Annotated in this window: 59 protein-coding genes and 1 tRNA gene (2 of these 60 cut by a window edge); 10 read left to right on the forward strand and 50 right to left on the reverse strand. The window is 41.1% G+C overall.

The window, feature by feature from the left end; all coding sequences use genetic code 11:
* The 18 genes from V471_RS00570 to V471_RS00655 all read right to left on the reverse strand — a co-directional run.
* Positions 1–63, reverse strand: partial view of an amino acid ABC transporter permease gene (locus V471_RS00570; RefSeq protein ID WP_004183209.1) — the start only. 615 nt of this gene lie to the left of the window's left edge; only the first 63 of its 678 coding nucleotides appear in the window; it begins with the start codon at positions 61–63; its stop codon lies beyond the left edge, outside the window.
* A complete protein-coding gene (locus V471_RS00575) occupies positions 23–703 on the reverse strand; it encodes an amino acid ABC transporter permease (RefSeq protein ID WP_002884251.1) in 681 nt (226 codons plus the stop codon). The genes V471_RS00570 and V471_RS00575 overlap by 41 nt, the downstream gene beginning before the upstream one ends.
* Positions 704–1,140: 437 nt before the next feature.
* A complete protein-coding gene (locus V471_RS00580; protein WP_004183211.1) occupies positions 1,141–2,187 on the reverse strand; it encodes a D-alanine--D-alanine ligase in 1,047 nt (348 codons plus the stop codon).
* A gap of 138 nt (positions 2,188–2,325) precedes the next feature.
* The gene (copZ, locus tag V471_RS00585) at positions 2,326–2,529 is read right to left on the reverse strand and encodes a copper chaperone CopZ (RefSeq protein WP_004183213.1); all 204 of its coding nucleotides are present in this window, start codon (positions 2,527–2,529) and stop codon (positions 2,326–2,328) included.
* 75 nt (positions 2,530–2,604) lie between these two features.
* The gene (locus tag V471_RS00590; RefSeq protein ID WP_084870989.1) at positions 2,605–4,833 is read right to left on the reverse strand and encodes a heavy metal translocating P-type ATPase; all 2,229 of its coding nucleotides are present in this window, start codon (positions 4,831–4,833) and stop codon (positions 2,605–2,607) included.
* A 3-nt stretch (positions 4,834–4,836) separates the two neighbouring features.
* Positions 4,837–5,268, reverse strand: coding sequence for a CopY/TcrY family copper transport repressor (locus V471_RS00595; protein ID WP_004183215.1), 432 nt, complete (start codon positions 5,266–5,268; stop codon positions 4,837–4,839).
* Between the two features lie 167 nt (positions 5,269–5,435).
* Positions 5,436–6,566, reverse strand: a complete 1,131-nt coding sequence (locus V471_RS00600) for an MFS transporter (protein ID WP_231910680.1) — start codon at positions 6,564–6,566, stop codon at positions 5,436–5,438.
* Positions 6,567–7,323: 757 nt separating this feature from the next.
* On the reverse strand, positions 7,324–8,106 hold the full coding sequence (gene trpA / locus V471_RS00605; RefSeq protein ID WP_084870991.1) for a tryptophan synthase subunit alpha: 783 nt from the start codon (positions 8,104–8,106) through the stop codon (positions 7,324–7,326).
* Between the two features lie 3 nt (positions 8,107–8,109).
* Positions 8,110–9,318, reverse strand: a complete 1,209-nt coding sequence (gene trpB, locus V471_RS00610) for a tryptophan synthase subunit beta (protein ID WP_084870992.1) — start codon at positions 9,316–9,318, stop codon at positions 8,110–8,112.
* A complete protein-coding gene (locus V471_RS00615) occupies positions 9,315–9,896 on the reverse strand; it encodes a phosphoribosylanthranilate isomerase (RefSeq protein ID WP_084870993.1) in 582 nt (193 codons plus the stop codon). The genes trpB and V471_RS00615 overlap by 4 nt, the downstream gene beginning before the upstream one ends.
* Positions 9,883–10,650 carry an indole-3-glycerol phosphate synthase TrpC gene (gene trpC / locus V471_RS00620; RefSeq protein ID WP_045769082.1) on the reverse strand — a complete coding sequence of 256 codons (768 nt, stop codon included), beginning with the start codon at positions 10,648–10,650 and terminating at the stop codon, positions 9,883–9,885. The genes V471_RS00615 and trpC overlap by 14 nt, the downstream gene beginning before the upstream one ends.
* Complete coding sequence (gene trpD, locus V471_RS00625; RefSeq protein WP_045769081.1) at positions 10,647–11,651, reverse strand: anthranilate phosphoribosyltransferase; 1,005 nt, start codon at positions 11,649–11,651, stop codon at positions 10,647–10,649. Before trpD ends, trpC begins: the two co-directional genes overlap by 4 nt.
* A gap of 89 nt (positions 11,652–11,740) precedes the next feature.
* Positions 11,741–12,307, reverse strand: a complete 567-nt coding sequence (locus V471_RS00630) for an aminodeoxychorismate/anthranilate synthase component II (protein WP_013991050.1) — start codon at positions 12,305–12,307, stop codon at positions 11,741–11,743.
* The gene (gene trpE / locus V471_RS00635; protein ID WP_045769080.1) at positions 12,304–13,659 is read right to left on the reverse strand and encodes an anthranilate synthase component I; all 1,356 of its coding nucleotides are present in this window, start codon (positions 13,657–13,659) and stop codon (positions 12,304–12,306) included. Before trpE ends, V471_RS00630 begins: the two co-directional genes overlap by 4 nt.
* A gap of 78 nt (positions 13,660–13,737) precedes the next feature.
* A complete protein-coding gene (locus tag V471_RS00640; RefSeq protein WP_070850170.1) occupies positions 13,738–14,016 on the reverse strand; it encodes a chorismate mutase in 279 nt (92 codons plus the stop codon).
* A gap of 577 nt (positions 14,017–14,593) precedes the next feature.
* Entirely contained in the window at positions 14,594–14,944 is a 351-nt protein-coding gene (locus V471_RS00645; RefSeq protein ID WP_014634923.1) for a PBECR3 domain-containing polyvalent protein, read from the reverse strand.
* A 94-nt stretch (positions 14,945–15,038) separates the two neighbouring features.
* The gene (locus tag V471_RS00650) at positions 15,039–17,387 is read right to left on the reverse strand and encodes a cation-translocating P-type ATPase (RefSeq protein WP_084870994.1); all 2,349 of its coding nucleotides are present in this window, start codon (positions 17,385–17,387) and stop codon (positions 15,039–15,041) included.
* A 163-nt stretch (positions 17,388–17,550) separates the two neighbouring features.
* Positions 17,551–18,060 carry a hypothetical protein gene (locus V471_RS00655; protein WP_084870995.1) on the reverse strand — a complete coding sequence of 170 codons (510 nt, stop codon included), beginning with the start codon at positions 18,058–18,060 and terminating at the stop codon, positions 17,551–17,553.
* Positions 18,061–18,361: 301 nt separating this feature from the next.
* Here V471_RS00655 and V471_RS00660 point away from each other — a divergent pair, with 301 nt between their 5' ends.
* The gene (locus tag V471_RS00660) at positions 18,362–18,661 is read left to right on the forward strand and encodes a YbaB/EbfC family nucleoid-associated protein (protein WP_002884818.1); all 300 of its coding nucleotides are present in this window, start codon (positions 18,362–18,364) and stop codon (positions 18,659–18,661) included.
* A gap of 110 nt (positions 18,662–18,771) precedes the next feature.
* Here the strand turns inward: V471_RS00660 and V471_RS00665 are convergent, their stop codons facing one another.
* A complete protein-coding gene (locus tag V471_RS00665; RefSeq protein WP_045769077.1) occupies positions 18,772–19,389 on the reverse strand; it encodes a hypothetical protein in 618 nt (205 codons plus the stop codon).
* 1,090 nt (positions 19,390–20,479) lie between these two features.
* Between V471_RS00665 and V471_RS00670 the strand changes: the two genes are divergently transcribed.
* Both V471_RS00670 and V471_RS00675 read left to right on the forward strand, forming a co-directional pair.
* Positions 20,480–21,181 carry an ABC transporter ATP-binding protein gene (locus V471_RS00670; protein ID WP_045001504.1) on the forward strand — a complete coding sequence of 234 codons (702 nt, stop codon included), beginning with the start codon at positions 20,480–20,482 and terminating at the stop codon, positions 21,179–21,181.
* A 14-nt stretch (positions 21,182–21,195) separates the two neighbouring features.
* The gene (locus V471_RS00675; protein WP_014632706.1) at positions 21,196–23,838 is read left to right on the forward strand and encodes an FtsX-like permease family protein; all 2,643 of its coding nucleotides are present in this window, start codon (positions 21,196–21,198) and stop codon (positions 23,836–23,838) included.
* 50 nt (positions 23,839–23,888) lie between these two features.
* Here V471_RS00675 and V471_RS00680 read toward each other — a convergent pair whose 3' ends face one another.
* The 3 genes from V471_RS00680 to V471_RS00690 form a co-directional block, all read right to left on the reverse strand.
* The gene (locus V471_RS00680) at positions 23,889–24,617 is read right to left on the reverse strand and encodes a MerR family transcriptional regulator (protein WP_084870996.1); all 729 of its coding nucleotides are present in this window, start codon (positions 24,615–24,617) and stop codon (positions 23,889–23,891) included.
* Between the two features lie 174 nt (positions 24,618–24,791).
* Positions 24,792–25,382, reverse strand: a complete 591-nt coding sequence (locus tag V471_RS00685) for a 3'-5' exonuclease (RefSeq protein WP_070579620.1) — start codon at positions 25,380–25,382, stop codon at positions 24,792–24,794.
* Between the two features lie 48 nt (positions 25,383–25,430).
* Positions 25,431–25,967, reverse strand: a complete 537-nt coding sequence (locus V471_RS00690) for a DUF536 domain-containing protein (protein ID WP_002884601.1) — start codon at positions 25,965–25,967, stop codon at positions 25,431–25,433.
* A gap of 516 nt (positions 25,968–26,483) precedes the next feature.
* Here V471_RS00690 and V471_RS00695 point away from each other — a divergent pair.
* The 3 genes from V471_RS00695 to V471_RS11025 all read left to right on the forward strand — a co-directional run bounded on the left by V471_RS00695 (position 26,484) and on the right by V471_RS11025 (position 28,669).
* A complete protein-coding gene (locus V471_RS00695; protein WP_084870997.1) occupies positions 26,484–26,843 on the forward strand; it encodes a metal-sulfur cluster assembly factor in 360 nt (119 codons plus the stop codon).
* Between the two features lie 186 nt (positions 26,844–27,029).
* Positions 27,030–27,707, forward strand: coding sequence for a helix-turn-helix domain-containing protein (locus tag V471_RS00700; RefSeq protein WP_045771627.1), 678 nt, complete (start codon positions 27,030–27,032; stop codon positions 27,705–27,707).
* Positions 27,704–28,669, forward strand: coding sequence for an IS3 family transposase (locus tag V471_RS11025; protein ID WP_045771628.1), 966 nt, complete (start codon positions 27,704–27,706; stop codon positions 28,667–28,669). The genes V471_RS00700 and V471_RS11025 overlap by 4 nt, the downstream gene beginning before the upstream one ends.
* A gap of 128 nt (positions 28,670–28,797) precedes the next feature.
* Here the strand turns inward: V471_RS11025 and ilvD are convergent, their stop codons facing one another.
* Positions 28,798–30,516, reverse strand: coding sequence for a dihydroxy-acid dehydratase (gene ilvD, locus V471_RS00710; protein WP_170314552.1), 1,719 nt, complete (start codon positions 30,514–30,516; stop codon positions 28,798–28,800).
* Between the two features lie 112 nt (positions 30,517–30,628).
* On the opposite strand from ilvD, the gene V471_RS00715 reads away from it, so the two are divergent.
* Positions 30,629–31,804 (forward strand): BaiN/RdsA family NAD(P)/FAD-dependent oxidoreductase, encoded by a 1,176-nt coding sequence (locus V471_RS00715; protein WP_084870998.1) that lies wholly within the window; start codon positions 30,629–30,631, stop codon positions 31,802–31,804.
* 77 nt (positions 31,805–31,881) lie between these two features.
* Here V471_RS00715 and V471_RS00720 read toward each other — a convergent pair.
* The 5 genes from V471_RS00720 to V471_RS00740 form a co-directional block, all read right to left on the reverse strand.
* Positions 31,882–31,968, reverse strand: a tRNA-Ser gene (locus tag V471_RS00720).
* A gap of 58 nt (positions 31,969–32,026) precedes the next feature.
* Positions 32,027–32,668: a tRNA (guanosine(46)-N7)-methyltransferase TrmB gene (trmB, locus tag V471_RS00725; protein ID WP_003096317.1), complete on the reverse strand. Its 642-nt coding sequence runs from the start codon at positions 32,666–32,668 to the stop codon at positions 32,027–32,029.
* A gap of 9 nt (positions 32,669–32,677) precedes the next feature.
* Complete coding sequence (gene ccrZ / locus V471_RS00730) at positions 32,678–33,469, reverse strand: cell cycle regulator CcrZ (protein ID WP_002884270.1); 792 nt, start codon at positions 33,467–33,469, stop codon at positions 32,678–32,680.
* A 57-nt stretch (positions 33,470–33,526) separates the two neighbouring features.
* Positions 33,527–34,561, reverse strand: a complete 1,035-nt coding sequence (locus tag V471_RS00735; RefSeq protein WP_415244984.1) for an ABC transporter permease — start codon at positions 34,559–34,561, stop codon at positions 33,527–33,529.
* The gene (locus V471_RS00740) at positions 34,561–35,292 is read right to left on the reverse strand and encodes an ABC transporter ATP-binding protein (protein ID WP_014632700.1); all 732 of its coding nucleotides are present in this window, start codon (positions 35,290–35,292) and stop codon (positions 34,561–34,563) included. Before V471_RS00740 ends, V471_RS00735 begins: the two co-directional genes overlap by 1 nt.
* Positions 35,293–35,356: 64 nt before the next feature.
* Between V471_RS00740 and V471_RS00745 the strand changes: the two genes are divergently transcribed.
* Positions 35,357–35,776 (forward strand): HIT family protein, encoded by a 420-nt coding sequence (locus tag V471_RS00745; RefSeq protein WP_014632699.1) that lies wholly within the window; start codon positions 35,357–35,359, stop codon positions 35,774–35,776.
* Positions 35,773–36,072: a hypothetical protein gene (locus V471_RS00750; RefSeq protein ID WP_084871000.1), complete on the forward strand. Its 300-nt coding sequence runs from the start codon at positions 35,773–35,775 to the stop codon at positions 36,070–36,072. The genes V471_RS00745 and V471_RS00750 overlap by 4 nt, the downstream gene beginning before the upstream one ends.
* Before the next feature lie 51 nt (positions 36,073–36,123).
* Here the strand turns inward: V471_RS00750 and V471_RS00755 are convergent, their stop codons facing one another.
* The 21 genes from V471_RS00755 to V471_RS00855 form a co-directional block, all read right to left on the reverse strand.
* The gene (locus V471_RS00755) at positions 36,124–36,852 is read right to left on the reverse strand and encodes a hypothetical protein (RefSeq protein ID WP_084871001.1); all 729 of its coding nucleotides are present in this window, start codon (positions 36,850–36,852) and stop codon (positions 36,124–36,126) included.
* Between the two features lie 17 nt (positions 36,853–36,869).
* Positions 36,870–37,505 (reverse strand): DUF4230 domain-containing protein, encoded by a 636-nt coding sequence (locus tag V471_RS00760; RefSeq protein WP_084871002.1) that lies wholly within the window; start codon positions 37,503–37,505, stop codon positions 36,870–36,872.
* A gap of 571 nt (positions 37,506–38,076) precedes the next feature.
* On the reverse strand, positions 38,077–40,182 hold the full coding sequence (locus V471_RS00765) for an AAA family ATPase (RefSeq protein WP_004183275.1): 2,106 nt from the start codon (positions 40,180–40,182) through the stop codon (positions 38,077–38,079).
* 733 nt (positions 40,183–40,915) lie between these two features.
* The gene (locus V471_RS00770; RefSeq protein ID WP_084871003.1) at positions 40,916–42,007 is read right to left on the reverse strand and encodes a nucleotidyltransferase; all 1,092 of its coding nucleotides are present in this window, start codon (positions 42,005–42,007) and stop codon (positions 40,916–40,918) included.
* A 6-nt stretch (positions 42,008–42,013) separates the two neighbouring features.
* Positions 42,014–42,754 carry a class I SAM-dependent DNA methyltransferase gene (locus tag V471_RS00775; protein WP_049553875.1) on the reverse strand — a complete coding sequence of 247 codons (741 nt, stop codon included), beginning with the start codon at positions 42,752–42,754 and terminating at the stop codon, positions 42,014–42,016.
* A gap of 204 nt (positions 42,755–42,958) precedes the next feature.
* Positions 42,959–43,312 (reverse strand): ribosome silencing factor, encoded by a 354-nt coding sequence (gene rsfS, locus V471_RS00780; RefSeq protein WP_014632696.1) that lies wholly within the window; start codon positions 43,310–43,312, stop codon positions 42,959–42,961.
* 23 nt (positions 43,313–43,335) lie between these two features.
* Positions 43,336–43,926: a bis(5'-nucleosyl)-tetraphosphatase (symmetrical) YqeK gene (gene yqeK, locus V471_RS00785; protein WP_049553873.1), complete on the reverse strand. Its 591-nt coding sequence runs from the start codon at positions 43,924–43,926 to the stop codon at positions 43,336–43,338.
* Positions 43,923–44,555, reverse strand: coding sequence for a nicotinate-nucleotide adenylyltransferase (locus V471_RS00790; RefSeq protein WP_045771998.1), 633 nt, complete (start codon positions 44,553–44,555; stop codon positions 43,923–43,925). Before V471_RS00790 ends, yqeK begins: the two co-directional genes overlap by 4 nt.
* Positions 44,556–44,660: 105 nt before the next feature.
* Positions 44,661–44,978: a ribosome assembly RNA-binding protein YhbY gene (gene yhbY, locus V471_RS00795; RefSeq protein WP_002884193.1), complete on the reverse strand. Its 318-nt coding sequence runs from the start codon at positions 44,976–44,978 to the stop codon at positions 44,661–44,663.
* A gap of 29 nt (positions 44,979–45,007) precedes the next feature.
* The gene (gene yqeH / locus V471_RS00800) at positions 45,008–46,126 is read right to left on the reverse strand and encodes a ribosome biogenesis GTPase YqeH (protein ID WP_045771999.1); all 1,119 of its coding nucleotides are present in this window, start codon (positions 46,124–46,126) and stop codon (positions 45,008–45,010) included.
* Positions 46,126–46,653 carry a YqeG family HAD IIIA-type phosphatase gene (locus tag V471_RS00805; protein ID WP_003094053.1) on the reverse strand — a complete coding sequence of 176 codons (528 nt, stop codon included), beginning with the start codon at positions 46,651–46,653 and terminating at the stop codon, positions 46,126–46,128. The genes yqeH and V471_RS00805 overlap by 1 nt, the downstream gene beginning before the upstream one ends.
* Positions 46,654–46,790: 137 nt before the next feature.
* Positions 46,791–47,708 (reverse strand): DMT family transporter, encoded by a 918-nt coding sequence (locus V471_RS00810; protein WP_014632692.1) that lies wholly within the window; start codon positions 47,706–47,708, stop codon positions 46,791–46,793.
* A 76-nt stretch (positions 47,709–47,784) separates the two neighbouring features.
* On the reverse strand, positions 47,785–48,168 hold the full coding sequence (locus V471_RS00815; protein WP_014632691.1) for a hypothetical protein: 384 nt from the start codon (positions 48,166–48,168) through the stop codon (positions 47,785–47,787).
* 96 nt (positions 48,169–48,264) lie between these two features.
* Positions 48,265–49,707, reverse strand: coding sequence for an Asp-tRNA(Asn)/Glu-tRNA(Gln) amidotransferase subunit GatB (gatB, locus tag V471_RS00820; protein WP_003018306.1), 1,443 nt, complete (start codon positions 49,705–49,707; stop codon positions 48,265–48,267).
* Positions 49,707–51,173: an Asp-tRNA(Asn)/Glu-tRNA(Gln) amidotransferase subunit GatA gene (gatA, locus tag V471_RS00825; protein ID WP_014632690.1), complete on the reverse strand. Its 1,467-nt coding sequence runs from the start codon at positions 51,171–51,173 to the stop codon at positions 49,707–49,709. Before gatA ends, gatB begins: the two co-directional genes overlap by 1 nt.
* Positions 51,173–51,475 (reverse strand): Asp-tRNA(Asn)/Glu-tRNA(Gln) amidotransferase subunit GatC, encoded by a 303-nt coding sequence (gene gatC, locus V471_RS00830; RefSeq protein ID WP_002884769.1) that lies wholly within the window; start codon positions 51,473–51,475, stop codon positions 51,173–51,175. The genes gatA and gatC overlap by 1 nt, the downstream gene beginning before the upstream one ends.
* Positions 51,476–51,614: 139 nt before the next feature.
* Entirely contained in the window at positions 51,615–52,079 is a 465-nt protein-coding gene (locus V471_RS00835; protein WP_428949785.1) for a glycosyltransferase, read from the reverse strand.
* Positions 52,076–53,515 (reverse strand): 6-phospho-beta-glucosidase, encoded by a 1,440-nt coding sequence (locus V471_RS00840; protein ID WP_014632688.1) that lies wholly within the window; start codon positions 53,513–53,515, stop codon positions 52,076–52,078. Before V471_RS00840 ends, V471_RS00835 begins: the two co-directional genes overlap by 4 nt.
* 156 nt (positions 53,516–53,671) lie before the next feature.
* On the reverse strand, positions 53,672–54,223 hold the full coding sequence (locus V471_RS00845; protein ID WP_014632687.1) for a cysteine hydrolase family protein: 552 nt from the start codon (positions 54,221–54,223) through the stop codon (positions 53,672–53,674).
* 66 nt (positions 54,224–54,289) lie between these two features.
* Complete coding sequence (gene codY, locus V471_RS00850; protein ID WP_002884784.1) at positions 54,290–55,075, reverse strand: GTP-sensing pleiotropic transcriptional regulator CodY; 786 nt, start codon at positions 55,073–55,075, stop codon at positions 54,290–54,292.
* Positions 55,076–55,341: 266 nt separating this feature from the next.
* Entirely contained in the window at positions 55,342–56,556 is a 1,215-nt protein-coding gene (locus V471_RS00855; protein ID WP_014632686.1) for a pyridoxal phosphate-dependent aminotransferase, read from the reverse strand.
* A gap of 359 nt (positions 56,557–56,915) precedes the next feature.
* Between V471_RS00855 and V471_RS00860 the strand changes: the two genes are divergently transcribed.
* Positions 56,916–57,368, forward strand: a complete 453-nt coding sequence (locus V471_RS00860; RefSeq protein ID WP_002891687.1) for a universal stress protein — start codon at positions 56,916–56,918, stop codon at positions 57,366–57,368.
* An 81-nt stretch (positions 57,369–57,449) separates the two neighbouring features.
* Here the strand turns inward: V471_RS00860 and V471_RS00865 are convergent, their stop codons facing one another.
* Positions 57,450–57,671 carry the end of a hypothetical protein gene (locus tag V471_RS00865; RefSeq protein ID WP_014632685.1) on the reverse strand. 531 nt of this gene lie beyond the right edge of the window, so 222 of the gene's 753 nt are visible here — the last part of the coding sequence; its start codon lies beyond the right edge, outside the window; the stop codon is at positions 57,450–57,452.

The following is a 57,671-nucleotide window of genomic DNA, read 5'->3' on the forward strand; positions in this document are numbered from 1 at the left end:
ACCTTGTAAGATACGTAGGAAATTATTCCCCTGAAGAAGAACCTGAAAGCCCGAATCCTGCATAGCGTAACCTCCTTTCAATCCAACTAAAGACTAGAGAAATCGGCAGCAACATCAAGAGATAAGCCACCACCAACATGCCTAGAGCCACATCGGTTTCGTAGTAAAGACCAATCAAATCCTTGGCCACATACATCAGATCCGCCAAGGCTACCGCTGAGAATACTGACGTTTCCTTGATAAGGAAAATGACGTTAGCACTAAATGACGGAAGCGCCACAGCCACTGCCTGAGGAAGGACCACATAGCGAAAGACTTGGAATGGCGTCAAACCAATAGACAAACCCACTTCATGCTGGGTCTGACTAACAGCCTCTAGGCCACTTCGGAAGGACTCCGCCATATAGGAACCACCCAAGAAAATCAAACCTACCACAGCACAAGCCTCTGAGGATAGAACCAAACCTATACGAGGCAAGCCAAAGTAGAGAAAGAAAAGCTGAATCAAGAGCGGCGTATTACGAGATAACTCAATATAAGCCGTCGAAAGCTGACTCAAAATCGGTACTCGATAATGACGAATAACACTCACCACCAAGCCCAAAAGGAAGGAACCAAGAATCCCCAGAACGGCAATATGTAAGGTTAAAAAGAATGCCTTCTGATAAAAGGGCAAATACTGTTGAACAATGGACCAGTCCAAAACTTACCTCCTCATTTAAGATACAAAGGGCGTAGAAAATTCCGTAAGGCAAATAGGAAACTGACGACGTGTGCTGGCACACTAGGAAGTTTATCTTTTGCTCTAGGAATTTAGCCTGTGTTCAATTCCATAAGATACAAAGGGCGTGTAAAATTCCGTGAGCATTCACTGCCATCTACTTCTAGCCCTTTGACCTTCACTCGCCCCTGATAATCATTGCGGTACGCAAATCTTCATCAAACACGAACGAATTGCTTTATTTCATTTGAAACGTTAGATTTATTCTACCACCTGTTAGATTATTTGGATAATATGTATTTTTTATCGAGGTGATAAAGAAAAGATATAAATAAAATCTGGATTTCTGTAAAGAAAAAAACACCTCAGTCTCAGAGATTTCTCCGAGACTAAGATGTCTGTGTTTTAGATACTATTTCTTAAATCAAATGGCTTTCACGTTTGTCGAACATTTCTTGTCCCAAGGCTACCAATTCCTTGATAAGGTCTGAGTAAGAAAGTCCCATATTTTCCCAAAGAAGTGGATACATTGACCATTGGGTGAAACCTGGCATAGTGTTAAGCTCGTTAAGGTAGATGGCTCCATCCTCTGTCAGGAAGAAATCACAGCGAGCAAGACCGCAACCACCAAGGGCACGGAAGGCCTTGGCCGCATAGGCACGCATTTGCGTCATGACTTCTGCAGGCACGTGAGCTGGGATGTCCATGGTGATTTTATTGTCAATGTACTTGGCTTGGTAATCATAGAAAGCCACGTCTTTGACTACTTCACCTGGATCTGTCGTTTTGATATTTGTATTACCAAGGATACCAACTTCGATTTCACGGGCAACCACACCTTGCTCGATTAAGATACGGCTATCATATTTGAGAGCCAGATCAATCGCTGCACGAAGCTCTGATTCATTTTCAGCTTTAGAAATCCCAACAGATGACCCCATGTTAGCAGGTTTGACAAACACTGGGAAGGTCAATTTTTCAAGCGTCTCTGCTACTGCTGCTTCCAAATCTTCACCCTCGATGAAGACTGTGTAGGCAACCTGAGGTACACCAGCAACTTCAAGAATGTGTTTGGTCATAATCTTGTCCATAGCCACACTTGAAGAAAGAACATTAGTACCCACATATGGCAATTTGAGGGTTTCGAGGAAACCTTGGATAGAACCATCCTCACCCATTGGACCATGAAGAACCGGGAATACTACAGCGCCTTCTTCATAAATATCGCTTGGTTTGATAGCCTGACTAGCCACAACTGTGTCATTAGTCATAAGCTTCTCGTCATCACCTGGTGTTTCTGTAAATTCTTGTGTTTTGATAAAATCACCAGACTGAGTGATAAAGTAGGTTTTAACCTCAAATGCGCTGTAATCCACCGCACGCATAACACTCTCAGCTGAGAGCACAGACACTTCACGTTCTGCTGAACGTCCACCGTAGAGAAGGATAAGAGTTTGTTTAGACATAGGTATACCGTTTTCTTTTCTTGATTTTCTAGTCTCAATTTTGAGAACATAATTACCTTAATCATATCACAAAAGGAAGGGATTTTCAAAAAGATTATGGGTAGAGAAAAACAGCCTAAGAGCTGTTTCATTCCTGTCTTAAATTTCATCACCAAGTTCGAACTTAGTACCTTTGAGGGCACGTTTGAGAGACCACTTCCATGGTTTCCCTTCAATAGTGACTTGTTTGTTTTCGAGGTCAACTTTAACATTCTCAACGCCTTTAACAGCAGAGAGTTTTTCGGTAACGGTGTTGACACAACCTTGGCATTTCATTCCTGTAATGTTATATGTTTTTGTCATTTTTCTTTCTTCCTTTTCTTTAAATTGTTTTTTTGATACACGTCTTAATTGATAGAGGGCATAAGCAATCGACACTTAGACTTTGCGACGTTTGAGACGCAGAGCATTGAGGACGACTGAGACAGAGCTAAAGCTCATAGCCAGTCCTGCTATCATTGGGTCAAGAAGCGGGCCACCAAAGAGGTGGAGGACACCCATGGCCACTGGGATAGACAGGATATTGTAGATAAAGGCCCAGAAGAGGTTCTCTTTAATCGTTGTGATTGTCGCCTGACTAATTTTCAAGGCCTTAACGACATCCATGAGGTTGGGTTTCATAAGGACCATATCGGCACTTTCCATGGCAATATCTGTCCCAGAACCCATGGCAATACCGATATCTGCAGTCGCAAGGGCTGGGGCATCATTGATACCATCACCAACCATGATGACTGATTTTCCTTCTGCTTGAAGGTCGCTAATCACCCTAGATTTCTCTTGCGGAAGCACTTGACTGATAACACGCTTGATACCAACCTTTTGAGCGATGGCTTGAGCTGTTTGGTCATTATCACCAGTCAACATGATGACTTCTTTGCTCATTTGATGAAGAGCGGCCACCATATCGGCGCTATCTGCTTTAACCTGATCAGCTACACCAAAGAGTCCGATTAACTTACCATCTTCAGCCAAGAAAATAGGTGTCTGACCATCCGCTGTCAAGCTTTGGAAATCAGCTTGTGCTGAAGTCAAGTCGACTTTTTCCTCAGCCATAAGAGTTTGATTCCCAGCTAGATAAGTTTTGCCTGCATAGCTTGCAGTTAGTCCTCGTCCAGTCAAACTTAAGAAATTGTCCATCTCTAACAAGTCCAAGTTAGCATTTTCTGCTGCCACAAGGATGGCTTGACCCAAAGGGTGTTCGGACTTGGCTTCCAAGGATGCCAAAAGTTGCAAGGCTGCTCCGCTATTGTCATAAGTATAGCTAGAAGCGAGCTGAGGTTTACCCTGAGTAATGGTTCCTGTCTTGTCAAAAACGAGAACATCAGCCTTGTGAGCTAACTCGAGCACATCTCCACGCTTATAGAGAATACCATGCTCGGCACCAAGCCCTGTACCAACCATGATGGCTGTCGGTGTCGCAAGTCCCAATGCACATGGACAAGCAATAACCAAGACGCTGACTGCTACAGTCATAGCGAAGGTAAAGGTTTGTCCCATGATAAAGTACCAGAAGAGACCTGAAACAAGGGCGATAGCCATGACAACGGGAACAAAGACCGCTGACACCTGATCGGCAATCTTAGCAATCGGTGCCTTGGTTTGTTGGGCATCCTCAACCAATTTGATGATTTGGGAAAGCAAGGTGTCCTTACCAATCTTTTCAGCTTCATAAATCAAGCTACCCTGACCATTAATAGAACCTGCAAAAACTGGTTTACCAGCTGATTTTTCAATAGGGAGTGACTCACCTGTAAGCATACTCTCATCAATAGCAGAGCTACCAGAAATCACTCGACCATCCACGGCTATCTTTTCCCCAGGTTTGACCACAATATGGTCACCAAGAACAACCTTATCCACAGGAAGCTTGACTTCCTTACCATCACGAAGGACAGTTGCTTCCTTGGCTGACAAGTGCATAAGTTTCTTAATAGCTTCTGAAGTTCGACCCTTAGAGAGGGTTTCAAAGTACTTCCCTAGAGTAATCAGGGTCAAGATAACAGCCACTGACTCAAAATAAAGTTGGTGGGCGTGATGGGCATGCCCCAATGAAATGTGGTAAGTACCATAGAGACTATAAAGAAAGGCTGCCGACGTTGCCAAGGCTACCAAGGCATCCATGTTAGGATGACCCTTGGCCAAGGTACGAAAACCATTACTATAGAAAGAACGGCCTAACCACATGACGGGCACTGTCAAAACTAGCAACACCAAGGCATAAGTCAAAGCTGCATGATGAGGAGACAAGAAGTTTGGCACAGGTAGACCGACCATTGGCCCCATAGCTAGATAAAAGAGAGGAATGGTGAAGACCGATGACCAAATGAGGCGCTCACGCACCTTGTGAATCTTGTCTTCTTCACGTTCTTCCTGACTTTTAGCTGTATCTGGGTTGTAGACTTCAGCCGCATAACCAGCGTCAGCTACAGCCTTTTCAATAGTTTCTGGACTAACCTTATCCCCAGCATAATCTACAGACATTTTTTCGGTGGTTAGGTTAACCACAGCCTTGTCCACACCATCCAACTTATTAACAGCATTTTCAACGTTGGCTACACAGGATGCACAGGTCATCCCATTAACCACAAAGGTTTCTTTTGCCATTTCCTATATCACCTCCATATGATGCCCACAAGCACATTGGCCAGGCACACAGTCACAAACCACCTGATCCACAGGTTCTTTTGCTAAAAGCAAGGCCTGTAACTTGTCCACATCAGCTTGTGTCATCGGCGTCTTCTCGATGAGTTGACCCAACAAGTCGCTGTGTTTGGTCAAACAAATCTTGTCAAAAACTGCCTCTAAAGCTTGAAAATTCGCTTCATCCTCACCCAAGCTGGCTTGATAGATAAACCCTCGTCCTTGACGCTGACTAGTTAGGTAACCCTTGTCCGCCAAACGCCCAAGCAAGGTCTTAACTGTCGAAGCCGACCAGTCTAGCTTCTTAGCTAGAATCGCTATAATCTCTGAAGAAGTCGCTTGCCCCTTAGCCCAGAGCACTCGCATGACTTCCCATTCCGCAGATGAAATTGTCAGCATGATAGCTCCTTTCTGAATGTTGTTATTTGTTTACGTTTGTAGATTTATTTTAACGCTATCGTGAAAACGTGTCAAGGGTTTTGTTTACATTTGTAGATTTATTTTTTAAAAAATTTCCAAGACCACTTCAAGGACCTTGGAACGCTTTCATTATCTTAGGCAAAAAATTATGACTTTAGATTTTTCTGATACAGTTTAGTCATAAGCATTATTCCCAAGACGAGTATAATGACTGGAAGACTGTATCCCAAATAAATCGTAGTGACCTGCAGACCTCTCTTGATAAGCATACCACTGACAAATACAACAATCCCTGTCAAAACCTGATTCAAGACTTCAATTTTCAAATAAAGATTGTTAAGTTGTAAGGGATTCAACTTCTCCTGCAGGTAAACATTTTGTGAGATTCCGGAAATAGTTTGACCAACTGCTAAAAAGATATAGCTAAGCAAAACAGTCGGTAGGTTAGGTACGAATGGAAAGACGACAACGTAACCCAAATAGACAAGAGACCCTAACAAGTAAACGGTCATAGGGGAGTATTTAGTGAGACTTTTGAAAGATAGAATTGAACTCGTTGCTAGAAAGGCAATGGCTAAGAAGGACAGAGAGAAAGAATAGGCCTGACTAGAAATACCGACATCTTTGGTCAGGAAGATAACCTCATAAGCATCATATAAGACACCCACTGACTGTAAGAGTATAGTCATCATAACCATCTTAAGGACGATACTCTGCCTTCCAAAAATAGGACTACCTTGACCGGAAGAAACCTCCTCTTCTGAATCATTCTCACGGTCAAAAATAATCGGTCCCAGTTTAAACAATAAGAGGGTTGCTAGTAGCGTTAGCACACTGTAGACCAAAAATAAGCTCCCTAAATCAAGGCTACCCCAGAGACCAACTATCATAGGTGCTAAGAAATAGGAAGCTGACCCAATCATGGTATAGGTACTGTTAAATTTTTGCAAGTTGGCTTTTTTAACAAGCACAGGCACCGCTGAGGACAACAAACTGTTAAAGTAGGTTGTCAACACTTCAGTCAGAACCACCAAAGCAAATACAAAAACACTGCCCATGGCAAGATAGATCAAAGCAAGACAGACTGCCTTAAGTAATTCAATACCAATCAAAACATATTTTTTATTTGTGATTTTTCCTACAAATTGATGTCCCACATTGGCAAGAATCCCTCCTAAGAATTTGGCAATCCATAGCCCTAAGACATAGTCCACCGAGATTTTAGAGAAGATAATACTCAGTGCTATCGCATAACCGTACTCGATAATCAGCGACAAAAACCTATTAAGGAAAATAATTCTGGAATTGTTGGTAAACATTAACGATTTCTAAACCTTTTCTTTTTCATTGCCCTTATTGTAACACTGAACATACTAGCCTTCAATAGTTCAGCGCATTAGAAAAACACCTCCTAAGAGGTGTCACACTTTACTAAGATAAGATTGAGTTGACAAGGCTACGTCCAAAATCCCTACCTTCTATATACAAAAATGTAAACATGCCAGGGTAAATAACAGCCAAACAAATAATCATAAAGATTATTACTAGAGCTTTCTTGTGTGATACAAAGAATGAAAAAATATGATTAATCATCTTTACTGATACCTTCTCTTCTTTTTTAGCTATTAAATCATTCTATAGTTTTCGAAAAGAAAAAAATAGTGACATAAATGTCACTAAAAAAGCTTATTCATTCGATACGAGATATACAAAAGCTGATTACGAGATTTAACTCTCAACTCAAGCCCTTGTAGAGATACAAGACACCAACTAAAAGGAAAATAAGGGCATAGTGATTTTCTCCTCGATAGAAAAAGAGTAAGGCTCCTATTAAGAAACAGACCCCTAGTATTACCCTCAATGATACTTTCATTTGTCTACCTTCTTTCTATAAGTAAGACGAAAATAAAAACAAGAGATACATTTAATTCGCTACAATCCACCCATATTATAAGCTTGATAACTAAGAAAATCAAATTGCTCCAAAGAATGATTTGATAAAAAATACTCCCCATTTCTGGAGAGTAGCATCTGCTATTTTTCAAAGTGTGAACCGAATGTAACAAATTCAGCGACTTCTTCTTCCTTACCGTCGTGGAGGTCACGGACAATTTTTGATCCCACAATAACACCGTCTGACACAGCGTTAAAGCGTTTGATGTCTTCCTCTGTTGACACACCGAAACCTGTGAGAACTGGAATATCTGCATGAGCTGTCAAGTTAGCCAAGTGTTTATCAAGGTCATCACGGTAATTGCCAGTCTTACCAGTAACACCATTGATGGCAACGGCGTAGATAAAGCCTTCTGCACCATCAATCAACTGTTTCTGACGGTCAATACCTGTAGTCAAGCTTACCAAAGGCACGAGAGCAATATCACTGTCTTTCAAATATGGGGTAATAAAGTCAGCGTGTTCATCTGGCAAATCAGGAATAATGAGCCCCTTGACAGATGTCTCTGCCAAGTCCTTAACAAAGGCTTCAATACCATATTGATAAACTGGATTGATGTAGGTCATGATAACCAAAGGTACCTGTGTTTTTTGTTCTTGAAGCTTCTTGATGATAGCTGTTAAAGTCACATCTTTAGCCAAACTACGTTGTCCTGCTAGTTCAATAACGGGACCATCGGCCACAGGGTCTGACCATGGAATACCCACCTCAATAGCTGAGACACCACTTTTTTCCAAGAGAGCGATAGTCTCAAAGAGTCCGTCTAGACCTTTAGCGTGGTCACCAGCCATGATATAAGGTACGAAAATACCGCGTTTACTGTCTTTGATAGCTTGTAGGTGTTTTGTTAATGTTTTTGTCATGGTTTATTTCCCTTCTGCTTCAGCTTCGAAACGTTCTTTAACCTGCATAACGTCCTTGTCCCCACGACCTGAGAGGCAGACGATGAGGCTTTGGTCTGGCGACATCTTAGCTGCCACTTTTTGCGCAAGCGCAATGGCATGACTAGACTCAAGAGCAGGGATAATACCTTCCAAACGTGACAGAAGTTTGAAGCCTTCAAGAGCTTCTTCATCTGTGATAGAGTCGTAAGTCGCACGGCCAATTTCGTTGAAATAACAGTGCTCAGGACCAACCCCTGGGTAGTCCAGACCAGCTGAGATAGAGAAGGCTTCCATGATTTGACCATGAGCATCTTGGAGAACATCCATAAGCGCTCCGTGAAGAATACCTGGACGGCCTTTGGCAAAGGTTGCGGCGTGTTTTTCAGTATCAAGACCCAAACCTGAAGCCTCAGCACCATACATGGCTACTGATTTATCATTAACAAATGGGTAGAACATACCGATAGCATTTGAACCACCACCGATACAAGCCATTACAGCATCAGGCAATTTACCGCCAGAAATCTCTGCATATTGGCGTTTGGCTTCACGACCGATAACAGATTGGAAGTCACGAACAATTTCTGGGAACGGTGCAGGACCAAGGGCAGATCCCATGATATAGTGCGTATCCTCGATACCTGCAACCCAAGCACGAAGGGCTGCATTTACGGCATCCTTAAGCACTCGCGAACCATCTGTTACGCTAAATACCTTGGCACCAAGCAATTCCATACGGAAAACGTTAAGCGCCTGACGTTTAACATCTTCTTCACCCATATAGATTGTACAATCCATGTCGAAAAGGGCTGCGGCTGTCGCTGTTGCAACACCGTGTTGACCTGCACCTGTTTCGGCGATGATTTTCTTCTTGCCCATACGTTTGGCAAGCAAGACTTGACCAAGGGCATTGTTAATCTTGTGGGCACCTGTATGGTTAAGATCCTCACGTTTAAGATAAATTTGTGCTCCACCAATATGGTCAGTCAAACGTTTGGCGTGGTAAAGAGGTGTCTCACGTCCCACATAGTTTTTGAGGAGGTCATCCAATTCCACTTGGAAACTTGGATCTTCCTTGGCTTCACGATAAGCCTTGTCCAATTCAATAACGGCTGTCATCAGCGTTTCTGGAACGAACTGACCACCGAATTTTCCGTAAAATCCTTTTGCATCAGGTTGTTGATATGTCATGCTTTCACTCTTTCTATAAATGCTTTAATCTTGTCTAAATCTTTGTGACCATCTGTCTCGACACCTGAGGACACATCTAAGGCATAGGGATGAAAAGTTTCCTTGGCCTCTGCCACATTGTCCACAGTCAAGCCACCAGCGATGAAATAGTCCTGCTCAATCTGCTTGTCAGCCAAAAGCTGCCAGTCAAAGGTCTGGCCACTACCAGCAATGGGAGCATCAAAGAGAAGATAATCCGCCTGGCTCTTGACTTGAGAATCGCTATCCGAAATCTGAATAGCTCGAATAACTGGTACTGAAATCTTTGGAATCAGAGCTTCATCAAAAGTTCCATGAATCTGAACGATATCTAAGGGAACCTGATCAATCGCTTCTTCCAGTTCTTCAAGACTGGGTGAAACAAAGACACCGACGATTTTTGTCTGGCCTGTCACCCCTTTAGCCAGCTCGTGAGCTTGTTCAAGACTCACTTGACGCTTGCTCTTGGCGAACACAAAGCCAATGTAGTCAGCACCTGCTTCAACCGCAGTTGCTACCGCTTCTGGTGTCGATAGTCCACAAATTTTAACCTTTGTCAATTTGCAACTCCTTGACCTTTTCAGCCACATTGTCAGCCGTCATAAGGGCAGTTCCTACTAGAATCCCATTAAAATATGGGGCAACTAAGGCAGCATCCTGACCTGTAAAAATAGCCGACTCAGAAATATAAACAGGCTTATCCTTGAAATGCGTTGATAACTCAAGACTGGTATTGATGTCTGTCTCAAAAGTAACCAAATTACGGTTGTTAACACCGATAATCTCAGCACCAATACGATGAGCCACTTCCAATTCTGGTAGATTATGCGTTTCAACCAAGACTTCCAAGCCAAGGCTTGTCGCAAAATCGTAGAGCTCCTTGAGGCGAACCTCTGGCAAGGCCGCTACAATCAAGAGAATGACTGTCGCACCCGCATTACGACTACGTACAATCTGTTTCTCATCAATAATGAAGTCCTTAGCCAAGGTTGGAATAGCCACCTGTGACGAAATTTCTTTCAAATAGGAAATGTCACCCTTGAAGAAAACCTCATCCGTCAAAACAGAAATCATAGCTGCCCCATTTTCCTCATAGGTCTTGGCCTGAGCCACAATATCCACATCTAGGTTAATATCACCCATGCTTGGACTGGCTTTTTTCACTTCAGAAATAATTTGAAGCTTGTTTTGATTTGACTTGAGAAAATCATAAAGACGATAGGTCTGACGTAAGGGCTGCAAGTCTTCCATGACCAACTGAGCCACTTCTTTTTCTTTTTGTTCTAAGATTGTTGGAAGAAAGGCTTTACTCATACTTGTACCTCTTGGAGTTGGCGAAGTTTCTCTAGGGCTGAGCCGTCCGCAATCAATTGACGAGCAAGCTCAACACCTTCCTTAATAGTCTCAACCTTACCATTGGCAAAGAAGCCGAGACCTGCATTAAGCACTGTTGTTTCAAGATAAGGACTAGCTTCATTTTTCAAGACACTAAGGAGAATCTCTGCATTTTCCTTGGCATCGCCACCTGTGATGTCAGACAACTCAACCTTTTCCATACCCAAATCTTCATAAGTGAAAGTGTGCCGACTAATGTGACCATCTTCCAAAAGGGTGTAGGTGTTGGTGCCATAGAGGGCAGCTTCGTCCATATTGTCAGGACCTGTGATAATAACCGCACGTTTACGTCCCAACTGTTGAATAGCATTAGCAACAATTTCTTGTAATTCCACACGATAGAGCCCCATGAGTTGCGTCTCAAGGTCAAGCGGATTAGCCAGTGGCCCAACCAAGTTCATAATCGTTGGAATCCCAAGAGCTTGGCGAGCTGGACCGATAAAACGCATAGCTGGGTGCATGGTTTGGGCAAAGATAAAGGCCAAACCAACCTCGTCAAGTGCTTTAGATAGGGTTTCTGGTGATGCTGCAACGTTGATTCCAAGGGCTTCAAGAACGTCTGCCGAACCAGATTTAGAGGAAATCGAACGGTTACCAGCCTTGGCCATACGAATACCGCCTGCTGCTAGGATAAAGCAAACAGTAGTCGAAATGTTGAAGCTATAAGACTGGTCCCCACCAGTTCCACAGTTACACATAGCATCTGTGAAAGTCTCAGGCAAGACAGTCGCATGTGATTTGAGGGCACGCACGATACCTGTGATTTCATCTGCTGTTTCCCCCTTCGTCTTAAGCCCCATAAGGAAGGCAGAAATCTGGCTTTCTGAGACCTCATTTTTAAGAATACGGTCAAAGACTGCTTGGACTTGGTCTTGAGACAAGTCTTGGCGGTTTGAGATTTGTAGGAATATTTCTTTCATATCTGTTTTCCTTTTAAAAACTGTTCAATGTTTTCTGATGCACGCGAGAGATTTTGAGCGTAGAAAAATCTAGTCCAAAGACTGTCCAACTAGCCTGCAACAATTTTTACGAAATTTTCAACCATCTTAAGTCCATCTGGACTTCCGATGCTTTCTGGGTGATATTGCAAACCGTAAATAGGTAGCTCCTTATGTTGAATGGCCATAATTTCTTGATCATCAGTTGTGATAGCTGTCACATCAAAGCCCTCTGGCATTTGGTCAACAACGATGGAATGGTAACGCATGATTGGGACATCATTGTCGATATCCTTGAAAATAGGTGATGGCGTTTCAAAAGTGATGTTACTTTGTTTCCCATGCATGACATTCTTAGCCAAGCCAAGTTTACCACCAAAAGTTTCCGCAATAGCTTGATGCCCCAAGCAAATTCCCATCATCGGTTTTTTACCAGCGAAATCCTTGATTAAGGCTTCCATTTTACCCGCATCAGCTGGCCAACCTGGACCCGGTGAAAAGACAAGCCCGTCAGCTTTTTCCGCCTCTTCATAGAGGGTCTCATCATCGTTACGCAAGACCTTTACCTCTGTAAATGTCCCTAGGTATTGTGCCAAATTATAGGTAAAAGAGTCATAGTTATCAACTAATAAAATCATTGGGCATCTCCTATTCTTGTCATAGCTTTCGCCTTGTTAATCGTTTCGTAAAATTCATTTTCAGGAACACTATCGTAAACAACACCAGCACCTGCTTGAACATAGGCTTTTTGATTTTTGAGAATCATAGTACGGATGGCAATGGCAAAGTCCATATCTCCTGTCGCAGACAGATAACCAATAGCTCCCGCATAAATACCACGTTTTTCCTGCTCAAGCTCATATATACGACGCATGGCACGAATCTTAGGTGCTCCTGATACGGTTCCAGCTGGAAGGGTTGATTTTAGTGCGTCTAGTGCTGTCAATTCCGGTAAGAGTTGTCCCTTAACCACACTGGTAAGGTGCATCACATAGCGGAAATACTCAACCTCCATATACTTGGTCACCTTGACCGTACCATTTTTAGCAATCTTACCAATATCATTACGTCCCAAGTCAACCAACATACGGTGTTCCGCAGTTTCTTTGACATCATGTGAGAGTTCATCTGCCAAAGCCGCGTCTTCCGCCTCATTGGCACCACGAGGGCGAGTTCCAGCAATCGGATTGGTTACCACCTCTCCATTCTTCACTGAAACCAAACTCTCTGGGCTCGCACCAATCACCTGATAATCTCCAAAATCGTAGAAATAAAGATAGTTTGATGGGTTGGTCACACGCAAGTTACGGTAGTAATCTAAAGGATCTCCCTCAAAGTCCGCTGAAAAGCGTTGGCTAAGCACACATTGGAACATATCTCCCTCACGAATGAGTTTCTTGGCCTTAGCCACCATATCCATGAAGACTTCTTTTTCGATATGATTTGAAAATTGCAAGGCTTGCAAGGCTTGAGGCGTAAACTCGTTTGGCGCCTGAGTCTGGAGGTTGGTTACCACCTGACCAAGAGCTTGACGCACCGCATCGTTGTCACGACCAGAGTAGATATTGTCCTCAACCACATAGACCTTTTCCTTCTTGTGGTCAAAAATCAAATAAGACTCATAGATGAAGAAATGCATATCAGGTGTCCCAATCGTATCTTCAGGAATCTCACCGATATTTTCATAGAGACCAATCATGTCATAGCCTGCAAACCCGATAGCACCACCTGCGAAAGGTAGGTCAGACTTGATGCCCTTGACTGTTACTTGGTCCAAGTATTCGAAAGGATCTTGATCAATCGCCTTACCATTTTCATAAAGAACACCATCCTTGAAGGTTACTTCAAAGACCGGATTGTAGGCAACAATAGAAAAACGTGCATTTTCCTTCTCACGAGGAATAGATTCAAGGATAACCTTGTGTTCCCCTTGAACACGCATATAAGCCAAGATTGGTGTTAAGGTATCGGCTGGTAAAATTTTTCTCATAATATTTCCTTTCAAACTGGTTTATCGAGAGTAATAAGACTGATACAAGGCTCCTTTATAGGATGTATCGGCACCATATTATTCTTTGTTCACTTTCTCTTCCAAAGCAATAAATGCTTGAATCATGCTTCTCCAAACACTTTCAGCCACATCTGGCGATAAGCCAAGCTCTAGTGCCTCCTTACGACGGTTTGCTATCACTTGGGCAACACGATCACTAGCCTGGACAGCAACCTTGTCTCCCTTGGGTTTAAGCCGTCCTGCCTTTTCCACAAGTATTTGACGTTGGGCCAGTAGTCGAAGCAACTGTCTATCAATATTATCAATATCAATTCGAATATCGCTTAATGCATCCATAAATACCCAACCTTTCATTGAATAATGAAATAATACTTCTTTAAAGATAAAAGTAAACAAAAAACCTCACAGAGAAAAACTCTGTGAGGGCATTAAATCTAGTTTAACACGGTACCACCTCAGTTAATGGTCTCCAAAAAAACGACCATCATCTCTATCTCCTCTAACAAGGAGTTGCACGGTAAGGGGTGCCAACCGAGAAGAATATGTATTACCTTCTCATTATCATCCAATCAGCCCAATGTTCGCTCATCTCGATTACCTACTCACAATCACCGCAGGCTCCCTGAAAATCTAAGACCAGTTACTTTCTGATTTACCAACTATTGTACTCCTTTTTAGAGAGATGTCAAGAATTTTCTGTTAATTTTGACAATTCCTCCCTTATAAGATTCGTCCATACCTCATTCAGAGAGTGAGATAGTCTTGTCACCACACTTTACAAAATAAAAAAGCCCCCAAAGGGACTTCTTGGATTGATAAACAACGGCAGGGTGACAGTCCTGCATCTCTTTCAGACCCGAAGGTGCGGCGGCTGCCTCTTCCGCCCTCGTTGTTATTTCTTACCTATATTATATCACATTTTCTTAGCTCTACCAGCATTTAGATAGTTTTTCAGCTTAGAATCTTTAATCACAAACATGGTACGGACATTAAGTTTATCACATAATCTGACCGCTACCAGAACATTACCATCAATACGTTTGATATATTCCAAGGACTGGCCATTAGGATGGCGACCGATATAGTCCGGATGAGCAATAATCTCTGGAATACGTTCATAGGTAGCATCAAAATCACTGAATTCCTGGCGGTGTTTTTCCATATGCTTCTTACGTTGTGCAGACAGCGTGATTTCTTCACCAGGCTTGTAGTCCAAATCAAAAGCTTTAATGACTTTTGGCGTCAAGTGCCCTACTGTTTTCATGCCTCTATTGTACCATACCTCATACACATCAAGATCTTTCCTACTGTTGAGGTATCAAAAAAACTCAAGCCTGTTACCAAGCTCGAGTTTTGACTTATGTTTTTTGGAAAGCACCTTGTTTATAGCTAATCCAAAAGAAAAGTGGTATACAGATAGCCATTGCTACCAGATAGATTGGCAAGGTGTAGCTATTAAGTGTCGAAATTTCAATCACATCTCGAAGATAGTAAGAGCTAATTAAGAAACCAAAGACTGAGTAAATAATCAAGGCCACACGTCCCTTGTTCAACGGGATACAAGCACGAATAACGGCAAGAACACCCGTTGATCCCATCATATAGTAAGACAGCGTCAGCATGTCCGTATTGCTCATACCAAGATAGACCTGAGATAGATGGAAAATAAGAACACTGATAACCAGCATCAAGGCATTAGGAATAGACAACTGAAGCGAACGTCTGAGGAAATGTTTCTCAACAGGTCGTATATTACGTTCGAAGGTCAAAATAAATGGTGGAAGACCCTCGATAAATTGCCCCGCTAATGTCATCTGAACCTGAATGAATGGGAAGACCAAGAGGTACTCTGCCTTTCCAAAAACAATACTGGCAATACAGATAAGCCCCAAAAGGAAGGAATAGACCGTTTTGATGAGGAAAATAGGTGCAATGTGGGCAATATTATTAACCACACGACGTCCCTCAAATAGAATTTCAGGAATATCCTTAAACTCTGAATCCATAAGCACCAAGTTGGCAATCTGACGTGTAGCGGGATCCCCTTCAGCCATAACAATCGAACAGTCCGCCTCACGTAGTGCCAAGATATCGTTGACACCGTCACCAGTCATAGCTGTGGTATGCCCATTGGCATTAAGGGTTTGGATTAACAACTTCTTCTGATGTGGAGATACGCGACCAAAGATTGCCGTATCTTCAGCCAAAGCCTCCAACTCCTCATCACTGACCTTAGAACAGTCAATATAACTTTGATAATCCGCAAAACCAGCCTGGTGGGCAATATGAGAAACCCTCACAGGATTGTCACCAGAAATAATCTTAAGCGTCACATCTTCTGAACGTAGGTATTCCAAAGTTTCTGCAGCATCCTCACGAATAGGATCGGCAATTTCGAGCAAGGTCAAGCCTTCAACATCATTCGGCAAACTCATAGTCTCTGTATCAACCGCTGACTGACTCCATGCCAAAATCAAAACACGAGAACCACGAGCCTGCGCCTGATCGACTGCTTTTGGGTTTTCCTTAAGAAGCATCTCAGGTGCTCCCAAAAAGAGAGTTCCGACCCCGTCAATGCTCATAGCACCCCATTTACGATCACTTGAAAATGGGATAACATCCCCTACCTGATAGTGATGCTCCAGACCTTCATAGGCATTTCGAATCGCCTGAGCCGTTGCATTGTTATCCTTGCTATGCTGCATATAGGCCGCAAGCAAGCGCTCCAACTCCTCTTTCGTAAAACGCTCTGATAGTAGTTCCAGACCCTTAACGGTCATCTTTCCTTGTGTAATCGTCCCTGTCTTATCTAAACAAAGCACATCGACACGCGCCAAGGTTTCGACAGAGTACATCTCTTGCACCAGGATATGCTTCATTCCAAGCTTAATAACAGCCGTTAAAAGAGAGGTGATTGTCAAAAGGGCAATCCCCTTAGGCAACATTCCCAGAAGGGCTGTCGAACTGGTAACTACCGACTCTTGAAGAGAAAGCTGTTTAATCAAGTAAGCCTCAAAAAAGAGCGCAAGCCCAAACGGTATCACAATCTTGCCCGTAAACTTGGCAATCTTATCCATATTATAGAGGATACGTGACACGATTGGCTTATGCGTCTTGGCCTCTAGCATGAGTTTATTGGCGTAATTGTCCTCGGCTACGTTAATAACCTTAGCATAAACCTGACCACTTACAAGGTAAGAACCCGAGAGCAACTCCTTCCCATCCTTCTTGAGAATAAGATCACTCTCACCCGTCAGCATAGCCTCGTTGAGCTCAGCCATTCCATCAACAACCACGGCATCACTAGGCACCTGTTCACCCGCAGACAAGAGCATGATATCATCCAAGACAATATCCTGAGGATCAATAGAAGTCACCTCACCATCACGCACCACACGGATCTGATCCTTATTCATGAGATTGAGCTTATCAATCATGCGACGGGCACGCAACTCTGTCATCATCCCCGTAAAGGCATTAAGCACAATGATTCCGAAGAAAAAAAGATTCGACCAAGCCTGAACAGCAATCAAGGCCACAAAAATAGCAAAATTGAGCATATTAAAGGAGTTAAAGACATTACGCCTAAAAATCTCCCAGTTGCTGGAGCCAGTTTTTGCTTTAAAATGATTTGTTTTACCGGCATCTATCCGCCGCTTGACCTCCACCTGCGTCAAGCCTTGTAACTGTTTTTTCATAACTTTCATAGTAGCATAAAAATGAGGTGTTTTCAAAGGTTAGCCGTCATGGATAGCCAGGAAATAGACCTATTATATCGAACCACTCTCCCAACTATTTCACTCAACCTAAACTACTTTCAAATAGCAAAGGCAAGAGTTCCTACAAAACACTTCTATGCTATCTTATTCTCTAATTAAACCTACTTTGATAAATTAAATTAAACAACCATTGAAGATTAATTAATGGTTTTGGTTGCTCATCAATCACTGGTTGGACGGTTTCTCTAATTTCTTTTAGGACTTTTCGTTGATTATATTTAATCTTGTGATAACGTTTGTCAAAAGCATGTTGGATAGAAAAATTACGATTAAGAAGATACATATCATCTGACTCCGAATGAAAAAATAGAGTATCACCTGTAAGATCTAATACAGACGTTTTCGTTCCTTTTTCTCTAGTTATAGCATACGATCCGTCATCATCATAGCTAATACCATCTATTTCCGGTGTATAGGCCCAACCCATATTCTCCATCAGCATAATGATGTCCGGTTCTGTTCCCTCTTTATGAGGAATATGCTGAGCATAATAAACAGAGTTAAATTTTATATTAATAAAAGTAAATAGACTCATTCCCAAGACTGTATACAGCCCTATAACTAGTCCTACAAGAATCCCTAAAAAATTTCTTTTTTGCATTGTCACTTCTCTTTCTTTTTTATCTCCAATCGAATTTTGACTGGATTAACAATAAACCATTGTACAGTATTTATCATAGGTCTTACAATTTAATGATTTGTAATTGCTCTAACATTTGTTATGAATAAGAAAAAATCAAGTCTTTACAAATTTCTTCAATACTCCTCCCCACTTTGTCAATCAAGCTAAACATGGTATAATAGTTAAGATTTTTATACTACTTATTTCTGGGTAGAAGTGGGCAGTAAATTTTAACAAACAAGGGCTAACCCCTTGATATGAAAGGAATCTAGAAACTATTATGATGAACATGCAGAACATGATGAAGCAAGCTCAAAAGCTTCAGAAACAAATGGAAAAAAGCCAAGCTGAGTTGGCTGCTACAACCTTCACTGGAAAATCAGCACAAGACTTGGTTGTTGCTGAATTGACTGGTGACAAAAAAGTGGTCAACATCACTTTTGCTGATGCTGTCGTGGATCCTGATGATGTGGAAACACTTCAAGATATGACTGTTCAAGCACTTAACGATGCTCTTGGACAAATTGACGAAGCGACTAAAAAATCAATGGGTGCCTTTGCCGGTAAATTGCCATTCTAAAAAATGAAAAGGAATCTCGCAGTTCCTTTTTTCTATTAACAATTCAGTCATAACATACAAAAGACTTGGACAAGAAATCCAAGTCTTTTTAAGATAGTCATATAAAAATTTTATTCTTCAACCAAAGCAAGACCTGACTGTGCGTCTTCTTCGTTGGCCAATTTATAGCGATTCTTTTGACCTAAGTAGATGCTCGCTGAATTTAATGAACTTTCTAAATTAGGGTAATTCACATCTTCATTCGCTGTTTGGATAGGTACCGGTCCTGAAATTAATAGCTCATCAGCATTCTTGACATAAATCTGGTATTCTCCAACTTCGCTAGTTTGAGCTAAAATCTCATTCAACAAGTCTGGGTTAAGCGTTTGAGCGACACCATCAACCACTTGATTAGCGTCCTGCTTATGCTCCGATGAGTCCACTACTTCAGTGATAACGATGTAGTCAGGAGTTTCCTCATCTGAAACTTTAGTTCCTTCAGTTTCTGGCTGTTTTTGTCCAGGTGTTTCTTGCTTCTTCGTCTCTTGAGCTTGTCCATCATGGGTCTTCAATTCCTCATCACTAACGGTTTGAACTTTAGTTTGATTAGCATCTAAATCAAGTTTTGGAGCTTCTTTGACATCAGCTGAAGCTCCACTGGTACCCATGAATAGAGCTAGAGTCCCCAAAGTAGCAATCAAGCTGATTACTGCTTTGCCGATAAAACCATTATCTTTGTTTTTAATCATAAATCCCTCACTATTTGTTTGGTTAGCTCTAACTGGCTAACAACGAGTCCAATTTGCTGCTGTAGGTGGTAAAAGGTTGGTTGAGCTGTTTGACCAACCCTTCACCCAGATAACAATCTTAGCATGCAAAAACCTTGATTTCAAGCATTTCTTTAATTTTTAAGCATTTTAAATAAATGACAACTTCATGTCTTAAAATTGATGACAATCTATTATCTGATTAGCTTTTTTACGCTATGCAAATGGTAATTTCTTTAAATGGTACTTAGGGAAATAATACTTGTTTTTTAGACAGATTCTTCAGAAACCACTTTTGCTGACTTACCTCCTCCAAAAATTTATCGGATAGCAAAATTCTGTCCAAACACTTTAAATGCAACTATAAAAAGAATTCTTGATTCAGGAAGTGGAGTTTTCAACATCCTAAAATACTATTAGAAACTAAAACCCCTCAATTAGACCAAAGAAAGCTACAACAAAAGTATTTATAAAACGCATCCCAATAAACAACTCATTCTAAAAATGCGCACCTCTCATTTAGATATCTAATTTTAAAGTATTTACAACTTCTTTAAAAATAACTAACACACAAAAAATGATTACGAAAAGGCCGCTATTTCCCCATGAATAAATTAACCCATATAGAAAATGTATCTTCCAAATGCAAAAAAATGGCGGTATTCTGGATATATCCATGCTCGAAACTATGAAAAAACTCTTTATCCATCATCAACTCTGACGCAAAAGTAGATTCCCTCTGACACCCCTATGGTGAAACATTTACCGACCTAAAGCCTCCGACAATGATGGAAATTTGGAAAAATGGGAAATCCACTCAGTAAAAGACTAAAAATAACCTAACTTTATAACTATTCCACCAAATTTTCACCTCACTCAAAGCTCATCTAGAATAGGTTTTTCTCATGTGTAAACGCTTCACTCAAATTTCTGTCACATGTAAGAAAATCTTATCGTCTTTTGAACCTTTTTTTGCTTCAAAACCTAGATATTCCAAGGAAAATCCGTTACAATAGAGTACGGAAAGATAGGTAATTATCAGCATCATTATTTTCGTATGAAAGGGAAATTCATGGCTTATATTCAAATGAAGCATAGCTATAAACGCTATAAAACCGGTGATCTGGAAATTATCGCAAACAACGACGTAAGCTTTGATATTGAAAAAGGGGAGCTTGTCGTTATTCTCGGTGCCTCTGGTGCCGGGAAATCAACCGTTCTTAACATCTTGGGTGGTATGGACACCAATGACGAAGGCCGCGTCATTATTGATGGTAAGGATATCTCTGAATACACAGCTAAAGAACTGACAACCTATCGTCGTGAGGACGTTGGCTTTGTGTTCCAATTTTACAACTTAGTTTCAAACCTTACGGCCAGGGAAAACGTCGAACTAGCATCCGAAATCGTTCCAAACGCTAAAGATGCTACTCAAACACTCGTCGAAGTCGGTTTGGGAGACCGCTTAGACAACTTCCCATCACAACTATCTGGTGGGGAGCAACAGCGTGTTGCCATTGCACGCGCCGTTGCCAAAAATCCAAAGATCCTTCTTTGTGATGAACCAACGGGGGCTCTGGATTATCAAACAGGGAAACAAATCCTGACCCTCCTTCAAGAAATGGCTCGCAAACAGGAAACAACTGTTATTATCGTGACCCATAATGCTTCTCTAGCTCCAATCGCCGATCGTGTCATTCGAATGCACGATGCCAAGATTAAGAGTGTGGAACTTAATCCTAATCCACAAAAAATCGAGGACTTGGAATACTAGAAAGGAGCACCGTCATGAAAAAAACAACTTATTGGAAAGATGTTTGGCGAACCTTTGTAGCTTCTAAAGGGCGTATGCTCTCTATTGCCTTGCTTATGGCACTGGGATCCTTTGCCTTGATTGGTCTTAAAGTAACTTCTCCTAATATGAAAAAAACTGGGGAACACTTCTTCAAGACGCATCAAACAGCTGACTTGACCTTAATCAGTACTTACAGTATCAACCAAACCGATCAGGACCTTCTCAATACGATTAAAAAGAAGAATGTAGATATCGAGTATGGTTATTTCAAAGATGCTGTCATCAAGGGGAAGAATACGGCATTTCGTATTTTCTCTAAACCTAATAAAATCTCTACTTACGACCTTATTGAGGGGAAACTTCCTACTAAGGACGGGGAAATCGCTCTTTCCTCAACTTATAAAGAAGAATATAGCGTCGGAGATAAGATTAACTTTTCTGAGCCAGTAGATAGCTCAGGGCAAAAACAGTTAAAGGAACAAACATATACCATTACTGGTTTTGTTAATTCCTCTGAACTTCTCTCTAGGAACCGCCTTGGTAATGCCAGCGCTGGTACGGGGAAACTGGATGGCTATGCCATTGTTCCAGAGACGGACTTCACCTCTAATGATTATATGATTGCCCGCATCCGCTACAAGGATTTGGAAAATGTTAGTCCTTTTAGCAAGGAATACGCAAATAAGATTTCTGAACGAAAGGCTGAACTCAAAGAACTCTTTAAAGACGAACCTGAGAAACGCCTCGCTGAAATCAAGTCACAGTCTCAAGCTCAAATTACTCAAGCTAAACAAGAGCTTGAAACAGCACTCGCACAGACCCAGCAAATGGCTACAAGCAACCCTGCTGAAGCTGCTAGCGTCAAAGAAGCTACTGCCAAGATTGAAGCCAAACAAAAAGAACTCGAAGAAAGTCAAGCAATGGTTGATAATTTACCAGCGCCTAGCTATCAATTCTACTCTCGTCGAGAGATTCCGGGTTCTGAGGGATATGTTGCTTATGAAAGTAATATTAACATCATTCACGATGTGAGTAATATCTTCCCTGTCGCTCTCTACTTTATGGCAGCTTTGGTTACCTTTGTAACCATGGGACGCTTTGTTGAAGAAGAACGTGGTAAGGCTGGTATTTTCAACGCCCTAGGCTACAGTAATTCGCGAATTATCCATAAATTCGTCATTTATGGTTTGATAACGAGTATTACTGGTACAACTGCAGGTGTTATTACCGGTCATACACTACTTCCGCTTCTAATCCACAACACTTATAAGAGCGATTTGCAACTTCCTGCTTTCGAATTGCACTTCTACCTAGGACTTACTCTTGTGGCCTTCCTTTTAGGTCTCTTATCTGCTGTGCTACCTGCCTTTGCGGTTGCCAAGAAAGAGCTCTGGGAAAAACCTTCCCAACTCCTCCTTCCAAAACCACCTCGTGCAGGAGCTAAGATTGTCCTAGAACGCATCACACCTCTTTGGAAACGTCTCAGCTTTACGGAAAAAGTTACCATGCGTAATATTTTCCGCTATAAGCAACGGATGTTTATGACCCTCTTTGGTGTCGCAGGTTCTATTGCACTGCTCTTCGCAGGTTTAGGCATTCGATCTTCTGTATCTAACCTTAACCAGCAACAGTTTGAAGACATCATTCACTATGATATGATTGTTGCCAAGCAACCAAATACGTCAAGTGCTTTGGATGAGGAACTCACCAAACTCCTCGATAGTAAAGACGTTAAAGAATACTTGAATGTCCATTTTGAAACCTTGCAAAAAATTGCCGGTAGCAACAAGGACACTCAGGAAATCTCAACCCTTGTCTTTAATGACCGTGACGATAAACTCGTTGATAGTTACGTTAGCTTGCATGACCGAGACCGTAATAAGACTCTCAAGCTATCTAATGACGGAGCTATTATCTCTGAAAAAATGGCAAAACTCCTAAACCTCAAGGTTGGAGATACCATTACTGTGCAAAACAGTCAGGATGAGTCTGTCAAGATTAAGATAGCTGGTATCACTGAAATGTACATGGGGCATTTCCTCTTTATGAATGCTAGCTACTACCAAAAAGCTTTTGGGACACCTTCAGTGAATAATGCCAACCTTATTACTCTCGCTGAACCAACTAAGCAAAATGTTGAAAATATGGCAGCCAAATTCATCAACTTACCTAATGTTTATGGCGTTGTTCAAAACAACAACCTTAAACTGCAAATCAGCACTATGGTCAATTCATTGACACAAGTTATTGGTATCTTGATTACGGTTTCCATTCTCCTTGCTGTGGTTGTTCTCCATAACCTCACTAACATCAACGTTTCAGAACGTATCCACGAGCTTTCAACCGTTAAGGTTCTTGGTTTCTACAATAACGAAGTATCCCTCTACATCTATCGTGAAACCATTTACCTTTCAATCATCGGTATCTTCGTAGGGTTCGGTCTTGGACAGGCACTTCACCATTATATGGTAAGCATCATTCCTCCAGATCGTATCATGTTTGATCCATCTCTCGGATTGGCTACCTACCTTTTACCAGCTGTCCTTATCGGCATAATCCTTATTATCCTTGGCTTCGTCATCAACAAACGTCTTGCCAAACTTAATATGCTTGAAGCCCTAAGCTCAGTTGAATAAGCTAAAAACGCCTGAGAAGTAATTCTCAAGCGTTTTTTATGTTCGATAACCTATTTTGTTTTAGTCTTAGCCAACTCCAGACAGTAGGTTTTCACATGACAATGAGGACAAGTCAGCTTACGAGTCCTTGGTGTATGTCCAGCAATGGCAAATTCTTTAAAACTTGGATCAAAGATCCTATGACAATTAGGACAGAGGTATTCAACCTGCTTTCTATAATGATATACCAATAGATTTATGGCTATTAAAAATGTCGGACAGACAACAAACAAACCTCTGGGATCCTTAAAATAATAAATGACAACCAGTAGGCCCATCAGATAAAGAAGGGAGGTTAGAATGACACTCCCATACATTCTCAACTGCAAATGACGCCATGATTTTTGATTTTCCATAAGACGTGAAATGTCTGACAAATCTTCCAACGAAAGTTGACGCCGCTTAGCAGTGGCTTTTTGCAAGTGACGGGCACGTTTTAGTCTGACCTCTATTTCCTCTGAAGACTTTTCCAAGCTTTCGATTTGGTCTGTCAACAACAGCTCTAAAACCTGTTCCCTATTCTCCTCTTGCAAGAGTTTTTGGATTTGTTTGATTGAGAAATCCAAATCTCTTAAGAAACAAATGACTTGCAGTCGTTCCAAGTCTGATTCGTGATAGATTCTCCGACCACCCTCTGTGACTTCAGATGGCGTCAAGATCCCTCGTTGATCATAGTACTGGACAGTCCTAACAGACACTTCTGCTGCTTTAGCCAACTCTCCTGTTGAAAACTGCGACATCTCAGTCACCTCCTTTTAAGATTTTCTATCAAAGGAGGTCTTTCACCACCTTTGATACCTAGATTCCACCTTATAACGTAAGGTAATATGCAAGCTATCACCCTAGAGGATTTTCTTTTCTTACAGAAAAAGTTAGCTATCACTCTTTACAGCCTTTACAGTTCTTGTAAAGCTTTAGTCGAAAAGACCGCCCAAACCTAAGGCTGCAAAAGGATTGTTACTGACTTCTTCCTGTTGCTCCAAAAGTTTGGCATTCTCATCTAATTCGAGAAACTTCTCGTAAATCTGAGCGGTCATCCGAGCATCCTCCAAGCTGTTATGCCCGTGTCCCTTGATTCCGAAGAAATCTGCCACACTGGTTAGCTTGAGATTGACAATACCATTCAAATCCGAAGCACGACGGTCAAAGGCCTCATCAAAAACATCTAAAGCATATTGCTCTTCCAAGTCTAAACCATTTTCCAACAAAATAGGCAAGTCCGACTTAAGGGCATTGTAGCCGATAAGTGGAGTGTCGCCAACAAATGATTTAAAATCCGCCAGAACGGACTCTAGCTTTGGTGCCTTGGCAATCTTATCCGCTGTAATTCCCGTCAAACCATTGATAAAGGACTGTAAAGGAACGTCCGAATAGACAAAAGAGTCAAACTGATCCACTTCCTCATGCTGATCCATCTTAATGGCAGATACTTGGATAATATGGCTAACACCATCCACTGTGTTGAACTCCAAATCAAAGGCAATATAAGTTTCTAAATTTTCCATTTTATCTCCTATAATAGTTAAAGCTGAGACTGAGTCCCAGCTTCTTTTTTATTTTCCAAATAGACGTCCAAAGAAACCTTTTTTAGAAGCTTCTTCTTGTTTGGTCTGGATTTCTTCCACTTGGGCCTTGGCTTCGTCAACCTCAACCTTAGCCTCATCGAGTTCCAGTTTAAGCTCTTCCTTGTCCTTCATAGCAGTCAAGGTCAATTGTTGCTGTTGATCGATTTGCTTGTCCTTTTCAGCGATTTGAACGTCTTTGACACGCAATTGATCATCCATGTTAGACAACTGCTCATCCTTAGCCTTCAACTGAGCATAAAGACGGGCAATCTCAGAGTTTTTCTCGTCTACAAGAATCTCTAACAACTCACGTTGCTTTGTTTCTTCATCGATTGGCTCATCGTCAAAGATGGTTTTCTTGTAGATTTCCTCCAACTTAATCAAGCCGCTGCGTTTAACGACAGTAACCCCTTTAGCATTTTTTTCTAGATCTTCTTCTGGAAGTTGTTTGACACGATTATTGACTGCTTGACGACTAACGCCAAGGATTTCAGCAATCTCGCTGACTGTCTTTTCAATACTCATAATAGCCTCATTTTCTCTTGAAATGTCTTACTATGAGAATATCACAATCACTCCTTTCTGTCAATTTGACTAGTTATTCTGGATATCTGAAGGACTCTTTTTAAGTTCCTTTTTCCTTTCACTCTTCAAACAATTTACTTGATAGGAAGCTAAGCTTTTGGTAAACTATGTGTGGGTATAAATGTATATAGAAGGAAAGTCTTTGACTTAAACAATCGGTACTTCCAAATTAGGTTTGGCCGGTATCAGATCTGTTGTATCTAGGAATGGTGGGAACAATTCCACAAGGTTTGGGATTTTCATTCTTGCTCCAATTATGGGTGGCATTCGAGCAACCTTGGTTGCAAAACTGCTTGATATTGAAGCATAAATCACATTATCTTCAACGGTTTGACTGTTGGAGTTTTTTTATTGTCAATCCACTCGCTCACTAAAGTCTCATATTGCCATCCGAGATTGAAAAAAGCCCTAAATTATGCCATAATAAACAAAAGCAAAATAGAAAGAATGAGTCCTATGAAAAACTTCCGTGATGATATTAAGGTCAATTATTTGGCCCAGCCCTTCTTAGAGCCAATCGTTGAACAAATGACCACTGTATTCGACCCTGAGATTGAGCTAGACATTTACAACCTTGGTTTGATTTATGAAATCACCGTCGATGAAAATGGCCACTGCTACTTCCTTATGACCTTTACTGATACTGGTTGTGGCTGTGAAGAGACTATGCCTTATGAAATCGCTGAAAAGCTAAAATCCATTGACGGCATTAACTCTGTCAAGGTGGAAACCACTTATTCACCAGTCTGGAAGATGACACGTATCAGTCGTTATGGACGCATTGCCCTTGGTATCTCACCTCGAGGCGGAAAATAAAAGGAAAACCGATTGGACATTTCCAACCGGTTTTTTTGAGGCTAACAGCAGATAGACGATCACTTTTTCATGATGCTGCCATCAACTGTCTCAGGATTTAACACCAAAAAATCACATCGAACAAATGATATGATACCTCTTAAGTAGACAAGGTAAATACCTAAAATCTACTTAAGAGGTATTTTTATGTCTAGAAGAGAAAGATTCACCCCATACGAGAAAGAACAAGCTTGTCTCGATTATATTAATGGAAATCGTTCCAGATCTGAAATATGTAACTGTCTCCATATTTCCACAAGGACGATTCAAGATTGGGCCGCCATCTATAAAAAATATGGGATTTTAGGATTCACAAAGAAAACAAAAAACAGTTCCTATTCAAAAGAATTTAAAATGGAACTTGTAGAAAAATGTATTAGTGGTGAGGCTTCATCTATTGATTTAGGTCATCAGTATGATATTTCTTCAGGACTTTTAAGAAAGTGGATTAGGATGTATAATGCCAATATAGAACTTAAGGATTACAATCCAAAACAGGGGGTCTATATGGCAAAAGCAAGACGTAAAACTACTATTGATGAGCGTAAAGAGATTGTCAATTATTGTATTGAACACAATCGCAATTATAAGGAAACGGCGTCACTTTATGATGTTTCTTATAGCCAAGTGTATTCGTGGGTGAAAAAGTATGATAGTGATGGTGAAGAAGGTTTAGTTGACAAAAGGGGTCATCACAAACTAGATGATGAGGTTGATGAATTAGAACGTTTACGAAGAGAAAATGTGCGCTTAAAACGTCAGTTAGAAGAAAAGGATATGGCTGTTGAACTCTTAAAAAAAGTGAAAGAATTCGGAAGGATGTGAGGCTAGGGAAACAGCGCCACGAATCAAAATACTTAGCGATTGAAGACTTCAACACAAATAAAGGGTGGAGCATTAGCTGGATGTGTCATCAGCTCGGCATTACGAGGTCTGCATTTTATAAATGGAAACATAGAATAGTTCCAGAACAAGAACAATTAAACAGCGAAATTGCGGAATTAATTAAAGAATATGACGAACGTTTTTCACACATCTTGGGATACCGAAGAATGACCGATTGGATCAATCATTTCAATCATACGAATTACTCAAGAAAGAGAATTCACCGAATTATGAAAATACTCGATATTCACGCTTTTATCCGTAAGAAAAGGAAAAAATACAAGACTGCCAAGTCTGAAGAAACTGCAGAAAATAAGTTATCAAGAAACTTCTATACGACTGCTCCGAACAAAAAATGGGTAACAGATGTTACAGAGTTTAAGATTCCTAACTCTCATAAGAAACTTTATCTGAGTGCCATACTTGATTTATATGACCGCTATCCTATTGCTTTTGTCATAAGTGGTCGAAATGACAATCGGCTAGTCTTCAAAACATTTGACAAAGCTATTGAAAAAAATCCCACAGCTAAGCCTATATTTCACAGCGATAGAGGGTTTCAATATACCAATAAAAACTTTCAAAAAAAGCTGAAAGATACTGATATGATTCAATCCATGTCAAGAGTAGGCCATTGTATTGATAACGGACCAATAGAAGGTTTTTGGGGAATTATAAAATCGGAAATGTATCAGATGTATGAGATTTCAGATGAGGCCTCCCTCCGATATGCCATCAAAGACTATATCCGATTTTACTGTCAAGAGCGTCCACAAAGCAGATATGACTGTAGAACGCCTTTGGAAGTCAGAAACGCTGCCTTAACATCAGAACATCCTTTGTCATACCCAATCGCTAAGAATAACAAAATTGAAAAGTACAAGTCAAAGTGGTCTGCATAAAAAAACAGCCGTACATTTATTTTGTACGACTGACCTTCAAAAACAGACACTTTTTTAGATATTTAACCTGTCTACTTGACAGGGGGCATATCAAAATGTCCGGTGTGATTTTATTTTATATCATGTAATTAGGCTTTACCTGATTTATCCATGTTCCAGAAGTCGGTAACGGCACCACGAGATGCTGATGAAACGATGTGAGCATACTTACCGAGGACACCACGGCTATAAAGTGGTGGCAACTCAGTCTCAGCTTTACGTTTCGCCAACTCTTCGTCTGAAACGTGCATAGTAATTTCTTTAGTATCTTGGTCAACTGTAACCATATCACCTGTACGGAGGTAGGCAATAGGTCCACCAACCTGAGCTTCAGGAGCAATGTGACCAACAACGAGTCCGTAAGTACCACCTGAGAAACGTCCATCTGTCAAGAGGGCAACCTTGTCCCCTTGACCTTTACCAACGATCATTGATGACAATGACAACATTTCTGGCATACCAGGACCACCCTTAGGACCTACAAAACGTACAACAACTACGTCGCCATCAACGATTTCATCAGAAAGAACGGCTTCGATGGCATCTTCTTCTGAGTCAAATACTTTAGCAGGACCAGTAATGTTACGAACTTTAACCCCTGATACTTTGGCAACCGCACCTTCTGGAGCCAAGTTACCTTTCAAGATAATCAATGGACCATCAGCACGTTTAGGATTTTCAAGTGGCATGATGACTTTTTGACCTGGTGTCAAATCATCGAAGGCCTCCAAGTTTTCTGCAACAGTCTTACCAGTACATGTGATACGATCACCGTGAAGGAAACCATTCTTAAGAAGGTATTTCATAACGGCTGGCACACCACCGACATTGTAAAGGTCTTGGAAGACATATTGACCTGATGGTTTCAAGTCAGCCAAGTGAGGCACACGCTCTTGGAAATCGTTGAAATCTTCAAGTGTCAAATCAACATTAGCGGCGTGAGCAATAGCGAGCAAGTGAAGTGTCGCATTGGTTGAACCACCAAGTGCCATTGTGACGGTGATGGCATCTTCAAAGGCTTCACGTGTCAAGATATCTGATGGTTTAAGACCTAGTTCAAGCATCTTAACAACCGCACGACCTGCTTCTTCGATATCTGCTTTTTTCTCAGCCGATTCTGCAGGGTGAGATGATGATCCTGGAAGACTCATACCCATTACTTCGATGGCTGTCGCCATTGTGTTGGCAGTATACATACCACCACAACCACCAGGGCCAGGGCAGGCATTACATTCAAGTTCTTTAACCTCTTCGGCAGTCATATCACCGTGGTTCCATTTACCGATACCTTCGAAAACAGAAACCAAGTCGATATCCTTACCGTTAAGATTACCTGGTGCAATGGTACCACCATAGGCAAAAATCGCTGGAATATCCATGTTAGCAATAGCAATCAGAGAACCAGGCATATTCTTATCACAACCACCAATAGCAACAAAGGCATCGACGTTGTGACCACCCATAGCTGCTTCGATTGAGTCAGCAATGATATCACGAGATGTCAATGAGAAACGCATCCCTGGTGTCCCCATGGCAATACCATCAGCAACGGTAATCGTACCAAATTGAACTGGCCAAGCACCCGCGTCTTTAACACCTTCTTTGGCAATTTGACCAAAACCGTGCAAGTGGATATTACATGGTGTGTTCTCAGCCCAAGTTGAGATAACCCCAACAATAGGCTTTTCAAAACTATCATCCGTCATCCCAGTCGCACGAAGCATGGCACGGTTAGGTGATTTAACCATGCTATCGTAGACAGATGAACGGTGTTTCATGTTATTTTCAGACACGATATTTTCCTCCATAGTTAATAACTATTCTAATTTAAACTTCTACTCCTATTCTAACATAAATTGTCTAAAAAGACTGACCATTTACCAACTATTCTCCCTTTTTAAATTATGCTAAAATAAAGGCATGAAACATTTTGATACTATCGTTATTGGTGGGGGGCCTGCTGGCATGATGGCAACCATTGCCTCAGCCTTCTATGGCCAACAAACCCTCCTAATTGAAAAAAACAAACGTCTCGGAAAGAAGCTGGCTGGTACTGGTGGTGGACGTTGTAATGTTACTAACAACGGAACTTTAGACGACCTTCTAGCAGGCATTCCTGGTAATGGACGTTTCCTCTATAGCGTCTTTTCACAATTTGATAACCACGATATCATTGCTTTTTTCGAGGACAATGGTGTCAAACTCAAGGTTGAGGATCACGGACGCGTCTTCCCTAAGACAGATAAATCACGGACCATTATCCAAGCTCTGGAAAATAAAATTCAGGAACTGGGTGCTAGTATCCTTACCAATACAGAAGTTGTCTCCGTCAAAAAAGTTGATGAGCAATTCCAAGTCAAGTCTCCAGACCAGACTTTTACCAGTGATAAACTCATCGTTACAACTGGAGGAAAATCTTACCCATCGACTGGTTCAACTGGTTTTGGACATGATATTGCCCGCCATTTTAAGCTCCATGTCACTGATCTTGAAGCTGCGGAAAGTCCACTCCTAACCGACTTTCCTCACAAGGCTTTACAGGGAATTTCTCTTGACGATGTCACTCTGTCCTATGGCAAACACAAGATTACCCACGACCTTCTTTTCACCCATTTTGGCCTATCTGGACCAGCTGCCCTACGTCTTTCTAGCTTTGTTAAGGGTGGTGAGATTGCCCATCTGGACTTTCTTCCCAACCAAAGTCTAGAAAATCTCAAGACTTACTTTGAGGAAAATCGCGAGAAATCTGTCAAAAACACCCTCAAAGCGCTTGTGCCTGAGCGTGTTGCTGAATTCCTAGCAGAAGATAAGGCTGATAGCAAGGTTAAACAACTGCACCCCAAAGACTTGGAAAACATTATCAGTCAGCTTAAGGACATGGAAATCCCAATCACAGGTAAAATGTCACTTGCTAAATCCTTTGTGACTAAAGGTGGCGTTGACCTTAAGGAAATTAATCCCAAGACCCTAGAAAGTAAAAAAGTCCCTCACCTACACTTTGCAGGAGAGGTCCTTGATATCAACGCCCACACTGGTGGCTTTAACATTACTAGTGCCCTCTGTACTGGTTGGGTTGCAGGTATTCAAAGCCCTTGAGACTAGGTAGTTTTTTCAAATAAGGACAACAAAAAGGTCCCTTCTGTCATAGAAGGGATTTTTTGTCTATTTCTCAAAGGAGAGGAGGGGATTCGAACCCCCGAGCCCCGTTAAGGACTACACGCTTTCCAAGCGTGCGCACTCGGCCTCTATGCGACCTCTCCACAACAAACGATTAGCCATTAATAGACTAATCGTTATTTTTAATCAAGTTTTCAAGAGTTAATCTTTAAACTGAGCCTCTACTCGGTAGATGACCTGCCCTTTTTCCGAGAACTTACGCTCGTATTCAGTCATGACGTTGCCTTCATAATCACTGGCATGAAGGTCCAACCAAACTTTGTTGAGAACCATTCCATACTGTGAAAAGCTCGCCAAACTGTATTCGAAAAGTCCACGGTTGTCTGTCTTAAAGTGAATCTCTCCATTTTCAGGCAAAATTTGCTTATAAGTATCTAGGAAAGTCTTGTATGTCAAACGACGTTTCTCGTGGCGACTCTTAGGCCATGGATCTGAGAAATTCAGATACATCATATCCACTTCGCCATCTTCAAAATAATTGGTCAAGGCTGAACCATCCACGCGCAAGAGTTTGACATTTTCAGCACCCGAAGCCAAAACCTTATCCAAGGCATAGCTCAATACAGACAGCTGAATATCAATACCAATGTAGTTGATGTCAGGGTTTTGTTGGGCCATACCAGTAATGAAGGCCCCTTTACCAGATCCTACCTCGATATGGATAGGATTGTCATTACCAAAAAGCTCATGCCACTTACCTTTAGCAGCCTCCGGCTCAAGGATAACGTACTGAGGATGGTTAGCTAGGTGTTCCTCTGCACCTTTACGTTTTCTAACTCGCATGTCTACTTTCTAATATCTGTGCAAGGTCTCTCTGAATTTACGAAGTTCATAAATTTCTCGGTTGGCATGTTCCATATCACGACTATCAAAGAATTTTGAAATCTGTGTCAAATATGAAAACTGCCCATACCAGTAAATCTTGTCCATCACAAGGTCGTTGTTCTTATAGCCATAGTATGACAACCACTGTGGCCAATGTGCCAATGGAATGTAATGGCTGAGGATCTGCGCCACATCATACATACGATCTGTTAGACGTACAGAATCCCAATCAACCAAATAAATCAATCCTGAGGTTGTGATGACAAAGTTACTATGACGAGCATCTCCGTGAACAATTGTTGCAATTTCCGCACGAAACTCTGGAAGATGACGTTTCAAATCTCTAACAACATCTTGAAGGAAGCCATTCTCACGCAATTGGTAAGCGGCATTTTCCTCCCACTCGTGTAGAAGATCGAAAGGATTTTCAATATGATAATCCAACTGCAAGAGTTGATTAACCAAGTGTTTAGAGCGGTGCAAATTACCAAGAATTTGGATAATCTGTTTACTGTTCATGTCATGTTTGGTCAAAATACGACCATCAAGCCACTCCTGTGCACTCATCATGTCACCATTTCCCAGACGCTTAGCCCACAAGAGCTGGGGCGCAATCTGTTCCTTGGCAAGAGCTGCCAAGATTGGTGTTGTATTCATCTTCACAAAGACGCGATCTCCGTTTGGGTAAGTTCCCATATAGGCCTTACCACTATTTCCTTTGAGAGGAGTCAGGCTCAAATCTTTATCTGTTGATGTCACCTAGGCATCTCCTTTTTCTTTAGTCATTTGTTTCTATTTTAACTTATTTAATAGGTGTTAGTCAATCATCTTCTTAAGCTTAGCTGGTAGGTAAACAAGGCTCAAAACTAGCATCATTCCAACCAAAATCAGGCTAAATTTAAGGTCGAAGAGACAAACAGCCTGTACCAGAGTCATCCCAAGTACAATCTGGGTAATCAAGCGCTTAAGATTGCTCACCTGCATGTCTTTTCCAACTGGCATAAGGTTAGCCATTCTCTGATAAGCAAAGTGCGATTTAAGTGCCGTGAGCTGGAAGAGCAAGAGGTAGTCAAAAACAACCACAAGCACCATAGCCAGCCATTTTTCAGGAACCAAAAAGATAACTAGAAGCGTTAGGGCAAACAGGCGTAGGCTAAGGGCAAAGTAATCTCCAGAACGCAAGAAGGCCCTTAGGTAAAGATTGTACCAGGTATGTTCCTTGTCTTTCTTTGTACGTTTGAGAATAGCATCCAAATAAGCACGGCGTTTAACACTCGACGTAATCCCTTTAACATTGGTAAAGAGTGAAAAGAACTTCAGAATCGATTGTTGACGCTTATTTTCCGCTGCAATAGCCTCAGTCCAATTCAGTCCAGACTGCTTATAAAAAGGTTGAGCCTTTTTCTGGAAAATAAAGTACTTAAGAATAGCCATAGCCACAGCTACAAGGATAACTCCCCAAACTGGAAGTCCCAAGGCTAAAAAGAGGGGAATAACCAAAATAAAAATCAGGGTTTGTACGATTACCCAAAATCTAAAAGCACGCCCTGTTGCCTTCTTAACATGGTCTAACACCTCTTCTTCCTTCACCAAAAGGTAATGCTTATCAGCTGGCTCTAAATAAGTCGCAATATTCCCCCAGAAAGGCAATAGAAGACAAAGCACTAGCAAACCAAGAATGATTGCCCACGGATTCTTTGGAAAATGTCGAAGCAACTGGCTATACTGAACCAAGACAAAACCTAACAGAAAGAGAAGAACCAAGATAAAGTGATCATTAAAGACGTAGCGGCTATACTTAGCACAGCGGGCATTGAATCGCTTGCTACGCTCCATAAATAGCTTAGCTATCATGACAATTCTCCCTTAGTTAGCTGCATGTAGATATCGTTAAGACTAGCACTATCATCGCCAAAAGTCTGACGGAGCTCCTCAAGATTTCCCTGTGCCAAGACCTGTCCATGATGCAAAATCACGAAGCGGTCGCACATCTTCTCAGCTGAATCCAAAACGTGTGTAGACATGAGAATTGCCTTGCCCTTAGCTTTTTCCTCAGCTAAAAGCTCAATTAAGTCGGAGATTGCCAAGGGGTCCAAGCCCAAGAAGGGTTCATCAACTATGAAAAGACTTGGATTCACAATAAAGGCACAGATAATCATGACCTTCTGCTTCATCCCCTTTGAAAACTGAGTCGGGAACCAATCTAACTTTTCATCTAAGCGAAAGAGTTTGAGGTACTTGTCCGCACGTGCCATACCCTCAGTCACATCAAGACCATAGGCCATCAGCACAGTTTCCAAATGTTCACGAAGCGTCAATTCTTCATAGAGACTTGGTGTTTCGGGAATATAACCTATCTTCTGACGATAGCTGGCTGGATCTTGTTGAATAGTTAACCCATCAATGGCAATCTGTCCCCCATAAGGTGTTAAGAGACCAATAATCTCGTTAATTGTTGTTGATTTCCCAGCACCATTAAGACCAATGAGACCAACTAATTCACCATCAGCCACCTCAAAGGTCACATCTTTTAGGACGGGAATATTAGCGTAACCACCCGTCACCTTTTCTAATTTAAGCATTATCTTTTCTCTCTTTGGTATGATATAATCTATTATAACAAAAACTCATGGAAAGGTCGTTATTATGGATAATTGTATTTTCTGTAAAATTATATCTGGGGAAATCCCATCATCAAAAGTCTACGAGGACGACAAGGTCTTAGCCTTCCTCGATATCTCACAAGCTACAAAAGGACATACCTTGGTCATTCCTAAAGAACACGTTCGCAACATTTTAGAAATGTCTGCTGCGACTGCTGAGACTGTCTTTAGCCGTGTTCCAAAAATTGCCCGTGCCGTGCAAAAAGCAACTGGAGCTATCGGCATGAATATCCTTAATAACAACGAAGAGGTTGCTGGACAAACCGTCTTCCACGCCCACATCCACCTCGTTCCTCGTTACGGTGCAGATGACGGTATCCACATGAGCTTTGATGAACACGAACCTGACTTTGCTGCCCTTGCCAACCTTGCTGACAGCATTGCTAAAGAGGTAACAGAATGAAAATCGGACGCTATCTAGCTCTTGGAGCCCTCGCCTATGGTGCCTACTACGCTTACACACGACGTGAAGACATCAAGGAAGAACTCCTAGACCTCAACCAATCACGAGAAAATATCTCCTACGATTTGGATAATATCAAACGAAACCTTGACATCATCAAGGAACAGAACCTGGTACTTGCTGACATCAAACAAGACCTCAACTATAAAACACGTGTCTTCAAGAAAGACCTTGAACCCCGACTCAACATCATCCAAGAACGCTTGCAAAAGTATCAAGGTGAGGACAAAGAATAAAGGTAAGTAGCATGAAGCTACTTACCTTTTTTGCTGATGAAAAATCGACAACTACTTGTATTCTGTAAAAATCAATTTAGCGTCATCAGCCTTTGTTGACTCGTCATATCCACTATAATTAATACTTATAACTTGATTTTTCTTTAATTTAACAACAACATCTGTATTGCCTGAATTGTATTCTTGGCTTTTTGAAGTGTTTGAATCTAAATCTTCAATGGTGATACTCCAACCAAGATTACTAAATTCTGGATTAAGATTAACGTTAGTACTTAATTTGTAGGTTCCTTCCTTAATATCTCTACCTACAATAAATTCTCCCTGACCAAGTTCATTACTTGGCTCAACTTCCTTAGGTACTGCATTAAATTTTACTTTTGAAATATTTTGTAACTGAAGAGTGTCTCCATCAAATAAAATAAGTCTAATCTTTGAAGCATCATTTGTAATATTTCCAACTGCACCTGCAACAAAGTTTATAAAAAGACCATCTTCAGACTTTCTTGTTCCTAAAATATTCCCTGAACCACCCGTAACCTCGATATCATAGATTCCCGGCTCAACATCACCTTTTTTGCCTACAGTAATATCATCAGTAACATAAATTTCATCTGTAGATTTGGAGCTATCAATAAGTTTTTGGAAAGGATCTGACTTAGTAACCTTAACATCTGATTGTTTTACCTTAGGATTGCCCTCCGATGTCTTACTATCACTTTGACACCCCACCAATGTAGTACCAACGAATAGTAAAAGAATAAATGCAATTAATTTTTTCATAGTATTTTCTCCTAAAATTATTTTTTACTTTGTAATGTTACTGTTGCTTCTGAATCGATTGATTTGATTAGCGAAGTATAATATTTTTCTGCTGATTCCTCTATTATACTTCTGTGATCGTTTAAATAAGATTCCTGCTCCTTGTTAGAAAATCCTTCTGCAACTGCTTTACCAGTATCAATATTAGGAGTTGATGCACTCAAGATTCCCCCACTAGTGTCATATAATTTATAAGGACTATCTTTATCTAGTCCTACACCAATGGGCTCAAATTTAGACAAAGTCACAAGATAATGGTGTTCACCTTCTTTACTAATAGAAACACCTTTTTTAATACCGAATTTTGCAGTATAGTTAAGAATAATAATTGCTCTCTTTTCAGAACCAGGAATTACAAATTTAGTACCAAATAACTTTGTATTATCTTTAATTGTTTTGACTTTCTGTATACCAACATTTAACAAAACCACTTCTTGAACTTTTTCAATTTTTTTTATAGTTGAATATGTATTTGTAGTTTGGTTCGATTCACTGTTTGCTGTAGAAAAACTAATATATAATCCAAAAACTAGTCCCAGTAAAGCAATAAGTCCAATACCGACTGCTTTCCAAAGTAAAATCTTTGTTTTAAAAAACTTTTTAACTAATTTCATTCACATTCTCCTACTTCTTCAAAAACAACTGGACCAACAGTGCTAAAATTACAATCCCAGCTGCAATTAGGGGGTTCAACATTGCTACTCCTACAAGAAGTAGAATAGCCAAAATCCATAAAACTACTTTTAACATCATTTCTCCTTATCAAATAACAAAAGATTGTAATATTAAACCCAAGAAATTACTCACCAAAATTTAATTTTACACAAAAATTATATAGCGATATGAATGCGTTGTCAACGCTTTCTTGAAAATAGAATCTAAATTTAAGTTAGTTTTTAGATTATTATAAATAAAGGAGTTTTATCTCATTTTGGTAAAAATTAATTGCTAGATTTTCACACTAACCAAAGCTAGACTTTCCGCTGTGCTAAAAGTGAGAGAAGCTATATTGCTTCTCTCACTCGGAAGATTTGAGACTCAGGCTCAAATCTTAGGAATGGAATTCCGTTAGGAAGTCGCTTCCGTCCCTAGCACCCAAGGAAAGTCTAAAAAATTTATAAAAAAGAAAAGCAGAGATATCTAACATCTCTGCTTCATAAATAGGATTAGGAGGTTTTATGCTTTTTATTTAGCATCTTTTTCTTTGATAACCAAGACACCATCTTCCATATCAGCTTCTAGGTGTTTAGCATCAAGGTTATCCAAGTGGAAGTCTGTGACTTTGTCACGGATTTGTTGTTCAACCACACGACGGAGTGGACGAACACCCATGACTTCATCGTAGCCTTCTTCAGTCATGTATTCTTTAGCAGCTTCGCTAACTGCCAAGTCAATGTCTTTCTTAGAAAGAGTCTTGTTAACTTCAACCAACATAAGGTCTACAATCTTAGAAAGATCTTCTTTGCTCAAGTGTGAGAATTCGATGACAGCATTGAAACGGTTAAGGAATTCTGGACGGAAGTAAGGTTTCAAACGATCCATAAGTTCTGGTTTATCAGCATCTTCTGTCAAGTTAGCTTCATAGCCAAATCCTGCGTTTGAAGTTGCGATAATCACAGTATTCTTGAAGTTTACAGTGTTACCTTGACCATCAGTCAAACGACCATCATCCAAAACTTGGAGAAGAAGTGTGATAACTTGAGGGTCAGCCTTTTCAATTTCGTCGAGAAGGACGATTGAGTAAGGGTTACGGCGAACACGTTCTGTCAAAGTATTGCTATTGTCGTCATAACCAACATAACCAGCTGTTGTACCAATCAATTTAGAAACAGCTGTGCGGTCGCTGTATTCTGACATATCCAAACGGATGATAGCATCTTTAGTTCCGAACATATCAAGAGCCAATTGTTTAGCCAACTCAGTTTTACCAACACCAGTAGGTCCTACAAAGAGGAAGCTACCAATTGGACGGTTACCTTCGTCAAATCCTGCACGGTTACGACGGATGGCACGTGCCACTGCTTCAACGGCTTTATCTTGACCGATAACCTTAGTTTGCAAACGGTGACCCATATCTTTCAAACGTTCGATATCAGTTGCTCCCATTTGCGATACTGGGATACCAGTCATACGTTCTACAGATTCAGCCACATCGTTAACAGTTGCAGTGACTTTAAGGTCTGCTGTGTGGTTAGCAATTTTCTTTTCAAGTTCTTCAATACGAACCTTAGCGTTTAGAGCTGCTTCGTAGTCTTCTTTGGCAGCTGCAGCTTCTTGTTTAGCTTTTTCTTCTTCAATTTCATGTTCAACAGCATTCACATCAGTTACTGGGTGTTGAGCAGCCAAGTGAGCAGCTGTTACATCGACAAGGTCGATAGCCTTATCTGGCAAGCTACGTTGTGGAATGTATTGTACAGAGAAATCTACCGCTGCCTTCAAAACATCATCTGGCAAGATAACATTGTGGTGTTTTTCATAAAGATCACGGATACCTTGGAGAATCTTGAAAGTATCTTCAGCAGAAGGAGCATTGACCTTAACTTCGTTGAAACGACGAGCTAGAGCAGCGTTCTTCAAGATAGTGTTACGGTATTCATCTTGAGTTGTTGCACCAATCACTGTCAATTCACCACGTGAAAGAGCTGGTTTCAAGATATCAGCAAGACCTTTAGACCCTTGACCATCACCAGTGCTTCCGGCACCAAGAATTTGGTGGATCTCATCGAAGAAGAGGATAATGTTTCCAGCTTCTTTGACTTCGTTTACCAAGTTTTGAATGTTTTCTTCAAAGCTACCACGGTATTGCGTACCAGCTTCAAGTCCAGAAATATCAATTGAAATGATTTCTTTATTCTTGATAGCAGCTGGGACATCACCATTGACGATGGCTTGAGCCAAACCTTCAACTACGGCTGTTTTACCAACCCCAGCATCCCCGACAAGGACTGGGTTATTCTTGGTACGACGAGCCAAGATTTCGCAAGCTTCTTGGATTTCTTTGTTACGTCCGATAACAGGATCCAATTTACCTTCGCGAGCTTCTTCAGTCAAGTTACGACCAAGTTTAGCAAGAATACCATCTTGTTTAGGTCCTTTACCTTGTTGTTGAGTTGGGTTCACTGCTTCACCTTCATTACCAGGCAATTGACCTGTTTGACGGTAAATCGCAAATTCTTCAGGTGTCACTTCACGACCGTTAATCATGTAGCGACGGTTTTCTGAACGGTAACCACCCATATTACCCATCAATTGATTGAAAAGATCATCCATATTGTTAAAGTTGTTGTTCATATAATTACCTCGTTTTGTGTTTTCTTGTGAAATTTTTTAAATGTTATTTTTATGTTAATGTGTTTTTTGACTTTTACTGACCAAAACCCTAAAAATTTTTAGTAGCTTCAACTACTCTTCTAATAATTTCAGGTTTTGCTCTTGGGAGGAGACTGAGAACTTTCACAGCCTTAAATAAATTGTCATTTAGCATAAGAGCCACCTTCTTTCTGTGAATCTCTCAATATAGCTAACTTCCAAGCCTCTTTCAAAACTATGAATAGCTTTTTCAGAAAGAAACTTATACATTAAGGAATCCTTTTTCCTTGTAATTTTATCATATACCTTTCATTTGATTGGGTCAAGAATTTAGTTTTGACTTTCACTGACCTTTCAGATGAAAATTTTTGCAGACTAGCTGCAATCCTTTTTATTGGTATATGGGCTATTGACACAGCCTTCATAAGGATTTCATTTCCTTATGTTTATATTGTACAATATTGGTCAGTAATAGTCAATAGTTTTTTGACTTTTTTTGACCTTTTTCATAAATTTTTTTGCAGCCAAACCACAATAACTTTATTCACAAGTATTTAGGCTAGCACTGCAAGATTTATAAGGAAGCTAAATCCTTATGAAACTATCATACACTATTAGTCAGTAAAGCTCAATAGTTTTGTTTGATCTTTTTTGACCTTTTTGAAAAAATTTTTGACAAATAAAAAAGCCTACCATAAGTAGACCTTTCATAAAACTATTTTACTCTAATTGGTATGCGTCCAAAGTTTTGTTGAGAAAGCTCGGAATTACCTAATTGATAAACATTATCTGCTTGTTGTGTAAGCATATCCCAAGGCTCCCTTCCAATCCGAGCCACTATATCCACAGACTTTTTCACAGATTTGAGATGAGTCTGCCCTTTTTGAGAAAATCCAAGCACATGAATGGATTCAGGCAAAGGATTATCCACAGCTCCGACAAGAATATAGGTCAAAATACGACGTACACGTGCTTTTGTATAGCGTTTGGTTGCTACCTTATCCACGAGTTCCTCCACAGAAGAAACCTCACGGATAGCAGCTTTTAAACGACTGGCAATCTCTTCATTCACCTGGAAAATAGTGGTCAAATCAGGGTTGGTAAGAATCTGATAAACCAACAATTGGAAATAATTATCCCAAGAGACCTGTGGAGAAGTCTGAAAAAGTTTGCTGTTGGGCATGAACTTATCCACAAAAACACTGTCTTGCTTGTGGAGACGTAGACTGGTCGCTGAGGCGAAAGATACTTCCTTGTCTGAGGAATGATAGCCAGCTCCTTGTCTCTGAATAGGAGTCAACTTAATGCCCTTACCAGCACAAGCTTTGGCATAGGCTAAGCCTAGGATATGATTGGGTGTATTGCCAGTAAAGACTACACCAGCAAACTTTTCCCACATTTTTTGCGTCTTCTGTGGATAAGACAAATCACTAGGCAAACTTTCCACAAAGGCTTCCATTTCCTCGGAATTTTCAGCATAGACATCTGCTATAGCCTGGTAGTCTAGGACTTCTTCCGTGCCAAAAGTAAGGCTATCAATTCCCAGTCGGGACAAGATTTCGACAGCTCCAGCAGCAAAATAATCGGCAGACTGGACTGAAGTCAAGAAAGGCAACTCAACCACGAGGTCCGCTCCATTTTCCAAAGCCATCTGAGCTCTAGTCCACTTATCCACAATAGCTGGCTCACCTCGCTGAACAAAGTTCCCAGACATGGCAACGATTTTGACACCTTCAGCCTGATCCAAGAGATACTTGTGTCCGTTATGAAAAGGATTGAACTCAGCAATAATACCTGTAACTGTCATAGTCTCTTACTTTTGGGCCACAAAGAACCAACGGGCACTAGTTTCAGTCGGTTCCTTATCCTCGAAATCAGCGTAAAGTTTGAAGGACTTGAAGCCAGCTTGCTCCAACAAGATATCATAAGTCAAGACCTCATAGGTGCGTTCCTCATGGACCTCATCATGACGGCTAAAGCTTCCATCTTCCTCTTGGACAAAGAAGGTCAATTCATGAACAATAGAATGTGGTGCCGCATCCTCATAGGTATCCCAAAGCATAGCAAAGTCTTCTGCATTTTCATGGTAGGAATAGCCCGGGAACACTTCATCCGTCTGATAGGTTGAGTGCACATCAAAGATGAAGACGCCATCCTCATTGAGAGCATTGTAAACCTCTTTAAACACGTCTCCGACCTCTACTTCGTCCTGCATATAGCAGATTGAATCTGAGTAGCAGGTCACAAAGTCGTACTTACCAGCTTGCGATAAATCCAACATGTTGCCTTCAAAAAAGGCAATTTTCTGTTTGGCAGAGGCTGCTCGCTTCTCAGCAATCTTCAACATATCAGCACTCAAATCGAGTCCAGTCACATCAAAACCAGCTTGAGAAAAACGTACAGACTGAATTCCAGTTCCACAAGCCAATTCAAGTAATTTCTTTTTATCCTTAGTCTTTGACAAATGACGGAGGGAAAAATCCGTCCACAAATCGTAAAGACTATCATCCATAACAGCGTCGTATACCGCCGCAAAAGTTTCATAAGTAGCCATAAATCAAGATACAAAGAGCGTCAAAAGTACAGAGAAAATAGAAAGCTTTCTGCTGTATCACCTGACACAAAGAAAGTTTATCTTTTTCTCACTGCTTTTAGCTCGTGTTCAGTTAACAAACCAACCAAACACAAGGCTCTATCCTTCCTATTAAATCTTTAGTTTAAGCAACAAAACCCAGTTGTCGCCAACTGAGTTCAATTTTTATGCCAAATAAGCTGACACATCCACCATTGGTGCTTCATGCCAGAGTTTTTCAAGGTTATAGTGAGCACGTTCATCTTCTGTAAAGATGTGAACAACGACGTCGTTAAGATCCAAAAGAATCCAACCACCCTTGTTGTCACCTTCCATGTGGCTAGCATCAAGGCCCGCTTCTTTCACTTTCTCACGGATGTTGTCAGCAATAGCTTCCAACTGACGGCTATTCATTGCACTCAAAATAACAAAGTAATCTGTTAGGCTTGTAAGGCCGTACAAATCAAGGGCAACAATGTCTTCAGCTCGCTTTTCATCAGCAGCTTTGACAACCAATTCAAGTAATTCTTCTTTAGTCAATGATATTCTCCAGTAATTTGTTATTAATCTTTTAAGTAATGCACAAAAGCATTATAGGTTTCCAAGGTTTGCGGGAAAATCGGCAAGGCCTGATGAGCCAAGTGTTCTACAGTATGGACTGTCTCAAAAGCAACTGCCTTATCCAAGGATTGCTCAGCTACTTGTCTAGCTTCCTCTACCAAAGGGAAATTACGGTTATGCTCAATATAATCAGCTACATAGACAATCTTATCTAGGGTTGACATTTCATGGCTTCCGACGGTATGGATCTCAATACTGCGTAGAATCTCAGAATCAGTCAAACCCAAATCTTCTTGGATTTTGTAAATCCCAACCATGCCATGCCAGACATTGTTCCCCCATTTTTTCAATTCAGGGTCGAGCTCATACTTATCGATTAGCTCTAAGAATTCCTGATCCGGAAGTTCCTTTGCATAATCATGAAGGAGGCCAGCCAAACCAGCTTTTTTAGTATCGTAACCATACTTTTCAGCAAGACCAATAGCAGCTCGCTCAACACCCAAAACATGATTGAAGCGTTTAGGACTCATGATCGCTCGAACTTTTTCAAGGAGTTCTTCACGAGAATAGTCTAGATATTTTTCATAGGTCATTTATAGAGCCCCGCTTTCTTGATGTAGGCAAGTACAGACTGCGGCACCATAAAGTTAGGTGTACGGTCCTTATTAATGTAGGCTCTGACTGCACTCGAACTAATATCCATAAGGGGCACATCCACCCAAATAACTGGGTAAGAGGTTCCAGCCTTATACTTAGGACGCTGAACACCAACAAATTGGACCATCTCGATTAGTTCATCAATACGATGCCATTTTGGTAAGTATTCGACCATATCCGCTCCAATAATAAAGTAATAATCCGTATCAGGATTGGCCTCTGTCAAAAGCTTCATGGTGTCATAAGTATAACTGATTCCCTTGCGTTCCAACTCGATGGTTTCAATATCCAAACCCTCGATACCGTTAATAGCCAACATAAGCATATTAAGGCGATGTTGTTCATCAATAGTCTCTTTTTTATCGACATGAGGTGGCTCAAACTCAGGCATGAGAAGAACTTCGTCAAGACCTAACTGCTGACGCACCTGGTCCGCAACAACCAAGTGAGCATTGTGAACAGGGTTGAAATTTCCACCTAAAATTCCCACCTGCTTACGGCCAGTATCTTTGATTTCTTCTTCTAGTTGAACCTTTGTAAATGGGGTTACGAGATCCAGTGCCATGTACGCCTCCTCTTTTTCAAGCATTATACAACTGACTTAAGGCTAGCTGATGCTTCAAAAGTGTTCCTATACCTTAGTTTATCCTTCACCAAGCAAAGTCAGCAACTATTTTTGGATAGCTTTGACCTTTGGTGACAACTTACGATTTTCTTTTTTAGCTGACTCTTTATAGAGAATCAAGATACGTCCAATCTTAAGAACTGTATCACAGCCAATTTCTTCTTCCAAGATTTCAGCAACCTCATGAATATCTTCCATAGTGTTTTGGAGTAGGGTTACTTTGATCAATTCACGGGCATCAAGGGCGTTGCGAACGCTAGTTTTGATATGGTCGTTAAGACCGTTTTTCCCGATTTGTACAATAGGTTTAAGTGTGTGTGCTTCCGATTTGAGGAAGGCACGTTGTTTTGATGTTAATGACATGTTTATTCCTTTTAACTACTTAACTAAGTTTAAATAATCGCTTTTCGTACGACAACGCCAACACCTTCTGGTGCCCAAGCAGCAACGATGGTTGGTTGGTCAGTTTTTCCTTGGACACGGATCCATCCTAATCCTGAGAAGACAATGTCTGTCTTATCTTTGACAGTGAACTCGTGACGGACAAGTTTCGGAAAATCGGCAAGATCCTTTGGCCCAGGAGGCATGAGGAGACTTCCAACATGCTTATCATAGAAGGCATCTGCGCCTTCAAGTTTGGTACGATGTAGCTTCAAGTTATTATCAAAGAAGGCTGTAAAACCTTGCTTATTCCCATCAATAAAGTCAAAACGTCCAAGACCGCCTAGGAATAGGCTTTGTCCTGCATTTAACTGGTAAGTTTTTGGCTTAATTTCCTTCTTAGGACTAACATACTTGAGATCCTTCGCTGACAGATAGTGTGCCATCTGGTGTCGGTGAATAATTCCTGGTGTATCAAAAATATAGCTACCGTCATCCAATGGAATTTCAATCTTATCAAGGGTCGTTCCTGGAAAACGAGAGGTTGTGATAACATCTTTATCACCAGTAATTTCTTTGATAATGGCATTGATTAAGGTTGATTTACCAACATTCGTCACACCAACAACATAGACATCACGACCCTTACGGAGTTTTTCAATACGTTGAATCAACTCTTTAATGGCGTGGTGATTTTGGGCAGACGTCAACATGACATCCACCGGACGCATCCCTTCTTCGTGGGCACGTTCTGTCAACCATTGGGTTACCTTACCATCTTTAACAGATTTAGGCAGGATATCCTTTTTATTTCCAACCAAGAGCACATCATTACCCGAAACAAAGCGTGATAAGCCTGGTATGATTGATCCATTAAAATCAAAAATATCAACGACATTGACAACGAGGGCATCACTATCACCAACTTCATGAAGCAATTTTAAAAATTCATCATCTGTGATGTGGACATCCACAATCTCATTGTAATGACGAAGACGGAAACAGCGTTGGCAGTATAACTCACCTGTTTCTTCGGCCTTTTTAATAGAGCTAGCAGGTGTGAAACCTGCTTTTTCTTTATCTTCTGTTTGAATTTGGGCTCCACACCCAATACAAAATAATTCTTCCATTAAATTCCTTTGTTGAAGGTCATTGGACCATATGCTTTTTCAATCTTTTTCCACATGCGACGTTCACGCCAACGGTTAAACTTGGTTACCCAAGCATCTGATTTCACCAAAGGCTTGACCAAAATCGATCGAATTCCAGCTCTGTGGCTAGCTCTGATGTCAGTCATTAGCTGGTCTCCCACCATAACGACCTCGTCTCGATTAAAGTGGTAACGCTCAATCGCTTCATTAATACCTTTAGTGAAAGGCTTCATGGCACGACTCACGAAATCCACATGGAAATTGGCTACCGCACGTTCCACACGTTCATGCTTGTTGTTAGAGACCACAACCACTGGAATGTCAGCCTCTGTCATCTCATCTAACCAAGCACGTAGCTCAGGAGTCCCATCAGGGTTGTTCCAAGCAATCAAGGTATTGTCCAAATCGACCAAGACGGCACGAATACCGTGTTCACGTAGTTGGTCAGGTTTCAAATCATAAACAGCCTCCACCATAAAATGGGGCCTGTAATCGTCTATACTCATTTTCTCTCCAAAATGTTAGTTTACCTCTTATTTTACCATATTTTTAAGGTTTATGTGTGGGACTTAAGTCCTATTTTTTAAGAACATCTTTGACACAACGGTATCGAAAAAGAGCCACAATCACTTGGGCTCTATCTTTATCTTTGAATTTTCTCTTGTTTTTTAAGGGCTACTAAATCCTTAAGCGAAATGAGGATAACGGCAAGAACAATTAAAATCATTCCAAGCACATCAATGGCAAAGAAGTGGTCACCCATGATTAAGACCGTTAAAATGACCGATGCCACAGGTTCTACCGAGGCCAGGAGACTTCCTTTTACAGCGCCAACCATTGTCGTCCCCTTAAGGAAAACGGTGTAGGCAAAGACTGTCCCGATGAAGACCAACCCAAAAAGTGCTAAAAGATTGCCACCAGTCAAGGGTAACTCATACTTCCAGGCTTGGATAGCAATTGGAAAAATCAGACCACCGAGTAACATTCCTAGACCGATGACAATCAGACTGCCCCACTTTTCAATAGCCTTAGCAGGCAGTAGGATATAGAGTGCATAGGTTACTGCCGAGAAGAGGCCCCAGAACAAACCAATAGGTGTGATGGCTAGCTCTGTCACCTGACCATGCGTTGCGATGATAAAAGTTCCCGCAATAGCCATGATAATCGCCACTAACTCTGAGACCGTTGGAAATCTGCGGTTCTTAGCACACACAAAAGCCAAGATAAGAACTGGCGTGACATACTGTAAGACTGTCGCAGTTCCAGCGTTGGTGTAGTGAATAGCACTGAGATAGGCATACTGATTCAAGACCAGACCAAAGAGAGCAAATAAGGCGATACTTACTAAGGTTTTCCTATCTTTAATGGCTTGTACTAATTTGTCTCGCTGCCTAAAAAAGACCGAAGCCGTTAGTAAAGTACCAGCTAGAATCAAACGTAAACTCGTCAAAAGATTGACATTAACCCCATGAGCCATCAGGTATTGACCAGAAACTCCTGAGACTCCCCAGGCAATCCCAGCAGTTATGACCATCAGACTACCTTTAAGTTGTTTAGACATGTGTTTTCCTCGATTATAATAATGCCTATTTATTATAACATAGGGAATTGTATGTCAGACGATTACTTCAGAATAATTAAACTGTTTTTCTTGAGGAATGCTCTATCCACCAACCGACAATCCAGCCAAGAACTAAAAGATAATTCTCAAAAGCTCCAACAGCATTAACAGAGTGATGGTATTGAAGATAGCTAAGGAAATGATTGGTTCCAATACCTAGGCCTCCCAGAATCAAAGCAATCAGAACTGCTCTCAGATAAAACCAATCGTACTTTAAGTTAACGGCAAGGAGGATGACCAGAACCGCCACATTCCAAATACCAATCTCCCTCTGCCATCCAACTGAAATACCGTAACCCGAATGACTTCCCATATAGGTGGGAAAGAATAGCTGAAAAATAATGGCACCAGTCATGGCGATGATGACTAGGATAAATAAGACTCTTAAGAATTTGTTCATTGGTTTGCTCCTGAAATCTTCTATAAAAATATTCCCAACTAGTCTAACACAAATATTGCAAAGAAAAAACCAACCTTTCGGCTGATTCTTTATCTATTACTCTTCTTTCAACTTAGCCAATTCTTGAGCAAGTAGTTTAAGAGCTACTTGTGGGTTGGCTTGGCCTTTGGTTGCTTTCATGAGGAAGCCTGTGAAGGCCTTGTCAGCGTTACGTTTACCTGATTTGAAGTCAGCTACGGCTGCTTCATTATCTGCAAAGACTTGGTGGATGATTGGGATCAAGACTTCAGGATCTGAAATCTGTACCAAACCAGCTTTTTCGACGTATTCACGCGCACCGCCACCGTTTTTCGCCAAGTGAACGAAGACTTTCTTGGCAATCTTAGATGAAATGGTTCCATCTTCGATGATGGCAATCATTTCGACCAAGTTTTCTGGTGTCAACTTGATTTCTTCAAGCGTTTTGCCTTCTGCGTTCAAGAATTGCGCGACTTCACCTTGGAGCCAGTTAGACACTTGTTTAGCATCTCCGCCAAGGGCTACCGCTGCTTCAAAGAAGTCAGAAGTAACTTTCGTCGCTGTCAATTGGTTGGCATCATAGTCAGACAAGCCAAGCTCTGCCACATAGCGAGCACGACGGTCTTTTGGAAACTCTGGCAACTCCGTACGCATTTCCTCGATCCACTCATCTGAGATTTCAAACAATGGAAGGTCTGGTTCTGGGAAGTAACGGTAATCCGCTGCTCCTTCTTTGACACGCATAAGGATAGTGCTCTTATTAGCTTCATCATAACGGCGTGTTTCTTGACGAATGACACCACCTGAACGCAAGATTTTCGCTTGGCGTTGCACTTCGTATTCAAGACCTTTACGGACGTTTGAGAAAGAGTTCAAGTTTTTCAACTCAGTCTTGGTACCAAATTCCTCTTGACCATATGGGCGAAGGGAAATGTTGGCATCTACACGCATAGATCCTTCTTCCATCTTGACGTCTGAAATACCAGTGTACTGGATAACTTCTTTCAAAGCTGTCAAATAGGCGTAGGCTTCTTCTGGAGAACGCATATCTGCTTCAGATACGATTTCAATCAATGGAACCCCTTGACGGTTAAGGTCTACGTAAGAGAATCCATCTGTTCCGTGCGTGTTCTTACCGGCGTCTTCTTCCAAGTGGGCACGTTCAATCCCAATTTTCTTAGTTGAGCCATCTTCCAATTGCACTTCAATCCAACCGTTATATCCGATTGGCTCGTCAAATTGCGAAATTTGGTAGGCTTTTGGATTATCAGGGTAAAAATAGTTCTTACGGTCAAAGTGCATGTGCTGATGGATATCCATATTCAGCGCCAAAGCAGCCTTGATACCAGCATCCACAACACCCTTGTTCAAGACAGGAAGCACCCCTGGGAAAGACCAGTCAATCACATTAGTGTTGGCATTTTGCTCATTCCCAAAGTGAGCAGAGGTTGGTGAGAAAATTTTTGAGTTTGTATTCAATTCAACGTGGACTTCAAGTCCGATGACTGTTTCAAAGTTCATTAATTGTCACCTCCGAAAATAAGGGGTTGTTGCTTGTGGTAATCCGTCGTTGCTTCAAAGGCAGCTGCAGCTTGGTAGATGGTTTCTTCAGAATACTTAGGACCAATCAACTGCAAACCAACTGGAAGACCTTGCGCAAAACCTGCAGGAATCGAAATCCCTGGAAGACCTGCCAAGTTGACTGGAATGGTCAAGAGGTCAGCCAAGTACATGGCAACTGGATCATGGTTGAGCGAATCCAAATCAAAGGCTACACTTGGAGCTGTTGGTCCAAGGATAAGGTCGTAATCCGCAAAGACTTTTTCGAAGTCTTGGATAATGAGGGTACGGACTTGGCCAGCTTTCTTGTAGTAAGCATCGTAGTAACCAGATGACAAACTAAAGGTACCAAGCATGATACGGCGTTTGACCTCATCACCAAAGCCTTGGCTACGAGTGTTCACGTAGATATCATCCAAGTTTTTAGCATCTTCTGCACGGAAACCATAGCGAATACCGTCGAAACGTTGCAAGTTTGAAGAAGCTTCAGATGAAGCGATGATGTAGTAAACAGCAACCCCGTATTTAGAGTGTGGAAGGCTAACTTCTTCGACAGTTGCTCCCAATTTTTCAAAGTGTTTAGCCGCATTGAGGATAGTTTCTTTGACTTCTGGGTCAATCCCTTCACCGAGGTATTCCTTAGGAAGGGCAATCTTCATACCTTTGATGTCTTGACCAATCTTAGAAGTAAAATCGGCTACGCGTACTGGTGCTGAAGTTGAATCCTTGGCATCTTCACTGGCAATGACATTAAGCAATTGGGCATTTTCCTTAACCGTTGGTGAGAAAGTACCAATTTGGTCGAGTGAGCTACCAAAGGCAATGAGACCAAAACGGGAAACCGTTCCATAAGTTGGTTTGAGACCAACAATCCCGTTGAAGGCAGCCGGTTGACGGATAGAACCACCTGTATCTGAACCAAGGGACAAACGGACTTGCCCTGAAGCGACAGAAGCTGCTGAACCACTAGAAGATCCACCAGGCACCTTGCTGTGGTCCCAAGCATTCTTGGTTGGTCCATAGTAAGAAGTTTCTCCAGATCCACCCATGGCAAATTCATCCATGTTGGTCTTCCCGATGACAATCATATCTTTGGCTTTGGCATTGGCAACAGCTGTCGCATCAAAGATTGGCTCGTAGTTGTAGAGCATTTTTGATGCCGCAGTAGTCAAGATGCCATCTGTTGAGATATTGTCTTTGACAGCGAGTGGAATCCCTGACAAGAGGTTATCTGCATCAATTCCCTTTTCATCAATGGCCTTGGCTTGCGCAAGAGCCACTTCTTCTGCCACTGTCACAAAGGCATTGACTGCTTCTTCACGCGCCTTGATATCGTAAAGCGTTGCTTGGGTCAATTCCGTTGCCGAAATTTCCTTAGAGACAAGGAGGTCGTGCAACTCTTCAATGGTTTTATTGTTGAATGACATTAGGCATCTCCTCCATCTTCTAGGATAGCTGGTACCTTGATGTAATAGTTATCTTTTTCAGGTACATTTTTAAACAAGCGGTCACGGTCAGTCCCTTTTTCAGCAACATCCGGACGCAATACGGTCTTGCGGTCAGCCATGGTCGTTGTTGGGGCAACACCTGTTGTGTCCACTTCTTCCAACAATTCCACCATGTCGACAATTTTAGACAAGGTTGTCGCAAACTCAGCTGTCTCTTCTGGAGAGAATTTCAATTTTGAAAGATTGGCAACGTGGGTTACCTCTTCTTGCGTAATTTTCATCTTGCTTCCTTTCGTGAAATGATGATTTTTCAATACCCTCTATTTTACCATAATTTAGCCTATTTTGCTTGGAGGATAAAAAAACTGTAGTAACTTTTTTGTCACTACAGTTTACAGAGATAGAGCTTTTTCAAAACACTTATCGTATGGCTATCAAGAGCTTTCTCCAAGCCTCTAGAATTACAGGTTTCAAATACTGTTTTGCCAGGTCGTATGAGACTTGGTGCATAGACTCAAGATCACTCTCTAAGGCAAATACAATTTTATCCGCCATCTGAGAAACAAGCAGGTCCTCATCCATAGTCTCGCTATAAGGAACCAGATAGCCATTCTCACCATCTTTGATGAAGGTTGGATTGCCATAACGGGCATCAAAACCAACTAGGGCTAAACCTGCTCCTACCGCTTCCATCAGGGTCAAACCAAAGGTCTCCCACTGAGAGGTAGTGACATAAAGTTCGTACTGTGGGTAGACGTCACGCAAATCCGCATGTCCTCTAAGTTTGATATAATCATTCGCCCCAAGAGTATCAATCAGATCTTGTAGATTCTCTTGCTCCCCACCTTTACCGTTGATGTCATTAGTCGAGAACTCATAGACTATTCTACAGAGGCACCGTTACTTGCGATAACTTCTTTGTACCAGTTAAATGATTTCTTCTTAGAGCGTTTAAGGCTACCATTACCATCGTTGTCACGGTCCACATAGATAAAACCATAACGTTTCTTCATTTCACCAGTTCCAGCAGAAACAAGGTCAATACAACCCCATGTTGTGTAGCCCCAAAGCTCTACACCATCTTCATTGATAGCATCACGCATGGCCTTGATGTGGGCTGCCAAGTAGTCGATACGGTAATCATCTTCAACATAACCATTTTCATCTGGTGTATCCACAGCACCGAGACCATTTTCAACAATAAACATCGGTTTTTGGTAACGATCCCAAATAACGTTAAGGGTAATACGAAGACCTAGTGGGTCAATTTGCCAACCCCATTCTGAAGCTTCCAAATATGGATTTTTAATAGAGGCAAAGATATTTCCTGCTGTCTTTTCATTAACTTCTGGATCACCTGAAGCCACACGACTTGCATAGTAAGAGAAGGAAATAAAATCTACAGTATACTCTTTAAGAAGGGCCAAATCTTCTTCAGTCATCTCAATCTCAATGCCATCACGTTCCCACTGCTTCTTAGCATAATTTGGATACTCTCCACGAGCCTGAACATCAATAAAGAAATAGCTACTACGATCTTCTTGCATGGCTGCCCAGTAGTCACGTGGGTGGGCTGTATTTGGATAATACTGACCTGCTGCCAACATACAACCAACCTTATTTTCAGGGTCAATCTCATGGGCCAACTTCGTCGCCATAGCTGAAGCTACCAACTCATGGTGAGCTGCTTGGTATTTAACCTGTTCCTCATTCTCACCCTCTTCAAAGCAGAGTCCTGCTCCCATAAATGGTGCATGGAGAATCATATTAATTTCATTGAAAGTGAGCCAGTACTTAACCAAGCCTTTAAAGCGTGTGAAAAGGGTACGGCAAAGATTTTCATAGAAACCAAGCATCTTACGATTACGCCATCCCCCATACTCTGTAATCAAGTGCATAGGACAATCAAAGTGCGTGATTGTCACCAAAGGTTCAATGCCATACTTGTGACATTCTTTGAAGAGGTCCTCGTAAAAGGCAAGCCCAGCTTCATTTGGCTCAGCTTCATCCCCTTTAGGAAAAATACGTGACCAAGCAATAGAAAGACGATAAGTCTTAAAGCCCATTTCACCAAAGAGAGCAATATCTTCCTTGTAACGATGGTACATATCGATACTTTCCTTGGCTGGATAAAAATAGCCATCCTCAAAATCAAACATCTTACGACGTCCTGTGATAATTGAAAGGCGATCCTCACCAATTGGCACCACGTCAACGTTGGCTAAACCACGTCCATCAGCATCATAGGCACCCTCACATTGGTTGGCTGCTGTCGCTCCACCCCACAAAAATCCATCAGGAAAAGTCATTTTTTTAGTCATTGTTCTACCTCTTTATGATTCAAGAATATTTCAGTAATAGTATATACTAGTCTGAAATCGTTTTCTTATAGTAAACTACGAAAAACTGATACTATCCTATGATTTTAGACAAAAAACGAGAGTAGGATGGATTCCCACTCTCGATTATAAATCTTCTTACTCCACAATGGTTGCTCCAAGAACATTTTTAAAATGCCCAATAGCAAAGTCATGAGCTTCAGGCGTCAAGGAGGCTGTTGCACTTACTACAACCTCGATATCATAACCTAAATTATAGGCATCAATGGCTGTATGTAGGACACAAATATCTGTTAAAACTCCTGTCAAAACAACTGTCGTCACACGACGCTCACGCAAACGAATATCTAAATCCGTTCCCGAAAAGGCTGAGTAGTGTCGCTTATCCATCCAAAAGACACGATTATCATCCTTAATAGCATCATATACACCAGCTAACTTACCATAAAGTTCTCGCCCAGACGTCCCTGCAATATTGTGCGGTGGAAAGAGCTTGGTTTCAGGATGGAAGGTATCTCCTTCATCATGTCGGTCCATAGCAACGAAGATATAATCCCCATTATCATAGGCCTCTTGAGTTACCTGGGCAATGCGGTCTTCAATGGCTTGGGCAGGCTTTCCAGCCGTCAACTTCCCATCATCTGCCACAAAATCATAAGAGTAATCAATTGATATCAATGCCTTTGTCATATTACTTTCTCCTTTTAAAAAAAGTGGGGCAGGTTCCTCCTACCTCACTTTCCTTCAGTATTCTTCTTATTCGTATTCTTTCAATTTATCGTAGATACCTTCGTTAAGGACTTTAAGATAAGTCCCTTTCATACCGAGTGAACGGCTCTCAATAATACCAGCTGATTCCAACTTACGAAGGGCATTAACGATAACTGAACGTGTGATTCCAATACGGTCAGCGATAACAGACGCTGTCAAGCGGCCTTCCAAACCGTCCAACTCATTCAAGATAGCTGAAACTGCCTTGATTTCTGAGTAAGACAAGGTATTAATAGCCATGTTAATAGCTGTTTGTTTACGAATTGTTTCTTCCAAATTCTCTGTTTGAAGGTTCAACAACTGCAACCCAACTACTGTAGAGGCAATCTCAACCAAGATAAGATCTTCATCTACAAAGTCATGATCGTTACGCCAAATGATGAAAGAACCAAGACGCATACCACCACCATAGATAGGTGCAATTGTAGTCAAACCATCTGGGAAGTCATCTTTTGACTCCACAGGGAAAATGGTCAAGTCACTGTCAATACCAATGTTTTCTTGAGTGTCATAAACACGGCTGATACCACGTGTATATTCTTCTGGAAGTTGTTTGGCTTCAAAAAACTCCTCCACACGATCATTGTTGGTTTTGTACTTCATGGCAAAACCAAGGAGAGCACCACCACCATTAACGATAGCAGCGTTACAATCAATGATATCCGCCAATTGAGCAGCCATGTTGTTGTATGGAAGATCTCCTTCCAAGCTATCTACTGAGCGTTGCAAGATAGATGTAATTTTACGTGTTTTAGCCAGCAAATTTGCCATATTTATTGTCTTCACTTTCTATTGTAATCATAATAATATCAAGCCTTGTACTAATCTTCTGCGTCAAGACCTACTAGCCCTATCATTATAGCACACTTAACCCAGAAATTGCAAACAATTGTCTGAAAATTATTTATTATTCTACTATTCATTATATTAAGTATATTATGGCATTATTAGGAAAATGTTCGGATTTTGCTCAAATATGTCCCCTTTTTAGAGACAATAAAAACTGGACAAGCCTTTTTGTCCAGTTTTTCAAGAAATTAACGCTTGTAATATGACAAGACTCGTTCGATTTTGTTACCGAGATCAGCCAACTCTTCCACACGAGGAAGGTAGACAATACGGAAGTGATCTGGTTCATTCCAGTTAAAGCCTTTACCTGGAACTAGGAGAACCTTCTCCTTCTTCAAGAGACGAAGACAGAATTCTTCATCATCCTCAATATCATACATGTTACGGTCAATCTTAGGGAAGATATAAAGACCTGCATCTGGCTTAACAGCTGAAAGCCCTGGAATAGCGTTTACGGTATTCGTGATAAACTCACGTTGTTCATAGATACGCCCACCAGGGATCAAGAGTTCATCCACGGATTGGTAACCACCAAGTGAAGTCTGAATAACGTGCTGAGAGAGCACATTAGCACAAAGACGCATGTTGGCCAACATATTAAGCCCTTCAATATAGCCTTTGACATTCTTTTTAGGTCCAGAGAGAACCATCCAACCTACACGGAAACCACAAATGCGGTGAGACTTAGAAAGACCATTCATAGACACACAGAAGACATCTGGTGCAAGACTAGCAATCGCAGTATGCTGTTTACCATCCATAACCAAGCGGTCATAAATCTCATCCGCAAAGATAATCAAATCATTTTGTCGAGCAATATCCACAATCTGTTCAAGGACATCCTTAGGATAGAGTGAACCTGTAGGATTATTGGGATTGATGACTACAATTGCCTTAGTATTTGACGTAATCTTTGATTTGATATCATCAATATCTGGATACCAGTTAGATTTTTCATCACAGACATAGTGTACGGCATTACCGCCTGCTAGGCTGACACAGGCTGTCCAAAGAGGATAGTCTGGCATTGGGACCAAGACCTCATCTCCATCATCAAGCAAGGCCTGCATAGACATGGAAATCATCTCTGAAACACCATTACCAATATAAATATCATCAATATCTACATTTGGGAATCCCTTTAGCTGGCAATACTGCATAATCGCCTTACGAGCTGAGAAAATCCCCTTACTATCTGAATACCCTTCACTGTTACGAACATTCATAATTAAATCACGAATGACTTCATCCGGTGCTGTAAAGCCAAATTCCGCAGGATTTCCCGTATTAAGACGAAGAATCTTTTCACCTTTAGCAATCATACGGTTGGCTTCATCCAAAACTGGTCCACGAATATCATAGGCAACGTGTTCCAACTTTGATGATTTATCAAATGTTTTCATAAGTTAATCCTTTCAAAAGATACTAAAAGTAGATACATCTAGCAGAAAATAAGAAAATTCAACACCTGATGAGGATTTCCACTTTTATTGACACCAACTTTAGGCTCAGCCATTTGGTATCATTTCTGAAGACTTGTCTTCCTCTTTTTTAATTATCATGTTTCTTACGAAGCTAATAACAGATTGTATTATACCTCTTTTTCAAGCAATCTTCAATTTTTAGATAATACTGAAATCTTCACATTACTAAGAGCATCCTAAAGTAAGCAGTCAAAAAAAGATTTCAGAAAATCTATAACAACGCTTTCATTTTTTAGACTAAAGGAGTATAATAAAGCTAAAGATAGGAGGTAGAGCTTATGTCTCAACAATATGAACGTATTATGGTAGCTATCGACGGTTCTTACGAATCAGAACTGGCCTTTATTAAAGGTGTGCACGTTGCAAAACGTAATAATGCTCAGTTACTATTGGTACACGTTATCGATACACGCGCCCTTCAAAGCGTTGCGACTTTCGACTCTTATATCTATGAAAAACTAGAAGACGAAGCTAAAGCTGTTTTGGCTGACTTTGAACGCCAAGCCAGAGAAGCTGGTTTAACCAAGATTCGCAAAGTTATTGAGTTCGGTAATCCTAAGAGCCTCTTGGCTGTTGATATCCCTGATAAGGAAAATGTTGACCTTATTATGGTTGGTGCCACTGGTCTCAATACTTTTGAACGCTTGCTTATTGGTTCGTCTTCTGAATACATTCTCCGTCACGCAAAAGTTGACTTGCTCATTGTTCGTGACTCTGAAAAAACACTTTAGTCACCTCTCACAAAAGCACCTCTGGTGCTTTTCTCATATGAAAAAGAACCGAGATCCTAACTCTCAGTTCTTTTTTCTGTTCTATTTTTCAGACTTTGCTGATTCAGACATCACTTCTGACTCTGAAGTTGACTGGCTTTCTTCTACCAAATCTTCACTAGCAGATTGACTTGAAGCACTTGCTTGCTCCAAAGCAAGGCTAGTTGAAAGGCTCTCACGTTCTGCTTCCTGACTAAGGCTAGCTTCAACAATCATGAGTTCCTTTTGACGTTCTGTTTCACGAAGATATTCACGTTCTTCAAG

Origin of the sequence: Streptococcus salivarius (genome assembly GCF_002094975.1) — a bacterium.
GTDB lineage: Bacteria > Bacillota > Bacilli > Lactobacillales > Streptococcaceae > Streptococcus > Streptococcus salivarius_D.

Bases quoted from the DNA above. Each gene is read 5' to 3' on its own strand.
- V471_RS00580 (WP_004183211.1), bottom strand. From the start codon at position 2,187: ATGTCTAAACAAACTCTTATCCTTCTCTACGGTGGACGTTCAGCAGAA.
- copZ (WP_004183213.1), bottom strand. From the start codon at position 2,529: ATGACAAAAACATATAACATTACAGGAATGAAATGCCAAGGTTGTGTC.
- V471_RS00590 (WP_084870989.1), bottom strand. From the start codon at position 4,833: ATGGCAAAAGAAACCTTTGTGGTTAATGGGATGACCTGTGCATCCTGT.
- V471_RS00595 (WP_004183215.1), bottom strand. From the start codon at position 5,268: ATGCTGACAATTTCATCTGCGGAATGGGAAGTCATGCGAGTGCTCTGG.
- trpA (WP_084870991.1), bottom strand. From the start codon at position 8,106: ATGACAAAAACATTAACAAAACACCTACAAGCTATCAAAGACAGTAAA.
- trpB (WP_084870992.1), bottom strand. From the start codon at position 9,318: ATGACATATCAACAACCTGATGCAAAAGGATTTTACGGAAAATTCGGT.
- trpC (WP_045769082.1), bottom strand. From the start codon at position 10,650: ATGAGTAAAGCCTTTCTTCCAACAATCTTAGAACAAAAAGAAAAAGAA.
- trpD (WP_045769081.1), bottom strand. From the start codon at position 11,651: ATGAAAGAAATATTCCTACAAATCTCAAACCGCCAAGACTTGTCTCAA.
- V471_RS00630 (WP_013991050.1), bottom strand. From the start codon at position 12,307: ATGATTTTATTAGTTGATAACTATGACTCTTTTACCTATAATTTGGCA.
- trpE (WP_045769080.1), bottom strand. From the start codon at position 13,659: ATGAGAAAAATTTTACCAGCCGATACCTTAACACCAATCTTGGCTTAT.
- V471_RS00640 (WP_070850170.1), bottom strand. From the start codon at position 14,016: ATGGATGCATTAAGCGATATTCGAATTGATATTGATAATATTGATAGA.
- V471_RS00645 (WP_014634923.1), bottom strand. From the start codon at position 14,944: ATGAAAACAGTAGGGCACTTGACGCCAAAAGTCATTAAAGCTTTTGAT.
- V471_RS00650 (WP_084870994.1), bottom strand. From the start codon at position 17,387: ATGAAAGTTATGAAAAAACAGTTACAAGGCTTGACGCAGGTGGAGGTC.
- V471_RS00655 (WP_084870995.1), bottom strand. From the start codon at position 18,060: ATGCAAAAAAGAAATTTTTTAGGGATTCTTGTAGGACTAGTTATAGGG.
- V471_RS00660 (WP_002884818.1), top strand. From the start codon at position 18,362: ATGATGAACATGCAGAACATGATGAAGCAAGCTCAAAAGCTTCAGAAA.
- V471_RS00665 (WP_045769077.1), bottom strand. From the start codon at position 19,389: ATGATTAAAAACAAAGATAATGGTTTTATCGGCAAAGCAGTAATCAGC.
- V471_RS00670 (WP_045001504.1), top strand. From the start codon at position 20,480: ATGGCTTATATTCAAATGAAGCATAGCTATAAACGCTATAAAACCGGT.
- V471_RS00675 (WP_014632706.1), top strand. From the start codon at position 21,196: ATGAAAAAAACAACTTATTGGAAAGATGTTTGGCGAACCTTTGTAGCT.
- V471_RS00680 (WP_084870996.1), bottom strand. From the start codon at position 24,617: ATGTCGCAGTTTTCAACAGGAGAGTTGGCTAAAGCAGCAGAAGTGTCT.
- V471_RS00685 (WP_070579620.1), bottom strand. From the start codon at position 25,382: ATGGAAAATTTAGAAACTTATATTGCCTTTGATTTGGAGTTCAACACA.
- V471_RS00690 (WP_002884601.1), bottom strand. From the start codon at position 25,967: ATGAGTATTGAAAAGACAGTCAGCGAGATTGCTGAAATCCTTGGCGTT.
- V471_RS00695 (WP_084870997.1), top strand. From the start codon at position 26,484: ATGAAAAACTTCCGTGATGATATTAAGGTCAATTATTTGGCCCAGCCC.
- V471_RS00700 (WP_045771627.1), top strand. From the start codon at position 27,030: ATGTCTAGAAGAGAAAGATTCACCCCATACGAGAAAGAACAAGCTTGT.
- ilvD (WP_170314552.1), bottom strand. From the start codon at position 30,516: ATGGAGGAAAATATCGTGTCTGAAAATAACATGAAACACCGTTCATCT.
- V471_RS00715 (WP_084870998.1), top strand. From the start codon at position 30,629: ATGAAACATTTTGATACTATCGTTATTGGTGGGGGGCCTGCTGGCATG.
- trmB (WP_003096317.1), bottom strand. From the start codon at position 32,668: ATGCGAGTTAGAAAACGTAAAGGTGCAGAGGAACACCTAGCTAACCAT.
- V471_RS00740 (WP_014632700.1), bottom strand. From the start codon at position 35,292: ATGCTTAAATTAGAAAAGGTGACGGGTGGTTACGCTAATATTCCCGTC.
- V471_RS00745 (WP_014632699.1), top strand. From the start codon at position 35,357: ATGGATAATTGTATTTTCTGTAAAATTATATCTGGGGAAATCCCATCA.
- V471_RS00750 (WP_084871000.1), top strand. From the start codon at position 35,773: ATGAAAATCGGACGCTATCTAGCTCTTGGAGCCCTCGCCTATGGTGCC.
- V471_RS00755 (WP_084871001.1), bottom strand. From the start codon at position 36,852: ATGAAAAAATTAATTGCATTTATTCTTTTACTATTCGTTGGTACTACA.
- V471_RS00760 (WP_084871002.1), bottom strand. From the start codon at position 37,505: ATGAAATTAGTTAAAAAGTTTTTTAAAACAAAGATTTTACTTTGGAAA.
- V471_RS00765 (WP_004183275.1), bottom strand. From the start codon at position 40,182: ATGAACAACAACTTTAACAATATGGATGATCTTTTCAATCAATTGATG.
- V471_RS00770 (WP_084871003.1), bottom strand. From the start codon at position 42,007: ATGACAGTTACAGGTATTATTGCTGAGTTCAATCCTTTTCATAACGGA.
- V471_RS00775 (WP_049553875.1), bottom strand. From the start codon at position 42,754: ATGGCTACTTATGAAACTTTTGCGGCGGTATACGACGCTGTTATGGAT.
- yqeK (WP_049553873.1), bottom strand. From the start codon at position 43,926: ATGACCTATGAAAAATATCTAGACTATTCTCGTGAAGAACTCCTTGAA.
- V471_RS00790 (WP_045771998.1), bottom strand. From the start codon at position 44,555: ATGGCACTGGATCTCGTAACCCCATTTACAAAGGTTCAACTAGAAGAA.
- yhbY (WP_002884193.1), bottom strand. From the start codon at position 44,978: ATGTCATTAACATCAAAACAACGTGCCTTCCTCAAATCGGAAGCACAC.
- yqeH (WP_045771999.1), bottom strand. From the start codon at position 46,126: ATGGAAGAATTATTTTGTATTGGGTGTGGAGCCCAAATTCAAACAGAA.
- V471_RS00805 (WP_003094053.1), bottom strand. From the start codon at position 46,653: ATGAGTATAGACGATTACAGGCCCCATTTTATGGTGGAGGCTGTTTAT.
- V471_RS00810 (WP_014632692.1), bottom strand. From the start codon at position 47,708: ATGTCTAAACAACTTAAAGGTAGTCTGATGGTCATAACTGCTGGGATT.
- V471_RS00815 (WP_014632691.1), bottom strand. From the start codon at position 48,168: ATGAACAAATTCTTAAGAGTCTTATTTATCCTAGTCATCATCGCCATG.
- gatB (WP_003018306.1), bottom strand. From the start codon at position 49,707: ATGAACTTTGAAACAGTCATCGGACTTGAAGTCCACGTTGAATTGAAT.
- gatA (WP_014632690.1), bottom strand. From the start codon at position 51,173: ATGTCATTCAACAATAAAACCATTGAAGAGTTGCACGACCTCCTTGTC.
- gatC (WP_002884769.1), bottom strand. From the start codon at position 51,475: ATGAAAATTACGCAAGAAGAGGTAACCCACGTTGCCAATCTTTCAAAA.
- V471_RS00840 (WP_014632688.1), bottom strand. From the start codon at position 53,515: ATGACTAAAAAAATGACTTTTCCTGATGGATTTTTGTGGGGTGGAGCG.
- V471_RS00845 (WP_014632687.1), bottom strand. From the start codon at position 54,223: ATGACAAAGGCATTGATATCAATTGATTACTCTTATGATTTTGTGGCA.
- codY (WP_002884784.1), bottom strand. From the start codon at position 55,075: ATGGCAAATTTGCTGGCTAAAACACGTAAAATTACATCTATCTTGCAA.
- V471_RS00855 (WP_014632686.1), bottom strand. From the start codon at position 56,556: ATGAAAACATTTGATAAATCATCAAAGTTGGAACACGTTGCCTATGAT.
- V471_RS00860 (WP_002891687.1), top strand. From the start codon at position 56,916: ATGTCTCAACAATATGAACGTATTATGGTAGCTATCGACGGTTCTTAC.